Source organism: Microbacterium sp. AK009, from assembly GCF_013410955.1.
Lineage (GTDB): Bacteria > Actinomycetota > Actinomycetes > Actinomycetales > Microbacteriaceae > Microbacterium.
Map to the genome: position 1 here is coordinate 451316 of NZ_JACCCG010000003.1, position 55248 is coordinate 506563.

The 55248-nt window shown below is 70.4% G+C and carries 55 protein-coding genes and 1 tRNA gene (2 of these 56 only partly in view); 28 read left to right on the forward strand and 28 right to left on the reverse strand.

Going from position 1 to position 55248, the window contains the following annotated elements:
- Together HDC37_RS08725 and HDC37_RS08730 are read left to right on the forward strand one after the other, a co-directional pair.
- On the forward strand, positions 1–729 hold the 3' portion of the coding sequence (locus tag HDC37_RS08725; RefSeq protein WP_179560001.1) for an NtaA/DmoA family FMN-dependent monooxygenase. 687 nt of this gene lie to the left of the window's left edge; only the last 729 of its 1416 coding nucleotides appear in the window; its start codon lies beyond the left edge, outside the window; it ends in the stop codon at positions 727–729.
- A gap of 197 nt (positions 730–926) precedes the next feature.
- Positions 927–2285: an aminotransferase class V-fold PLP-dependent enzyme gene (locus HDC37_RS08730; RefSeq protein ID WP_179560101.1), complete on the forward strand. Its 1359-nt coding sequence runs from the start codon at positions 927–929 to the stop codon at positions 2283–2285.
- A gap of 97 nt (positions 2286–2382) precedes the next feature.
- On the opposite strand, the gene HDC37_RS08735 is transcribed toward HDC37_RS08730, so the two are convergent.
- Positions 2383–2679: a helix-turn-helix domain-containing protein gene (locus HDC37_RS08735; RefSeq protein ID WP_179560002.1), complete on the reverse strand. Its 297-nt coding sequence runs from the start codon at positions 2677–2679 to the stop codon at positions 2383–2385.
- Between the two features lie 89 nt (positions 2680–2768).
- On the opposite strand from HDC37_RS08735, the gene HDC37_RS08740 reads away from it, so the two are divergent.
- Genes HDC37_RS08740 through HDC37_RS08750 form a run of 3 tightly spaced genes read left to right on the forward strand, consistent with a single transcriptional unit; the run spans position 2769 to position 7053 of the window.
- Entirely contained in the window at positions 2769–4145 is a 1377-nt protein-coding gene (locus HDC37_RS08740; protein WP_179560003.1) for a proton-conducting transporter membrane subunit, read from the forward strand.
- A complete protein-coding gene (locus HDC37_RS08745) occupies positions 4142–6733 on the forward strand; it encodes a DUF2309 domain-containing protein (protein ID WP_179560004.1) in 2592 nt (863 codons plus the stop codon). Before HDC37_RS08740 ends, HDC37_RS08745 begins: the two co-directional genes overlap by 4 nt.
- A complete protein-coding gene (locus HDC37_RS08750; RefSeq protein ID WP_179560005.1) occupies positions 6730–7053 on the forward strand; it encodes a P-II family nitrogen regulator in 324 nt (107 codons plus the stop codon). Before HDC37_RS08745 ends, HDC37_RS08750 begins: the two co-directional genes overlap by 4 nt.
- A gap of 70 nt (positions 7054–7123) precedes the next feature.
- On the opposite strand, the gene HDC37_RS08755 is transcribed toward HDC37_RS08750, so the two are convergent.
- The 3 genes from HDC37_RS08755 to HDC37_RS08765 are packed head-to-tail and all read right to left on the reverse strand — an operon-like array spanning position 7124 to position 9193.
- Positions 7124–8353: an RNA polymerase sigma factor gene (locus HDC37_RS08755; RefSeq protein WP_179560006.1), complete on the reverse strand. Its 1230-nt coding sequence runs from the start codon at positions 8351–8353 to the stop codon at positions 7124–7126.
- Between the two features lie 21 nt (positions 8354–8374).
- Complete coding sequence (locus HDC37_RS08760; protein WP_179560007.1) at positions 8375–8731, reverse strand: YciI family protein; 357 nt, start codon at positions 8729–8731, stop codon at positions 8375–8377.
- Between the two features lie 12 nt (positions 8732–8743).
- On the reverse strand, positions 8744–9193 hold the full coding sequence (locus HDC37_RS08765; RefSeq protein ID WP_179560008.1) for an SRPBCC domain-containing protein: 450 nt from the start codon (positions 9191–9193) through the stop codon (positions 8744–8746).
- Positions 9194–9316: 123 nt separating this feature from the next.
- Here HDC37_RS08765 and HDC37_RS08770 point away from each other — a divergent pair, with 123 nt between their 5' ends.
- Entirely contained in the window at positions 9317–10042 is a 726-nt protein-coding gene (locus HDC37_RS08770) for a ThuA domain-containing protein (protein ID WP_308472151.1), read from the forward strand.
- Here the strand turns inward: HDC37_RS08770 and HDC37_RS08775 are convergent, their stop codons facing one another.
- A complete protein-coding gene (locus tag HDC37_RS08775; RefSeq protein WP_308472152.1) occupies positions 10043–10522 on the reverse strand; it encodes a BLUF domain-containing protein in 480 nt (159 codons plus the stop codon).
- 10 nt (positions 10523–10532) lie between these two features.
- Positions 10533–10766, reverse strand: coding sequence for a hypothetical protein (locus tag HDC37_RS08780; RefSeq protein WP_179560009.1), 234 nt, complete (start codon positions 10764–10766; stop codon positions 10533–10535).
- A 161-nt stretch (positions 10767–10927) separates the two neighbouring features.
- Between HDC37_RS08780 and HDC37_RS08785 the strand changes: the two genes are divergently transcribed.
- The 4 genes from HDC37_RS08785 (at position 10928) to HDC37_RS08800 (ending at position 15542) form a co-directional block, all read left to right on the forward strand.
- Positions 10928–12043 (forward strand): Gfo/Idh/MocA family protein, encoded by a 1116-nt coding sequence (locus HDC37_RS08785; RefSeq protein WP_179560010.1) that lies wholly within the window; start codon positions 10928–10930, stop codon positions 12041–12043.
- Between the two features lie 43 nt (positions 12044–12086).
- Entirely contained in the window at positions 12087–12980 is an 894-nt protein-coding gene (locus HDC37_RS08790) for an aldo/keto reductase (RefSeq protein ID WP_179560011.1), read from the forward strand.
- A gap of 121 nt (positions 12981–13101) precedes the next feature.
- Positions 13102–14700, forward strand: a complete 1599-nt coding sequence (locus HDC37_RS08795) for an HNH endonuclease signature motif containing protein (RefSeq protein WP_179560012.1) — start codon at positions 13102–13104, stop codon at positions 14698–14700.
- A gap of 32 nt (positions 14701–14732) precedes the next feature.
- The gene (locus HDC37_RS08800; protein WP_179560013.1) at positions 14733–15542 is read left to right on the forward strand and encodes a DUF1206 domain-containing protein; all 810 of its coding nucleotides are present in this window, start codon (positions 14733–14735) and stop codon (positions 15540–15542) included.
- Between the two features lie 18 nt (positions 15543–15560).
- Here HDC37_RS08800 and HDC37_RS08805 read toward each other — a convergent pair whose 3' ends face one another.
- Entirely contained in the window at positions 15561–17690 is a 2130-nt protein-coding gene (locus tag HDC37_RS08805) for an alpha-galactosidase (protein ID WP_179560014.1), read from the reverse strand.
- Positions 17691–17751: 61 nt separating this feature from the next.
- Between HDC37_RS08805 and HDC37_RS08810 the strand changes: the two genes are divergently transcribed.
- Positions 17752–18897, forward strand: coding sequence for an ROK family protein (locus HDC37_RS08810; protein WP_179560015.1), 1146 nt, complete (start codon positions 17752–17754; stop codon positions 18895–18897).
- Positions 18898–18900: 3 nt separating this feature from the next.
- Here HDC37_RS08810 and HDC37_RS08815 read toward each other — a convergent pair whose 3' ends face one another.
- From HDC37_RS08815 to cofD, 4 genes are read right to left on the reverse strand one after another with little or no spacing between them, the layout of a single operon-like run.
- Positions 18901–19989 carry a DNA polymerase IV gene (locus HDC37_RS08815; RefSeq protein WP_179560016.1) on the reverse strand — a complete coding sequence of 363 codons (1089 nt, stop codon included), beginning with the start codon at positions 19987–19989 and terminating at the stop codon, positions 18901–18903.
- A 17-nt stretch (positions 19990–20006) separates the two neighbouring features.
- Positions 20007–20927 (reverse strand): oxygenase MpaB family protein, encoded by a 921-nt coding sequence (locus HDC37_RS08820; RefSeq protein WP_179560017.1) that lies wholly within the window; start codon positions 20925–20927, stop codon positions 20007–20009.
- Between the two features lie 27 nt (positions 20928–20954).
- Positions 20955–22211, reverse strand: coding sequence for a D-arabinono-1,4-lactone oxidase (locus HDC37_RS17535; protein WP_179560018.1), 1257 nt, complete (start codon positions 22209–22211; stop codon positions 20955–20957).
- 9 nt (positions 22212–22220) lie between these two features.
- The gene (gene cofD / locus HDC37_RS08830; protein WP_179560019.1) at positions 22221–23198 is read right to left on the reverse strand and encodes a 2-phospho-L-lactate transferase; all 978 of its coding nucleotides are present in this window, start codon (positions 23196–23198) and stop codon (positions 22221–22223) included.
- A 94-nt stretch (positions 23199–23292) separates the two neighbouring features.
- Between cofD and HDC37_RS17185 the strand changes: the two genes are divergently transcribed.
- The gene (locus HDC37_RS17185) at positions 23293–23415 is read left to right on the forward strand and encodes a hypothetical protein (protein ID WP_257021380.1); all 123 of its coding nucleotides are present in this window, start codon (positions 23293–23295) and stop codon (positions 23413–23415) included.
- 38 nt (positions 23416–23453) lie between these two features.
- On the opposite strand, the gene HDC37_RS08835 is transcribed toward HDC37_RS17185, so the two are convergent.
- On the reverse strand, positions 23454–23948 hold the full coding sequence (locus tag HDC37_RS08835) for a metallophosphoesterase (RefSeq protein ID WP_179560020.1): 495 nt from the start codon (positions 23946–23948) through the stop codon (positions 23454–23456).
- Positions 23949–24033: 85 nt separating this feature from the next.
- Here HDC37_RS08835 and HDC37_RS08840 point away from each other — a divergent pair, with 85 nt between their 5' ends.
- Positions 24034–24540 carry a bifunctional nuclease family protein gene (locus HDC37_RS08840; RefSeq protein WP_179560021.1) on the forward strand — a complete coding sequence of 169 codons (507 nt, stop codon included), beginning with the start codon at positions 24034–24036 and terminating at the stop codon, positions 24538–24540.
- 14 nt (positions 24541–24554) lie between these two features.
- Here HDC37_RS08840 and HDC37_RS08845 read toward each other — a convergent pair whose 3' ends face one another.
- The 7 genes from HDC37_RS08845 to HDC37_RS08875 form a co-directional block, all read right to left on the reverse strand.
- Positions 24555–26012 (reverse strand): NAD(P)/FAD-dependent oxidoreductase, encoded by a 1458-nt coding sequence (locus HDC37_RS08845; protein ID WP_179560022.1) that lies wholly within the window; start codon positions 26010–26012, stop codon positions 24555–24557.
- Positions 26009–26575: an SRPBCC family protein gene (locus tag HDC37_RS08850; protein ID WP_179560023.1), complete on the reverse strand. Its 567-nt coding sequence runs from the start codon at positions 26573–26575 to the stop codon at positions 26009–26011. The genes HDC37_RS08845 and HDC37_RS08850 overlap by 4 nt, the downstream gene beginning before the upstream one ends.
- Before the next feature lie 80 nt (positions 26576–26655).
- A complete protein-coding gene (locus HDC37_RS08855) occupies positions 26656–27216 on the reverse strand; it encodes a DUF1992 domain-containing protein (RefSeq protein ID WP_179560024.1) in 561 nt (186 codons plus the stop codon).
- Positions 27217–27289: 73 nt separating this feature from the next.
- Positions 27290–28651, reverse strand: coding sequence for an ABC transporter substrate-binding protein (locus HDC37_RS08860; protein ID WP_179560025.1), 1362 nt, complete (start codon positions 28649–28651; stop codon positions 27290–27292).
- Positions 28652–28707: 56 nt separating this feature from the next.
- Positions 28708–29661: a carbohydrate ABC transporter permease gene (locus HDC37_RS08865; protein WP_179560026.1), complete on the reverse strand. Its 954-nt coding sequence runs from the start codon at positions 29659–29661 to the stop codon at positions 28708–28710.
- Positions 29661–30593, reverse strand: coding sequence for a carbohydrate ABC transporter permease (locus HDC37_RS08870; RefSeq protein WP_179560027.1), 933 nt, complete (start codon positions 30591–30593; stop codon positions 29661–29663). The genes HDC37_RS08865 and HDC37_RS08870 overlap by 1 nt, the downstream gene beginning before the upstream one ends.
- Before the next feature lie 114 nt (positions 30594–30707).
- Positions 30708–31940 carry an MFS transporter gene (locus HDC37_RS08875; RefSeq protein WP_257021381.1) on the reverse strand — a complete coding sequence of 411 codons (1233 nt, stop codon included), beginning with the start codon at positions 31938–31940 and terminating at the stop codon, positions 30708–30710.
- A gap of 291 nt (positions 31941–32231) precedes the next feature.
- On the opposite strand from HDC37_RS08875, the gene HDC37_RS08880 reads away from it, so the two are divergent.
- Positions 32232–32789, forward strand: a complete 558-nt coding sequence (locus HDC37_RS08880; protein ID WP_179560029.1) for a hypothetical protein — start codon at positions 32232–32234, stop codon at positions 32787–32789.
- Positions 32790–32879: 90 nt separating this feature from the next.
- Here HDC37_RS08880 and HDC37_RS08885 read toward each other — a convergent pair whose 3' ends face one another.
- Positions 32880–33728 (reverse strand): NAD(P)-dependent oxidoreductase, encoded by an 849-nt coding sequence (locus HDC37_RS08885; protein ID WP_179560030.1) that lies wholly within the window; start codon positions 33726–33728, stop codon positions 32880–32882.
- A 74-nt stretch (positions 33729–33802) separates the two neighbouring features.
- Between HDC37_RS08885 and HDC37_RS08890 the strand changes: the two genes are divergently transcribed.
- Genes HDC37_RS08890 through HDC37_RS08910 form a run of 5 tightly spaced genes read left to right on the forward strand, consistent with a single transcriptional unit; the run spans position 33803 to position 39713 of the window.
- Positions 33803–34813, forward strand: coding sequence for a LacI family DNA-binding transcriptional regulator (locus HDC37_RS08890; RefSeq protein WP_179560031.1), 1011 nt, complete (start codon positions 33803–33805; stop codon positions 34811–34813).
- 48 nt (positions 34814–34861) lie between these two features.
- Positions 34862–35650, forward strand: a complete 789-nt coding sequence (locus HDC37_RS08895) for an L-ribulose-5-phosphate 4-epimerase (protein WP_179560032.1) — start codon at positions 34862–34864, stop codon at positions 35648–35650.
- Positions 35647–37233 carry a xylulokinase gene (locus HDC37_RS08900; RefSeq protein ID WP_179560033.1) on the forward strand — a complete coding sequence of 529 codons (1587 nt, stop codon included), beginning with the start codon at positions 35647–35649 and terminating at the stop codon, positions 37231–37233. Before HDC37_RS08895 ends, HDC37_RS08900 begins: the two co-directional genes overlap by 4 nt.
- 24 nt (positions 37234–37257) lie before the next feature.
- Positions 37258–38763 (forward strand): L-arabinose isomerase, encoded by a 1506-nt coding sequence (araA, locus tag HDC37_RS08905; RefSeq protein ID WP_179560034.1) that lies wholly within the window; start codon positions 37258–37260, stop codon positions 38761–38763.
- A gap of 5 nt (positions 38764–38768) precedes the next feature.
- A complete protein-coding gene (locus HDC37_RS08910) occupies positions 38769–39713 on the forward strand; it encodes an aldose 1-epimerase family protein (protein WP_179560035.1) in 945 nt (314 codons plus the stop codon).
- Positions 39714–39734: 21 nt separating this feature from the next.
- Here HDC37_RS08910 and HDC37_RS08915 read toward each other — a convergent pair whose 3' ends face one another.
- Complete coding sequence (locus tag HDC37_RS08915; protein ID WP_179560036.1) at positions 39735–40268, reverse strand: hypothetical protein; 534 nt, start codon at positions 40266–40268, stop codon at positions 39735–39737.
- A 2-nt stretch (positions 40269–40270) separates the two neighbouring features.
- Positions 40271–40732: a DUF4383 domain-containing protein gene (locus tag HDC37_RS08920; protein ID WP_179560037.1), complete on the reverse strand. Its 462-nt coding sequence runs from the start codon at positions 40730–40732 to the stop codon at positions 40271–40273.
- Between the two features lie 174 nt (positions 40733–40906).
- Between HDC37_RS08920 and HDC37_RS08925 the strand changes: the two genes are divergently transcribed.
- On the forward strand, positions 40907–41467 hold the full coding sequence (locus HDC37_RS08925) for an asparagine synthase (protein WP_179560038.1): 561 nt from the start codon (positions 40907–40909) through the stop codon (positions 41465–41467).
- An 85-nt stretch (positions 41468–41552) separates the two neighbouring features.
- A tRNA-Arg gene (locus HDC37_RS08930) sits at positions 41553–41625 on the forward strand.
- A gap of 76 nt (positions 41626–41701) precedes the next feature.
- On the opposite strand, the gene HDC37_RS08935 is transcribed toward HDC37_RS08930, so the two are convergent.
- Complete coding sequence (locus tag HDC37_RS08935) at positions 41702–42199, reverse strand: DUF4188 domain-containing protein (RefSeq protein ID WP_179560039.1); 498 nt, start codon at positions 42197–42199, stop codon at positions 41702–41704.
- 67 nt (positions 42200–42266) lie between these two features.
- Between HDC37_RS08935 and HDC37_RS08940 the strand changes: the two genes are divergently transcribed.
- A complete protein-coding gene (locus HDC37_RS08940; RefSeq protein WP_179560040.1) occupies positions 42267–42878 on the forward strand; it encodes a MerR family transcriptional regulator in 612 nt (203 codons plus the stop codon).
- A 13-nt stretch (positions 42879–42891) separates the two neighbouring features.
- Here the strand turns inward: HDC37_RS08940 and HDC37_RS08945 are convergent, their stop codons facing one another.
- Positions 42892–43935: a LacI family DNA-binding transcriptional regulator gene (locus tag HDC37_RS08945; protein ID WP_179560041.1), complete on the reverse strand. Its 1044-nt coding sequence runs from the start codon at positions 43933–43935 to the stop codon at positions 42892–42894.
- Between the two features lie 106 nt (positions 43936–44041).
- Here HDC37_RS08945 and HDC37_RS08950 point away from each other — a divergent pair, with 106 nt between their 5' ends.
- Both HDC37_RS08950 and HDC37_RS08955 read left to right on the forward strand, forming a co-directional pair.
- The gene (locus tag HDC37_RS08950; protein WP_179560042.1) at positions 44042–45556 is read left to right on the forward strand and encodes an alpha-N-arabinofuranosidase; all 1515 of its coding nucleotides are present in this window, start codon (positions 44042–44044) and stop codon (positions 45554–45556) included.
- 132 nt (positions 45557–45688) lie between these two features.
- Positions 45689–46162 carry an Hsp20/alpha crystallin family protein gene (locus HDC37_RS08955; protein ID WP_179560043.1) on the forward strand — a complete coding sequence of 158 codons (474 nt, stop codon included), beginning with the start codon at positions 45689–45691 and terminating at the stop codon, positions 46160–46162.
- A gap of 45 nt (positions 46163–46207) precedes the next feature.
- Here HDC37_RS08955 and HDC37_RS08960 read toward each other — a convergent pair whose 3' ends face one another.
- Positions 46208–46651, reverse strand: coding sequence for a MarR family winged helix-turn-helix transcriptional regulator (locus HDC37_RS08960; protein WP_179560044.1), 444 nt, complete (start codon positions 46649–46651; stop codon positions 46208–46210).
- Positions 46652–46699: 48 nt separating this feature from the next.
- On the opposite strand from HDC37_RS08960, the gene HDC37_RS08965 reads away from it, so the two are divergent.
- The 4 genes from HDC37_RS08965 (at position 46700) to HDC37_RS08980 (ending at position 52210) form a co-directional block, all read left to right on the forward strand.
- Positions 46700–48490: a DUF2207 domain-containing protein gene (locus tag HDC37_RS08965; RefSeq protein ID WP_179560045.1), complete on the forward strand. Its 1791-nt coding sequence runs from the start codon at positions 46700–46702 to the stop codon at positions 48488–48490.
- Between the two features lie 83 nt (positions 48491–48573).
- A complete protein-coding gene (locus HDC37_RS08970; protein WP_179560046.1) occupies positions 48574–49539 on the forward strand; it encodes a TIGR03885 family FMN-dependent LLM class oxidoreductase in 966 nt (321 codons plus the stop codon).
- The gene (locus HDC37_RS08975; RefSeq protein ID WP_179560047.1) at positions 49536–51191 is read left to right on the forward strand and encodes an alpha-amylase family protein; all 1656 of its coding nucleotides are present in this window, start codon (positions 49536–49538) and stop codon (positions 51189–51191) included. The genes HDC37_RS08970 and HDC37_RS08975 overlap by 4 nt, the downstream gene beginning before the upstream one ends.
- Before the next feature lie 62 nt (positions 51192–51253).
- The gene (locus HDC37_RS08980) at positions 51254–52210 is read left to right on the forward strand and encodes an endonuclease/exonuclease/phosphatase family protein (protein ID WP_179560048.1); all 957 of its coding nucleotides are present in this window, start codon (positions 51254–51256) and stop codon (positions 52208–52210) included.
- A 391-nt stretch (positions 52211–52601) separates the two neighbouring features.
- Here HDC37_RS08980 and HDC37_RS08985 read toward each other — a convergent pair whose 3' ends face one another.
- The 3 genes in view from HDC37_RS08985 to HDC37_RS08995 are tightly spaced (at most 9 nt apart) and all read right to left on the reverse strand, a layout consistent with a single transcriptional unit that may run on beyond the window.
- Complete coding sequence (locus HDC37_RS08985) at positions 52602–53465, reverse strand: ABC transporter permease (protein WP_374939156.1); 864 nt, start codon at positions 53463–53465, stop codon at positions 52602–52604.
- On the reverse strand, positions 53452–54429 hold the full coding sequence (locus tag HDC37_RS08990) for an ABC transporter ATP-binding protein (RefSeq protein ID WP_179560049.1): 978 nt from the start codon (positions 54427–54429) through the stop codon (positions 53452–53454). Before HDC37_RS08990 ends, HDC37_RS08985 begins: the two co-directional genes overlap by 14 nt.
- Before the next feature lie 9 nt (positions 54430–54438).
- Positions 54439–55248: the 3' portion of a DUF2092 domain-containing protein gene (locus HDC37_RS08995; RefSeq protein WP_179560050.1), read on the reverse strand. 318 nt of this gene lie beyond the right edge of the window; only the last 810 of its 1128 coding nucleotides appear in the window; its start codon lies beyond the right edge, outside the window; its stop codon occupies positions 54439–54441.

A 55248-nucleotide genomic window follows, 5' to 3' on the forward strand; every position in this document is an offset into this window, starting at 1 on the left:
CTCTATCAGGCGACGCAGTCACCCGCGGGGATCGCGTTCGCGGGGCGGCACGCCGAACTCGTCTTCACCGGCGGCCGCACCGCCGAAGACTTCCGCCGCCACGCCGCCGACATGCGGGCGGCCGCCGAGGAGAGCGGCCGATCGGGCGACGATGTGAAGTTCATCGTGCAGGCGGGCGTCGTGGTCGGGCGCACCGAGGAGGAGGCGGCCGACAAGTGGCGTCGCTATCGGGAGCGGCAGAGCCTCGAGGGGATCCTCGCGCACGCGAGCCTGCCCCTGGATCTTCCCCGCCTGCAGCGGGAGCAGACGATCGCTGCGGCGCTCGCCGAGGCGGGGCTGGCGCCCGGGGCGATGGGTCCGATCGACGGGTCGTCGACCGTCGGCGCGGTGCTCGATCGCTTCGCCGCACAGCGGGAGGGACGCTTCTTCGTCGCCGGCACCCCCGCCGTGGTGGCCGACGAGATCGAGCGCTGGCTCGACGAGGACGGGGTGGACGGCATCAACCTGCGTCAGTACCACTCCTTCGACACCGCGCGGGATTTCGTCGAGCTGGTGGTGCCGGAGCTGCGGCGCCGCGGGCGCATCCGGGAGCGGCCCGCCGAGCCGCAGACGCTCCGGGAGCGACTGTTCGGGAAGGGGCCGCGGCTCGCCGCCCCCCATCCGGCGGCCGCGTACCGCGGGGCTGCCGGGGTGCGGTCGAGCCGCGAGCCGCTGCGGTTCTCGGTGTGAGGCGCGCACCGGTTCGCGGTGTCGCCCGCACACCGGAGGAGATCGACGCAGGGGAGGATGGCAGCGGAGGCAGCGTCCTCCCGTGCGTCGATCTCCTCCCATGTGCCGCTCACGAACCCTAGAATCGCCGGGTGACCCCCGAAACCCCCGCCCGGGGCGGCCTCCCCGACGGCGCCCCCGGCAGTGACGCCGCGCGGATGCACGCCATCACCCCGCAGACCACCGCCGTCGTCGACCAGGTGCTCGAGTACGCCCGCCGCCGGGCGCTGTACCCCGACGTCCCGCTCGATCGGGCGATGCGCCTCGCCGATCTCCGACGGCTCGCCGGCGACTCGATCCGCCCCGACGGCATGGGGTCCGAGCGCGCGCTCGCCCTCTTCGAGCACGTGCTCGCTCCGGCGTGCCTGTCCACCGACCACCCCGGATACCTCTCCTTCATCCCGTCCGCACCGTCGAAGGCCGCCCTCGCGTTCGACGTCGTCGTGTCGGCATCCGCGATCTACGGGGGCTCGTGGATGGAGGGGTCCGGCGCCGTCTTCGCCGAGAACGAGGTGCTGCGCTGGCTCGCCGGCGAGTTCGGCCTTCCCGCCTCGGCGGGCGGGGTGTTCGTGCAGGGCGGCACGATCGGCAATCTCTCAGCCCTCGTCACCGCGCGGGATCACGCGCGCCGTCGAGCCGTCGACGCCGAGCGCCCGGCACCCGCCCGCTGGGCCGTCGTCTGCAGCGCCGAGGCGCACTCGTCGATCGCCTCGGCGGCGGCGGTCATGGATGTCGATGTGCTCACCGCCGAGGTGGGGGACGACGGCAGGCTGCGGGGCGACGCGGTGCGCGCGGTGCTCGACGCGCACGGTGATCGGGTCTTCGCCGTGGTCGCCACCGCCGGCACGACCAACTTCGGCATCGTTGACGACATCGCCTCGGTCGCCGCCGCGGCGCGCGAGGCGGGGGTGTGGTTCCACGTCGACGGCGCCTACGGACTCGCGGCGATGCTGTCCCCGGAGTTGCGACCGCTGTTCGCCGGAGTGGAGCAGGCCGATTCGGTCATCGTCGATCCGCACAAGTGGCTGTTCGCGCCCTTCGACGCCTGCGCGCTCATCTACCGCGACCCGGTGCCGGCGATCCAGGCGCACACGCAGAAGGCCGAGTACCTCGACACCCTCACCGATTCGCTCGACTGGAACCCGTCCGACCTCGCCATCCAGCTGACCCGCCGGGCGCGCGGTCTGCCGCTGTGGTTCTCCCTCGCCGTGCACGGCACCGAGCAGTACCGGGTGACGATCGCCGATGCGGTCTCGCGCGCGAAGCGCCTCGCCGATGACATCCGCCGTCGTCCCGAGCTGTCGCTCGTGCGCGAGCCCGACCTGTCGGTGGTGGTGTTCCGTCGTGAGGGATGGTCGCTCGCAGAGTACGAGGCGTGGTCCGACCGGCTGCTCGATGAGCAGCGCGCCTTCGTCGTGCCCAGCTCGCACCGCGGCGAACCTGTGCTGCGCATCGCCCTCATCTCACCACTCACGACCGACGAGCTGCTGGGCGAGATCCTCGACTCGCTGGCCTGACCGCGACGCCCCGGGCCCCGAAACAGACCTCCCCCGCCGACACCGACCGCGGCGCGCTGCGTCTCGACGGCACAGGTGGGTCTCGGCGCGGTGACCGTCAACCGCCGGAGGCCCGGGGGCCGGGCTTGGTGAGCGTCGCCAGCAGCTCGCCGATCAGATGGTCGCTCTCGATCGGATGCCGCAGCGGCAGGTCTTCCACGCACTCGTAGCGATTGCGCCGGCCCGACTTCTCTCGCCGCAGGTAACCGGCATCGACGAGGTCGCTGAGGATCCCCTGGGCCGTGCGCTCGGTGATGCCGACGGCGTCGGCGATGTCGCGCACCCGCGCGCCGGGATCGCGGGCGACGTAGATCAGCACGTGAGCGTGATTGGTCATGAAGGTCCATCCGCTCATGATCCGATCCTACCCGCGGGGCCCGGAAGGGCGGCGGTCTAAAACGGGTGCTTTGACACCGGTAATCAAATACAGGTATTGTGCGACGCATGACTTGGCCGACCCTCCGCTCTCTCGCGCCGACTCTGGTGCTGGTCGTCACCCTCCTCGCCGGGCTCGGCGTCGCCGTGGCCCGCGGTGACGTCGTCGGGGCCGTGCTCACTGTGCTGGTCGTCGGCCTCACGGGGGTGGTGCAGTCCTTCAGCAGGCGGCACCTGCGCGGCGACCCGCGTGCCGGCCGGTTCCTGGCCTATTCCACGGCATTCGCCGGGGCGAGCGTCGTCGCCGTCACCGCATCGACGCTGGTCGTCCTGGCCGCGGGGTGGAGCGCGGCGAGTGTCTTCATGGCGCTCCTGCTCGCGACGGGTGGAGCGCCGCAGACCGCGGTGGCCGTCCGTCGGGCCGGTGTCGCCTTCGTCGTCGGCGACCTCGCCCTCTGGGGCGCCGTCGCCCTCACCGTGGCGTCGCTCGGCACCACGGGATTCGCCGACCTCGCCGACCTCGGCCCCGTCGCCGCTGCTGCCGTCGGCGCACTGATCGCGGTCGCCGCGGTGGCCCGCGCCGCCTCGGTGCCCTTCCACGGCTGGCTGTCCGCGACGGTCGCGAGCACGACACCGGTCTCCGCCCTCCTCCACGCCGGATTCGTCAACGCCGGAGCTCTGCTGCTGCTGCGCACCGACGCCGTCCCCTCGTTCGCCGGGCCCCTCGTCGTCGGCGTGTCCGGCGCCCTCACCGTCGTCATCGCCGGTGCGGCGATGCTCACCCGAAGCGACGTCAAGGGCAGACTCGTCCAGTCCACGGCGGCGCAGATGGGCTTCATGCTCGTCGCCTGCAGCCTCGGGGCCTTCGCCGTCGCCCTGGTGCATGTGGTCGGGCACGCGCTGTTCAAGGCGAGCCTCTTCCTCGGTGCCGGGTCGGCCATGGAGCGGGCGGTCTCCGGACGCGCCGCCCCGCGCACAGACCGGGACCCTCGGATGCCGCTGCTCGCCGCCCTCGCGGTGATCGCCGTCGCCGTCGCCGCGGTGATCGGCACGGCGGCGTGGACGAGCCCCTCGGCGGTGCTCCTGCTGTTCGTCGTCACCACCGCCGCGGTCGCCGCCGCGCAGCTCGCCGGGGGCGCGCTTTCCTCCGCAGCACGGCTGGCCGGTGTCGCACTCGTCGGGGGCGCCGTGGTGACCTACGTCTTCGCCGTGGGCGGCCTGGGCGGGCTCCTCGGCCTTCCGCCCGCCGCTGCGGCCATGCCGCCCGCGCTCGCCGTCGCGACCTTCGCCGCAGGCCTCGCCGTCGCGTTCCTCGCGCAGACGCGGGGAGCGCTCGCGGATCGCGCGTACGTCTTCGCCCTCGGCTGGGGGCGTCCGCCCCTGCCGGTCTCCTCGTCCGTTCCCGCCGGATCGTCCGGCCCTCGTGAATACCGGAGCGCGTCATGACCGTCCCCTCCCTGCACGACAGCGTCCTCGAGCAGCGCGCCACGATCCGCGGCATGGTCGCCGCCGCGGCGCGCGCGATCTCGCCGCACTACCCGCTCGAGACCTTCATCGCGCGAAACCCCGTCGCCGACTACGAGCGCCTGCGCTTCGAAGACGCCATCCGGGCCGTCGCGGCCGATCACGATGCGGGCCTCACTCACCCCGAGCCCGTGTTCCGGCAGCTCTTCGACGCGGGAAGGATCACCGAAGACGACCTTCGCCACGCGATCGCGTTCCACGTCGCCGAGGCGCGGAGCCGTCGCATCCTCTGCTGCGGCGAGAAGGAGGTGACGGTCGGTGAGCTGCTCCTGCTCGACCTGTGCCACGCGCCCGAGGGCCCCTCACCGCACCCGACGCTGCGGACGCCGGCGGCGCTGCGCTCGCCGAAGGTGCATGCGCGCATCGACGAACACGTCGGCCGTTGGCTCAGCGCCGCCTTCGCCGACGCCTCGTGGTCACGGCGAACGGAGGACGTCGGCCTGTGGGAGGCGTGGCGCCGGCTGGCCCCGCTCGACCTGCGTCTTCCGCGACGCGTGCGCTCCGGCATCCGCTGGTCGCCGACCCACCCCGAAGACGCCATCGCCGACGTGCTCGGGCAGTGGGAGTGGGACGACGCGACCGCGACGCAGTACCTGCGGGCGCACGTGCTCGCGCAGCCCGGGTGGACGGCGGCGGTGCGACACGCTGCGATGACGGGGAACGAGCGGATGTCGGTGACCGCCCTCATCGCCCTGAGGGTCACCCTCGAATCCCTCCTCCTCGACGATCACGACATCACCCCCGAAGAGCTCGGGTACACCCGCCGGACGGCGGATCCGCCGGCGCCCGACGACGACAGGATCGACGTCGTCGGCCGGGCGGCGGGTGTGGATGTCACGGATCCCGCGGTGCGGCAGGGGCTGTCCCGCGTGCTGAGCCTCGTCGACCCGGCGAGTCGGCGGGCGATCTGGCAGGAGGCCTATGAGCGCGGGGTCGCCCGTCGGCTCGCCCCCGCGATCGCCCCGGTGCTCCGGCCCGTCGGTCCCTCCGCAGAGCGACCGATCGCCCAGGCGGTGTTCTGCATCGACCCGCGGTCCGAGGGCATCCGCCGCCACCTCGAGGCAGCCGGGCGTGTCGAGACGCTCGGCTTCGCCGGCTTCTTCGCCGTGCCGATCTGGTTCCGCAGCGCCGCGGGCGGGCCGGCCGTCGCATCCTGCCCGGTGCTCCTGACCCCGAGGCGCGCCGTGTCGGAGTCCTCCTCAGACCACGAGCCCCTCGCTCGCTGGCAGGGGCGACTCGCCTGCGGTCATGCCCTGCGCGGCACCTTCGGGCGGGTCAAGGACTCGACGATCGCGCCCTTCGCTCTGGCCGAGACCGCCGGGTGGCTCATGGGCCCCGCGATGGCTGCCCGGACCGTCAGCCCGACCGGGTGGCGGGCGCTCGTGGAGCAGGTCGGTCGGCTGCTGCCGGCGAAACCGGCGACCCGGCTCGACGCGGATGTCGCGATGAACCTCGACGAGCGGGTGCTCTACGCCGAGGCGGCCCTGCGCATGATGGGCCTCGTCGACGGCTTCGCGCGCCTCGTCGTGCTCGCCGGTCATGGCGCGGCGGTGACGAACAACCCCTACGCGTCGGCGCTGCAGTGCGGCGCCTGCGGCGGACACGAGGGCGCACCCAACGCCCGGGCGGCCGCCCTTGTCTTCAACGACCCGCCCACCCGTGCCCGGTTGGCAGAGCGCGGCATCGCTATTCCCGACGACACCCTCTTCGTCGCGGCCCAGCACGACACCGTCACCGACGCCGTGCGGCTGCTCGAACCGTGGGCGATCCCCGCCACCCACGCCGACGACGTCGAAGTGCTGGAGGCCGTGTTCGACCGCGCTCGCGCAGGGCACGCCGCGGAACGGCTGGCGGTGCTGCCCGGCGCCGCCGGCGCGGACCCGCTGCGGGAGACCGCACGTCGCGGGGCTGACTGGGCGGAGGTGTACCCGGAGTGGGGCCTTGCGGGCAACGCCGCCTTCATCGTGGGGCCGCGCAGCATCACCGCCGGACACGACCTCGGCCGCCGAGCCTTCCTCCACAGCTATGACGCCGACGCCGACCCCGACGGCTCGGGACTGGAGACGATCCTCACCGCCCCGATGATCGTCGCGCAGTGGATCAACGCGCAGTACGCAGCATCCGCTCTCTCACCCGACCGATTCGGTGCCGGGCCGAAGCCCCTCCACAACGTCGTCGGGACCATCGGCGTGCTCTCGGGGTACGGCGGCGACCTGCGGATCGGCCTGCCGTGGCAGTCGGTCGGGGTGGGCGGCGAACTCGCGCACGAGCCGGTGCGCCTGCAGGTGTTCGTGCAGGCGCCGTTCGCCCGCCTCAACCTCCTTCTGGAGTCGGCGGAGGTCGTCCGCGACCTCGTCGACAAGGAGTGGATCACGCTGCGCGCCCGCGAGCATGACACCGACCGTTGGCTCCGCTTCGGACCCTACGGCTGGGTGGCCGAACCCGACCTCAACGCCGTTCCCGCCGACACCCCCGCGTCCACCCTCGAGAACCTGGAGGCTTCACGATGAGCACGACCGCCCTCACCCCGATGACCAAGATCGAGATCGTCGTGCCGGGAGACGACGCCGCCGACGTCGCCGAGCTCATCCGCTCCGTCGGCGCCCGCGGGTACACCTCGGTCTCGGGCGTCTCGGGCTTCGGCCACCACGGCGTCCGTGGTGGACGGATGCTCTTCAACGAACACGACGCGCTGACGCTCCTCATCACGGTGGTGCCGGATCATCGGGCGGATGCGATCGTCGCGGGCATCCGACCGATCCTCGACCGCACCTCGGGGGTGATGTTCGTCTCGCCGACCGCCGTGAGCCGCCCCGACTACTTCGCGTGACCGGCGCGTGCGGGGGCGGTCAGCCCGCCGAGGGGCGCGTGTCGAGCACCGACACGGGACGCCGGGGCCGTCAGCCGGCCCCGCCGAGGAGGTGGGCGCGCACGCGCGGGTCGGTCGTAAGGCCCACCGCGCGGCGGGTCGCGTCCGCCGCCTCGGCGACCCGTCCGCGTGCCGCTTCGACCCGCGCGAGGCAGACCCAGTACGGCTGATGGTCGGCGACCACGGATGACGGGAGCACGGCCAGTGCGCGAGCCGCAGCGTCGGCCTCGCCTACCTCGACGAGTGCCGCGGCGGAGCCGATCCTCGCGCCGGTCGACGGCGCGATCTGCAGGAGGCCGCGATACAGAGCGACCACCGCCCGCCAGTCGGTGGTGCCGGTCTCGGCGCGCGCCGAATGGACGGCACTGATGGCCGCCTCGAGCTGGAATCGCCCCAGGCGGCCCTGCGCCGCCGCGCGGCGGAGCTCGTCATCGCCGCGCGCACGGAGCACCGCCGACCACAGCCGCGTGTCCTGAGCCCCGAGCGGGACGAACCAACCGTTGACGAAGCGCGCCGCGCGCCTGCTCTCGGTGTGGAGCAGGAGCGCGAAGAGTCCCCGCGCTTCTGGGTCGTCGGGGACAAGGGTCGTCATCATCTCGGCCAGGCGCAGTGCCTCGGTGCGCAGGGCCGGGCGATCGCCGCCGAGCTCGTCGATGAGCGCATCGGATGCCCCGTACGCCGCGTAGATCGCTCGCAGCACCGCTCCCACCCGCGTCGGAAGGTCTTCGGGTGACGGCACGCGGTAGCGGATTCCCGCGTCGCGGATCTTCGTCTTCACCCGACTGAGACGCTGGCCCATGGTGGACGGCGGCACGAGAAAAACCGCGGCGATCCGCGCCGCGTCGACCCCGAGCACGGCCTGCAGCATCAGCGGGGCGTGCATCCTCTCGTCGATCGCCGGGTGCGCGCACACGAAGAGCAGGGTGAGGACGTCGTCCTGGGTGGGGGCCGATTCGGTGAGCTCGTCATCGGTCACCGCCATGACGATCATCTCCTCGGGGGCGACGAGGACGTCCCGGGTGCGGCGGCGCGCTGCGCTGATCGCGGCGTTACGCGCCGCGACCCGGAGCCAGGCCTCGGGAGACCGCGGCACCCCGCCCTCCCGCCAGGCGGTGATCGCCTGCGCGAATGCTGTCGCCACGGCATCCTCGGCAGCCTGCAGGTCGCCGTTGCGGCGGAAGAGCCAGCCGACGAGACGCCCGAAGAGCTCTCGGTGAGCGTCGGCGAGCGCCTCGTCGGGCTGCACGGGGAGGTGTGTCATCCGAACTCCTGGGCGCAGAGGTCAGGACATCGGCGGCAGTACAGGGCGGACCTCGACCGAGCCCCGCGCGGCGGCCGGGCAGCGCGCCGCCCATACCATCGCCTCATCGAGGTTGGGGACGTCGATGAGGAAGATCCCGCCCAGGTGCTCCTTGACTTCGGCGAAGGGCCCGTCCTGCACCTCGACGTCGCCGCCCCGCATCCGGAGGGTGGTCGCCGTTCCCGGCGGCTGCAGGCCCGCGGCCGCCGACAGGACCCCGCTCTGCTCCAGGGCCACGACGTACCCGGCCCACGAGGCCCAGTAGGCATCTGCGGCGACCGGATCGGTGCGGTCTGCGTAATCGGCCTCGGCCTCCATGGCCAGGATCGCGAACTGCATGGGGTTTCCCTTCTAGGCGACGGGTGCCGGCACGAGCGACGCCGAGGTCTCGAGCAGGGTCTTCAGTCCGGACAGGATCAGCACCCAGCCGCGCTCGATGTCGTCGGCGGCGGGGCCGGCGGGCAGGTCCTCGTGGATGAGGGTGAGCTGGGTGAGTCCGGGTATCGCCATCGCGGTGTCGGTGAGGACGTAGGTCACGCGGCTTTCGGGCAGCTCGGCGACGCTCGGTGTCCACGCTCCACGGAACGTCATGCTCAGCCGCTCTCCCTCGACGAGATCGGTGACGGTGCCGGTGATGACCTCGCGACCGTTCGACACGTACGAGTATGGCGACCCGGCGCCCCGGGGGAAATGCGCTTCGAAGCCGTAATAGTAGGCAGGCGAGATCGCCGGGTCGGTGAGTGCTCGCCAGACCTCTGCGGGCGAAGCCTTGATGGCGAGCTGGATCTTCTGGGTCGACATGATGTCCTCTCTGCGCGCCACGGTGGCGCTAACGGGAAGACGTGCGGACCTTCTCCGTTTCGACAAAGGCCCGGGAAGAACCTCTTCGCGGGTAGTGTGTGCCGGGTTACGGAAAGGTGAGCGGTGAACGATCGAGCAGGAGACCAGCCCGAGCGCCGTGCGCTCATCGTGCGCGGAGGATGGGAGGGGCATCAGCCAGTCGCGGCGACCGACCTCTTCGTGCCCTTCCTGCGTGATCAGGGTTTCGCGGTGCGCATCGAAGACTCCAACGCCGTCTACGCCGATGCCGAGGCGATGGCCGAGACCGACCTCATCGTGCAGAGCGTCACGATGTCGGAGATCTCCGCCGAGGCGCTCCGGGGACTCCGCGACGCCGTGGCGGCGGGTACCGGACTCGCCGGCTGGCACGGCGGGATCGCCGACTCGTACCGGGGCAGCTCGGACTACCTGCAGCTCATCGGGGGCCAGTTCGCGACGCACCCTGCAAAGGCCCCCGCCGAGCGCGCCGGCAACGAGAGCGACAACTTCCTGCCGCACACGATCGAGATCACGCCGCTCGGGCGCGATCACGAGATCACCCGCGGCATCGGCGACATCGACCTCGTCACCGAGCAGTACTGGGTGCTCCACGACGACCTCAACGACGTCCTGGCGACCACCACCCACCCGGTGCAGCCGCATCACCCGTGGCACCGGCCCATCACGTCGCCCGCGGTGTGGACGCGAGCGTGGGGGAGCGGCCGGGTGTTCGTGGCCACCCCCGGTCACAGCGTCGACGTGCTGCAGGACGAACGCGTGCGCACCATCGTCGAGCGCGGCATGACGTGGGCCGCGCGCGAGCGCGCCTGATCAGAAGGACGTCGCTTCGCGCGACCGCACCCGGAACCACAGGCTGAGCTCCCGCGCCGCGCGGACCGTCGGGGCGGCGCCCTGGGCGTCATCCAGATCGTCGAACGTGCTGCGGAACCCGACGGGAACGGCCTCCTCATGATCGGCAACGCGCTCGAACCCCATCGTCCATTCGCCGAAGTGGCGCTCGTCGACGCGATCTTCGACGAGGGTGCGCACCGAGTGGTGACGCGGGTCGGCGACGATCCGGTCGTAGAGGGTGCGGACCACGGCGGCCGGGCCCTCGATCACCTGGAAGAAGCGCCCCGCCCGGTAGACCAGGAGCCCGGTGATGCCGGCAGCGGCGTTCTTCGCACGGCTCGTCGCGAGGAGCTCCGTGAGCTGACCGTCGTCCATCGGCTCACGGGATGTGCTGGTGTAGAGCACCGACAGAAGGTCGTCGGACGGGTCGTGCCCACGCGTGGCTGTGCTTTCCCTCACCCGATCTCCCTCATCTGCGGTCGTAGCCGATCCCGAGTGTCACCGCCGCCAGCCCGTGCATGGCCTCGGTCAGGTCGGGGTACTTCCCGACCGGCCGGGAGCGCATGTCGTAGGCGGTGAACCGGCGGTCGCGCTCCCGGATGATGTACCCGAGGAGTGCGCCGTTGCGGCTTCCGACATGGAATCCGTCTTCCACGCGCGACCAGATGACGCCGGCGCCAGGACTGGTGCCTCGATGATTCACGAGCCTGCCTACTCATCCTGTTGCGCGCCGGTGGATCCACGCGTGACCCTCAGCGTGTCACACCTGGAGCGCATCCGGTAGCCGTGCGGTGGCTGTGCCACGTGGGACCGGTGACATGGCAAGGTGGGGAGGGTTCGATCCACAGGCGAAGGGGCGCATCGATGGCGACCGGCAGCGACGCGGGCACTCCCGCTGGCCCCCACGGGATAGGGATCGTGGGCCTCGGGGTGATCTCGGGTCAGTACCTCACCACCTTCCGAGGGCGCGATGATGTGGCCGTCGTGGCCGTCGCCGACCTCGACGTCGACCGGGCCGAGACCGTGGCCCGTGACATCCCGGGATGTCGGGCCGTCTCCGTTGCCGAATTGATGAGCGACCCACGGGTCGACACGGTGCTGAACCTCACGATCCCCGCGGCGCACGCGGAGATCGCCCTGCAGGCGCTCGCCGCGGGGAAGAACATCTACGGCGAGAAACCGCTCGCAGCCACCCTGGTGGACGCGAAGACCGTCGTCGACGCCGTTCCGGCCGGTGCGTGGCTCGGCGGGGCACCCGACACGGTTCTGGGCACCGGCATTCAGACCGCGCGCGCCGCCGTGGACGCCGGCCTCATCGGCCGGCCGGTCGCGGCGATCGCGACGTGGACCTCGGGCGGACACGAGTCGTGGCATCCGCACCCCGACTTCTACTACCGCGAAGGGGGCGGGCCGCTGCTGGACATGGGCCCGTACTACCTCACCTCCCTCGTCCAGCTGCTCGGTCCGGTCGTGCGGGTGAGTGGGGCCTCATCGCGCTCGCGCGACATCCGACGCATCGCCACGGGCCCGCGAGCGGGTGAGGAGATCCCGGTCGAGGTCGACACGCACGTCACGGGCACCCTCGTTCACGAGGGCGGCGCGATCTCGACGGTGACCTTCAGCTTCGACGGGGGGCAGACCGCAGCGCCGCCGATCGAGGTCCACGGCGAGGCCGGAAGCCTGCAGGCTCCCGACCCGAATCACTTCGACGGGCAGGTGCGGATGCGACGCCACGGCGCGCAGGAGTGGGCCGACGTTCCCACGGGTGCCGGCTACGTCGGTGCGGGTCGCGGCGTAGGACTCATCGACTTCCTGCGGCCGGACGGTGGACGCGCGAGCGGCGCGATGGCGCTGCATGTGCTGGAGATCATGACGTCGCTGCTCGAGGCTGCCGCCGAGCGGAGCTGGGTCGAGCTCGCGACGACCGTCGAACGACCCGCACCGGTGCCGCTGACGCGTTTCGGCGCGCTGCCGCGCTGAGCAGGCGATGTCACCCATCCCCTCGAGAGAAGGAGAAAGCCTCATGAAGTACCGTTCACTCGCCGGTCGCACCGTCTCGGCGATCGGACTGGGGGCGATGCCCCTGTCGATGAACAACGACCGGGTGTTCCCGACACGCGAAGATGCGGTCGCCACCGTCCACGCCGCCCTCGACGCCGGGGTGACCCTCATCGACACCGCCGACATCTACGCCCCGCAGTGGGACCAGATGGGTCACAACGAGGAGATCGTGGCCGAGGCGCTGCGCACCTGGGACGGCGACGCGTCGACGGTCTTCGTCACCACCAAGGGCGGGATCACGCGGTCGGAGGGTGAGACGTGGGGTCGCGACGGTTCGCTCGCGTACCTGCGCGGCGCCGTGGAGCGGTCGCTGCGGATCCTGGGCGTCGACGCCATCGAGCTCTACCAGTACCACCGGCCCGACCGCTGGGTGGTCTACGGCGAGATCATGCAGAACCTGAAGGTCTTGCAGGAGGAGGGCCTGATCCGCCACATCGGCATCTCGAACGCGAGTGTGGAGGAGATCGACATTGCCGTGGAGGTGCTGGGCGAGGGCAACCTGGCGAGCGTCCAGAACGAGTTCTCGCCGAAGCATCCGGGTTCGATCGACGAGCTGCGTCACTGCGCGCGACAGGGAATCGCCTTCCTGCCCTGGAGTCCGCTGGGCGGCACGGGCGGGGGAGCGCGCACCGTCGGCGACCGGTTCTCGGCCTTCGCCGAGGTCGCAGCGGCGCACGATGTGAGCCCGCAGCGCGTCGTCCTCGCGTGGGAGCTCGCGCTCGCCGACAACGTCATCCCGATCCCCGGTGCCCGTCGTGCGGCATCCATCGTGGACTCGGCGGCTGCGGCCGATCTCGAGCTCACCGCCGACGAGGTCGAACGGCTGTCGTACTCGGTCGGCATCGACCCGGAGTGACGCGGTCGGAACGCAGCGGGCGTTCCGGTCGTTGAGCGGGCGGAACGAGACGAAACGCGAGCGGGGGTGGGCCGCGACGTCCGCTGAAGGCGATGTCGGAGGTGTCTCGTAGATTTGTTCTATGACCGATGCAGACCTCGCCCCGGCCCAGCGGATGCTGGATGCCGCGGCGCGGGTCGCCGGTCGCGTGGGCGTGACGGGGGCTGTGCCCGAGGTCGTCGGCGGGCTCGGCGACGAGGATCTGCTGGCCGTGTTGTCAGACGCGGCGGAGGTCCGAGCGGCGGTGGACGTGATCGTCGCGGCTGCCGCGGTCGAGGCGAACAGGCGGTCGGCGCGGGAGCTGGGGTATGACGGGTTGGCGCAGCGGAAGGGGCACCGCAACGGGGCGTCGCTGGTGCAGACGATCACGGGGCAGACGCGGGCGGATGTGAACCGGGCGGTCAAGACCGGTGAGGACCTGACTCCGAGTGTCCCGCCGCCGGCGGCCCCGGGCACGGATCTCGCGCCAGCGGTTCCGGCGACCCCGGAGTGGCTGCGGTTGCTACGAGAGGCGTTGACCGGCGGGATGGTGACGCAGGCGCAGTTCCGGGCGATCCGCGACGGCCTCGGCGACCCGCCGATCGAGCGGTACCCGGACCTGGACCCGGGGTTTCTTCCGGCGGCGTGGGCGACCGCGGTGGAGATGCTGCTGGAGGAGGCGGAGGTGTTCCCCGTCGAGGAGCTGCGGAACGCCGCCCGGATCGCCAGGGACCGGCTGGACCCGGTCGGGGTCACCATCCGGTTCGAGGAACGGTTCGCAGAGCGGTCGTTTCGGACGTGGACGGATGAGCGCGGGCAGCATCACGCGAAGATCGCGTTCGATGACGACGGGGCCGCGTGGGTGCAGTCGATCCTGTTCGCGGCTCTCCGCCCCCGCCGCGGCCCCCGGTTCGTAGAGTCCTCCGCGGCCGCGGGAGCTGAGTCTGCGCGGGATGACCGCTCGAACGAGCAGGTGCAGTACGACACGGTGCTGACAGTCCTGCGCACCGGTGCCGCCGCGGACCCTGCCCAGTCGTTCGGGGACCGGCAACCGGGGGTGCGGATCCTCGTCACCGCCGACACACTGACCGCCACGACCGACCCCGACGGCGTCACCCGGATCCGGGCCACCGGAGTCGGGCGCCTCGAAGACGGTGGCGCCGCCCTTCCCGGCGGAGTCGTCGAGTCGTACCTGTGCGACGCGGGAAGAATCCCGGTCATCCACGACGGCACCGGAAGGCCCCTCGATGTCGGGAGAGAACAGCGCCTCTTCACACGGAAACAACGTCTTGCGATCGCCTCCCGCCACGGCGGGTGCATCGGAGAGCACTGCACCGCCCCGATGAGCTGGACCGAGATCCATCACCTCACCCACTGGTCCCACGGTGGACGCACGGACGTCGATGACGGTGTGCCCCTGTGTCGTAACTGCCACCTGGGCCTTCATAACCGCGGCCAATGGATCACGCGTGAACGCGCCCCCGACGGCACCGACACGTACTGGCTGCACACACCGACCGACCCCCTCACCGGGAAGAAGCCGCCACCCGTGCAGCTGCGATCACGCAGCCCCCCTCCGCTTCACCGCAGCCCGACCAGGTGCCTCGGGGCGTTTCGTCTCGTCGCTGCGCTCCTCGCTCAACGAAACGACGGGCGGCTCGGCGGGCCACAGCACGTTCGAGGCGGGCGCGTCAACACGTGACCGGCGCGAGACCGGAGGGATACCGTTTCGGCATGAGCACGGCGAAGCAGGCGGCGCGGTCGGCGCACTCATCATCCGCGTTCCGCGCAGTGGCCCGCGTCGGGTACGCGGTCCTCGGACTCCTCCACATCATCATCGGCAGCATCGCGATCACCATCGCCACCGGCGCCGGGGGCGCCTCCGCCGACCAGAGCGGCGCGATGTCGCAGATCCGAGAGACTCCGTTCGGCCTGGTCGTTCTCTGGATCATCGTCATCGGACTGGCCGCCCTCGCCCTGTTCGAGATCGCCCAGGCGTTCTTCGCCGCGGATTCCGACGGCGACAGCAAGAAGAAGTGGGGCAGGCGCGTGAAGCACCTCGGCACGGCCGCGGCCTACATCGCGATCGCCGTGACCGCCCTCATCTACGCGCTGGGCGGAAGCACCTCATCGTCGGGATCGACGCAGTCGCTCAGCGCTCAGCTGCTCGCCGCCCCCGGCGGAGTCTTCGTGCTCGTCCTCATCGGGCTGGTGGTCCTCGCGATCGGCGGCGCCTTCGTCTACAAGGGCGCCACGAAGAAGTTCGAAGAGAAGCTGGATCTGCCGAGCGCGAAGGTCCGGAAGGCGATCGTCGCTTTCGGCATCGCCGGGTACATCGCCAAGGGCATCGCCGTCGGCGTCGCCGGCATCCTCTTCGTCGTCGCCGCTTTGACCCACGACCCCGAGGCCGCGGGCGGGCTCGACGGAGCGCTCCAGAGCCTCGCACAGCTGCCGTTCGGGCAGATCATCCTCTGGATCGTCGGCGCGGGACTGATCCTCTACGGCCTGTTCTGCTTCGCGCGCGCCCGCTACGCCCGCATGTGACGCCGCCCTGACGCAGCGTCAATCCGCCGCGGTCACATCCACGACGATCGCCTGCTGCGGCTGCTGAACCATCGGCCGTAGTCCCACCACCGACAGCTGCCGCCCGGTCAGCACCGTGTCCGATATCGCCCACTCCAGCGGCGACTGCCCCGCGCCCTGCCCGCCGGTGAGCGGAGACACCGCCACCCGGTAGAGGCGGTCGTCGTCGAGCCCCGGCATCCGCACGCGCCCGGGTGGCCACGCGGCATCCGTCACCGTCTGCACGATCGTGAACATGGCCCGCGAACGATCGGCGGCGACGACACCGCGCACGTCCACCCCCGGGTCAGCGCCGTCGACGTGCACCGTCCGTCCGGTGGCGATCATGTCCCGGAGCGATTTCGCATACGCCACCCACCCCGCGATGCGCGCACGCGTCGGCGCGTCGGTGGCCGTGAGGTCCCACTCGATGCCGAAGTGCCCGATGAGTGCCACCGCGGCGCTCAGCTCGAGATCGACGGTCCGGCCCGAAGTGTGCAGGTGCGGGGTCGTCAGGTGCGCGCCCATCATCTCCGGGGGCACCACGAGCCCCGTGTACCGCTGGTTGGGGAGGCGCTCGAGCGGGTCGAGGCTGTCGCTCGTCCAGATCCGGTCGGTGCGATCGAGGATCCCGAGATCGACCCGTGCCCCGCCCGACGCGCAGCTCTCGATCTCGAGCGCGGGATGCGCGGCCTTCAGCTCGTCGAGCAGCCGGTAGAGCGCGAGCGTGGTCGCGCGCACCCGTGCCGCCCCACCGGGGCCGGCGGCAGCGTCCACGAGATCACGGTTGTGGTCCCACTTCAGGTACGCGATCGGATACTCCTCGAGCAGGGTGTGCAGGCGCTCGGAGATGTAGCGATACGCGTCGGGGTGCGCGAGGTTCAGCACCTGCTGCTGCCGCGCCGACGGGGGCAGGTCGGCCCGGCCGCGGAGTATCCAGTCCGGATGCCGGCGGGCCAGCTCGCTGTCGGGATTGACCATCTCAGGCTCGACCCAGAGGCCGAACTCCATCCCGAGGCCGCGCACGTGATCGACGAGCGGATGCAGCCCCCGGGGCCAGACGTCCGGATCGACGATCCAGTCGCCGAGCCCCGCGGTGTCGTCGCGCCGCCCCAGGAACCAGCCGTCATCGAGCACGAAGCGCTCCACTCCCACCTCGGCGGCGGCGTCGGCGAGGGCGGTCAGCCGGGCGAGGTCGTGGTCGAAGTACACCGCCTCCCACGTGTTGAGGGTGATCGGACGAGGACGGGCCGGATGCTGCGGCCGCGCCCGCCACTCGTCGTGGAAGCGGTGGGAGAGCTCGCTGAGACCCTCGCCCCACGACCCCATCACGGGGGGTGTCGTGACCTCCTCGCCCGGAGCGAGCACGACCTCCCCCGGGAGGAACAGCTCGCCGCCGGCGAGGAACGCGTCGCCGTTGCTCGTGCGCTCGGCGAGCACGCGGTGGTTGCCGCTCCACGCGACGTGGAGGCCGTGCACCTGACCGGTCTCGAATCCGAAGCCCGGCCGCCCGGCGGCAAGCAGCACGGTGGCGTCGGCACCCGGCCGGCCCCGCCGGCTCTCGCGCAGGTGAGTGCCGAGGGCGATCGGCCGGCGCTGCGGCGCGCGTTCGCGCAGATGGTGACCGGTGGTGTCGAGGATCTCGGTCGCATCCCAGGGCAGCGGGAAGGTCGCCTGCAGCCGATCGACGGTGAACGCCGTGTCGCCGGTGTTGCGCAGGGTCACCCGCTGGGTGAACACTCCCGCGCCGCCCAGGGTCAGTTCGACCCGCGCGGACAGGCCCGCTTCGGCGTCGACGAGCTCGAGCGTCGCCGAGTGATGGTCCGCGGTGACCTCGGCCAGAGTGAACAGGATGCTGCTGCCTGCGCCGCTCCGGTGACCCTCGATGGCGGGCGTGAACCCCCACCCCGCCGCTTCGGTGGGGACGACCGTGAGTCGCGGCGTGGCGTCGAGGCCGCCGGAGACGCGCTGCGGGCGGGCCGCGATCGCGAGCGAGGAGAGCGCCGCAGTGGCAAGCTCGCCGAGGTCGGCGCCCCAGTGCACGATCGCCGGGGCAGGGGCGGTCGACAGATCGAGGACGACGCTCGTGCCGCCGCGTCGGAGGTGAAGGACGTCAGCCGGGGGGTTCATGCCAATATTTCTATCAGGAAACTATTCCCTCACCGAGGTGAGGCCCGGTCGAGGAGGCACCGTGCTGACCGCAAGCGAGTCCGCTCTGGCGCGCGCCGTCCTGGTGCACGGACCGATCGCCCGGAGCGCGCTGGCACAGCGCCTCGCTCTGTCGCCGGCGAGCCTGACCCGCCTGGTGAAGCCGTTCCTCGACCACGGTGTGTTCCTCGAACGAGCGCATACCGCCGACGGCCTCGTCGGCCGCCCCGTCACGCCCCTCGACGTCGCCCCCGAGTGGGGTCGGTTCGCGGGGGTGAAGCTGACGGGCGACCGAGCCTACGCCGTCGTCACCGATGCGCGTGCCGAGGTACTCGTCGGCGGAGAGCGACCCCTCGCCGCCACCGACGCCGAGGCGGTGTGCGCGCTCATCGCCGACCTCGTCGGCGGCCTCCTCGCCGACCTTCCCGGGGCCGACGTCGTGCACCTTCGCGCGGTCGGCGTGAGCCTCGGCGGCGTCGTGCGCGAGGGTCGCGCGGAATTCGCGCCGTTCCTGGACTGGGCAGACGTCGATCTCGCTCCGCGGCTGGCCCCCCGCCTGGGCGTGCCGGTGACGGTCGAGAACGACGTCATCGCGCTCACCGAGGCCGAACACTGGTTCGGTCATGGCCGCGGCATCCCCGGGTTCTCGCTCCTCACCATCGGTGCGGGGATCGGGCATGGTCTGGTCGTCGGTGACCGCGTGGTGCGTTCCGCGGCCGGCGCCGACCTCGTGGGACACGTACCGGTCGCGGCATCGGGCCCGGTCTGTCCGCTCGGGCATCGCGGCTGCGCGCAGATGCTGACCACTGCGTCGATCCTCGCCGTATGCGCCCGCGCGCTCGGCCGCCCCGCAGCCTCCGACGAGCTCGCCGCCCTGGCGCTCGCCGGTGATGAGCGCATCGCCCCGATCGTCGACGCATGGGCCGACGCGCTCGGGCGCCTCATCGCGCTCGTCGCGGGTCTTACCCAGCAGCGTGCGGTCGTGCTCGCCGGGGAGGGGGTCGGCCTCTTCGCCGCCGCCGAGGAGCACGTTCGGGCGGCGATCGCCGCGGCCCGGGATCCGCGGGCCGATCCCGTCGCGCTGCACATCGACGACAGCGGCTTTGCGGCGTGGGCGCGCGGAGCGGCCGCGGTCGCCATCCAGGCGGCGGTCGATCGGATCGATCTCGGCGGAGGTTCTGCCGTCTGAGCGCTACCAGCCGCTGCGGGTGGGCGTGTGGCCTTCTCGGGCACCATCCGGCATGGCCATCTCCGCCCGCATCCCGAGCAGCCGCACCGGCCGGTCGGGTTCGATCTTGACAAGAAGAGCGGATGCTTCGGCGATCACCCTCTCGCGGTCGTGCGTCTCGGGGATCTTGCGGGTGAAGGTCTTGGTGACGAACGGGGCATAGCGCACCTTCAGCCCGAGGCCGACGACGGGGCGCCCCTCGGCGGCGACATCGTCGAGCACCTGCGCGAGCAGCTCGAGCGCGGCGGCCTCGACCTCCTCCCGCGCGACGAGGTTCTGCTGGTACGTCGTCTCGCGGCTGTGACCCCGTGCGACCCAGGGGGTGTCGTCGACGACGTCCGACCCGTCGCCGCGCCCGAGCTGGCGGTACCAGGGCCCCATCTTCGGTCCGAACTCCGCCGCGAGGGGCGCGGTCTCGGCGACCGCGAGGTCGCGCACCGTTCGGATGCCGAGCGCCTCGAGGCGCTGGGAGATCTTCTTCCCCACACCCCACAGGTCGATCGTGGGCCGGTCGCCCATCACCTCGAGCCAGTTGTCCGCCGTGAGGCGGAAGCGGCCGCGCGGCTTGCCGAACCCGGTGGCGTTCTTCGCGCGCACGAGGGTGTCGCCGATGCCCACGCTGCAGTGGAGCCGGGTGCGTTCGAGCACCGCCCGCTGCAGGTTCTCGGCGTACCGCTCGGGGTCGGCGGTGGTGATGCCCACGAAGGCCTCGTCCCATCCGAGCACCTGCACCACGGCGCCCGGCTGGGCGCGAAGCGTGGCCATCACGTCCGCCGAGGCGGCGGCGTACGCGTCGTGATCGACCGGCAGGATCACCGCGTCGGGCACCTTCCGTGCGGCGATGCGCAGCGGCATCCCCGATCCGACGCCGAACGCACGCGCTTCGTACGACGCGGTCGAGACGACCGCGCGCTCGGTGGGGTCGCCCCGGCCGCCGACGATCACGGGCTTCCCTGCCAGCTCGGGGTGGCGGAGCACTTCGACGGCCGCGATGAACTGGTCGAGATCGACGTGCAGCACCCAGCGCCGCGTCCCCGCATCGCCCCCGGCCATCGGTGCGCCCCGACCGATCAGACCTGGCTCACGGGCGGCGGAAACCCGAGCCGTGCGTGGCGTTCGCGGGCGAAATCCTGCGCACGGGGCCCGGCGCCGAGGGCGCGGGTGGATGCCGCCAGCGCGAACCGCGCGAGCGTGATCACCGGCAGCGGCAGCCGGCGGAGCCCCAGCAGCTTCCGGTACTCCCGGGGGAGGCTCGCCACGGCAGCGGCGAACAGCAGTCGATAGCTCACGCCCATCGAGCCGGGGAGCGGCACGCGCCGGAGGAACCGCACGACCTCGTCCACCCGCTCGTCCCGTCGCAGTTCGCCGGTGAACGCCGCGAGGCGCTCGCGCAGTGCGGCCTCGGTCTCGGGGGGATGAGCGACGCGCATCAGCCGGCCCGCCTGCGCCCACTCCCGCACGTAGGCGTCGCTGCCGCCGGGGATGGGGCCGCCCCAGATCTTGTGCGCGCCGAGGAAGGCCTCGGTGAAGGCCAGATGCACCCACTCGACGAGATCGGCGTCGGCGGCGGTGTAGGTGCGCTCACCCTCGGCGGCGTCGTAGGTGCCCCGCACCCGCTGGTGGAGGCGTCCGACCCGCGCCGTCTCGCGCCTCGCCTGCTCGGTCGAGCCGTAGGTCACGCACAGGATCCACCGCACGGTGCCCGACAGGCGTCCCATGGGATCGTCGCGATACCGCGAGTGGTCGTGGACGCCCGCGAGTGCACCCGGGTGGAGCGCCTGGATGAGCAGCGCACGGATCCCCGCGATGAGCGTGCTCGTGCCGGCGTGCACGGTCCATACGGCTCCGCCGTCGGCGAAGTACCCGGCGTCCTCGCCATCGGCGAGCGCCCGCACCCAGGGAGGGGTGCCGTTGGGGTCGCCCGAGAGGGCGGTGAGCAGGCGAGATCGCAGCGTCGACGAACGCGGGGGAGCGAGCGATCCGGTGCCCATGCTTCCAGCGTGCCACGCCTCCGGAGGCTAGAGACCCAGTCGCGCGAGGTAGTCGCCGACGAACCGGCGGTCGGGGTCCAGCTGCGCCCGCAGCGCCGCGAAGTCGTCGAACCGCGGATAGCGGCGACGGACCTCGTCGCCGGGCATGGTGAAGACCTTTCCCCAGTGCGGACGGGCAGAGGCCGGGAGGGCGGCCTCGAGCGAGGGGAGGAGGGCGCGCACGGCTGCTTCATCACGCTGCCAGGTGAAATGGATGCCGACGGTCGGACGCCCGTACGCGGGAGACAGCCACAGATCGTCAGCGGCCATCGTGCGCACCTCGCAGGTGAGCAGGAGCGGCGATATGCGGTCGGCGAGATGCCGCACGGCCTGGATCGCCGCCACGGCGTCAGCCCGGGCGACGAGGTACTCCGACTGCAGCTCTTCACCCGCCGAGGGGGTGAACGCCAGCCGGAAGTGGGGGAGGCGGTCGTACCAGGGCCCGGGGACACCCTCCTGCGCCGTGCACGGGGTCGGGTCGATGCCGGGGATCGGGTGACGGGGACCGTCGGCAGCTCGGGCGCCGAACGCCGACAGGTCGTCGGGAGTCGATGTGGTCCGGGCCTTCACCCACACCTGGTCGATGACGTCGGAATCGGTCCACCGGGTGAACAGGCTCACGCTGTCGCCCGCACCGGTGAGCTCGTCGAAACGGCTCAGCGCGTCATCCCACCGCACGCCCTCGAAGACCGTCTGCGCGACGGTGTAGTGCGGTTCGACGTCGAGGTGCAGGTGGGTGACGATGCCGAGCGCGCCGAGCCCGACGACGGCGCCGTCGAAGCCGTCCTCGCCCCGGGTCAGCGTGATCCGCTTTCCGGCGGCGGTGAGGAGTTCGACGGCGGCGACCTGGGTGCCGAGGGCTCCGACACGATCACCCGATCCGTGCGTGCCGGTCTGCACGGCGCCGGCGACGGAGATGTGCGGGAGGGAGGCGAGGTTCGCGAGGGCCAGACCTTCGCCCTCGAGGACGGGCACCAGGTCGCCGTAGCGGATGCCTGCGGGGATCCGCACGGTCTCGCGGTCGGGCGCGACCCGCACCGGATCTGCCGCGGCGAGACCGGCGAGGGAGATGATCACCCCGTCGGTGTCGGCGACGTCGTTGAAGGAGTGCCGGCTGCCCAGCACCCGGACGGTGGTGCCGTCGTTCCCCGCCCGGTCGAGGAGGGCGATCAGTTCGGCCTCATCGGCGGGTTCGACGATGTGCGCGGCGCGGTACGTGAGGTTTCCTGCCCAGTTGGTCGTCACCCCACAGGTCTACCCCAGATCGGCGACCGTCCGGGCCAGCGTCACCGCATCGGCGGCCAGGGCGGCCGACGTGTCGGCGTCCCGCATCCATAGGGGAACCGCTCGGGCGACGATCCCCGCCGACTCGACACCCGGCACCGCCGGTGCGTCCTCCTCGCCCACCAGCCAGCCGTCCAGCACGCCACCCGCGCCGCGCGCGCCGTAGTGCCGGGCGACGGCGCCCGCGTCGGCATCGACGCCGATCACGGCCAGGCACGCCTCGGCCATTCCCCTCACCGCGGCGCCGCCGATGATCGGCGAGACGCCGACGATCGGCGCCGAGGCGGCGGCCAGCGCGTCGCGGAACCCGGGGATCTGCAGCACAGGTCCGATCGACACCACGGGGTTCGAGGGCGCGATGAGGATGACATCGGCGGCGGCGATCGCGGCCAGCGCAGCCGCGGCGGGGCGCGCCTCGTCGATGCCCTGCTGCTCGAATCGCGCGACGGGAAGACGGGCGCGATGCCGGGTCCACCATTCCTGAAAATGCAGGCGCTCGCCGTCCGGCGTCACGATGTGGGTGTCGATCTCGTCGTCAGTCGCGGGGTGCAGGGTCACGCCGAGGTCCCATCGGGCGCCGAGGCGCCCGGCCACCTCCGTCGGGGTCTTCCCGGCGCGAAGCCAGGCCGTGCGGGCGATGTGCGTCCCCAGGTCGAGGTCGCCGAGGGTGAACCACTCGGGGGTGACGCCCCAGGTGCGAAGCTCGGCCGACACGCGCTCGCTCTCGCCGCGCCGACCCCACCCGCGCTCCTCGTCGTTCTGCCCGGCGAGGGTGTAGAGGATGCTGTCGTGGTCGGGCCAGATGCGAAGACCAGCCAGCCACCAGTCATCCCCGGTGTTCACGACCACCTCCACGGTGTGGTCCTCGGCGCTGCGGCGAATGTGCTCGCGGACGCCGCGCACGAATCGGGCGCCGCCGACGCCCCCTGCGATGACGGTGATCCTCACCCGTCAACGTTACCCGCGCGGTCCGCCGTCAACCCCCTCGGCGTCGATGCGGATGCGGGAGAGCATGGGCTGACATCCGAGAGAGGAGATCGACATGTCCGATCCCAACAAGCCGAGCCAGGCCGAAGGCGAAGATCCCGACCGCCCCGCCGACGGAGAGGTGCTGCCTCAGGAGGGTCACCCGTCGCAGGCCGAAGGTGAGGACCCGGAAGCGTAGAGCATGACGCGTGGTGGCCCTCGCCGCTCTCGACGGACTCAGAGCTCGACGAGGGTCACCGCACGGACGGCACGGTCATCGACCATCGCGGTCATGAGGGTGTGGTGCGGCTGCCGCCGACGGTCGGTGGGTGAGCCGGGATTGAGCAGGCGCAGCCCCGAGTCGGTGGTGCTGTCCCACGGGATGTGGCTGTGCCCGAACACGAGCACGTCGAGTTCGGGGTAGCGCAGCGACATCCGCTTCTCGCGGCCCTTCGCGTCACCGGTCTCATGCACGACACCGAAGCGCACCCCCTCGATCGTCCGTGCCGCGAACTCGGGGAGGAGCGCGCGCAGGTCATCACCGTCGTTGTTGCCGTGCACGCCCAGAACCTCACCGTGGCCCCGGAGGTCGTCGAGCACGCCGACGGACACCCAGTCACCGGCGTGGATGATCAGATCGGCGGCGTCGGCCTCGCCCCGCACGGCGTCGGGCAGGCTACGCGCCCGGCCGGGGATGTGGGTGTCGGAGATCAGCAGCAGGCGCGTCGGCATGCGTCGATTCTGACCGACCGTCGCCGGAGGGGGCGGCTGTGCCTACGATGGGCTCATCCTCGCCGTCGACATCGAGGAGGTCGGCATGGTCCAGGTTCGTGTGATCGGGGTGGCGCTCGACGCGGCGCGCCAGTACGTGATCCTGCTGCGGCCGATCACCGAAGGGGCGGACGGCCCCCGGATGCTCCCCATCTGGATCGGCGCCCAGGAGGCGACCTCGATCGCGATCGCGGTCGAGGGCGCCGAACCTCCGCGCCCGCTCGCGCACGACCTAATGAAGACGCTGCTCGAGACGGTGTCGGCGGAGGTCGAACGGGTGGAGATCACCCGCATCGACGACGGGACCTTCTACGCCGAGATCACCCTGCGGCTTCCGAGCGGGAAGCGCGTCCTCGACGCTCGTCCCTCCGACGCCATTGCGCTGGCTTCCCGCGTCGGCGCACCCATCTGGGTGGCCGACGAGGTGCTCGCCGACGCCGGCATCCCTGTGTCGGCGATGGAGTTCGACGACGACGCCGGTCTCGAGGAGGAGAAGCTCGAGGAGTTCAAGCGCTTCCTCGACGAGGTCGATCCGGAGGATTTCCAGGGCTGACGCGCGCGACCGCCTCAGGGGGCCAGGTTGGGCAGGATGCGGGTGCCGAACTCGTGGCGCAGGGCGCTGCGGGCCGCCAGCCATCCGGCCATCCCGTGCACCCCTGGCCCCGGACTCGTCGACGCGCCGCAGAGGTACACCCCCGGCATCGCGGTGCGCCAGGGCTCGGGCGACAGCGTCGGGCGGCCCAGGAGCTGGCGCACATCCGGCAGGCCCGCCGCGATGTCGCCGCCGGGGTAGTTCGGATTGTGCCGCTCCATGTCGACGGCCGTGAGCGTGGAGGTGGCGACGATGACGTCGCGGAAGCCGGGGGCGAATCGCTCGATCTGGGAGATGACGGCCTCGGTGGCGTCCACGGTCGATCCCGCCGGCACGTGCGTGTACGTCCAGAGCGTGTGCATGCCCTCCGGCGCGCGGCTGTCATCGAAGGTGCTGGGCTGGGCCACCAGCACGTAGGGCCGCTCGGGCACCCCGCCGCGCGCCACGGTGTTCTCGGCCGCCGCCACCTCCGCCCGGGTGCCGCCGACGTGCACCGTCCCGGCGCGACGGACGGCCCCGTTCGTCCACGGCACCGGGCCCGAAAGGGCGAAGTCCACCTTGAGGACGCCGTTGCCGTACCGGAACCGCTCCAGCGCACGGCGGTACGCCGCGGGCATCCGCCCGCCGGCGAGCCGGATGAGCGCGGCCGGAGTGACATCGAGCAGGATGGCGCGGGCAGGCGGGAGCTCGTCGAGGCTCGTGACCTCGGTGTCGGTGAGAATCTCGCCGCCGTGGGCGAGGAGATCGTCGGCGAGGGCGTCGGCGATCGCCTGGCTGCCGCCGATCGGGATCGGCCAGCCGCGCGCGTGCGCATGGGTCGTGAGGGCGAGTCCCGCCGCCGCCGACGCCAGGCTCGGCAGGGGGAGGATGGTGTGGGCCGACACGCCGGTGATCATGGACGGCGCGAGGTCTTCGGCGAAGGGGGCGTTCCACCAGCCACCGGCTTGCGACAGCGCGGCGAGACCGAACGCCACAGGCGCGGTCACGTGCGGGGGGACACGTACGAGCGGGTGGGTGGTGAAGTCGGCGATCTGATCCGACGCGGCGACGAGGGGTCCGAGGAGGGCGCGATACGCCGCGCCGTCGCGACCGAGGTCCTCGACCGTCCGGTCGAGGTCGCGGTAGGCGACGCCCGCGCGGCCGCCGTCCAGGGGATGGGCGAAGGAGATCTCGGGCACCTCGAACCGGATGCGGTCGCCGAGCCCGAACTCGCGGAAGAACGGTGACGCGAGAGCCAGGGGGTGAACCGCTGAGCAGACGTCGTGGCGGAACCCCGGGAGGGTGAGTTCGGATGTCGCGGTGCCGCCGCCGACGGCCCCTGATCGCTCGTAGACACGGACCCCGAGTCCCGCCCGGGCGAGCGTGACGGCGGCCGCCAGGCCGTTGGGTCCGGCGCCGACGACGATGGCGTCGAGGTCGCCCGCCCGCCTCATCCGCGCGCCGCTTCCGCCGCGTCGGCCGCCTCGGCGGCCTGCTCGGCTTCATGATCATCGGCGACGTCGGGGGAGGAGGGGCGCCCCGCCTCGTCGTTCTCCTCCTCGGCGGTGGTCTCGCGCGTGCGGGCATGGCGTCCCTCCGCCAGATACGCCAGGCGGTGCAGTGTCTCGGCATTGCGCCGATGCAGCAGCAGATCGAGCAGAAGATCGGGAAGGTAGCGGGGAGGACCTGCGATGGCCTCCTCCTGCAGGCGGACGACACAGCCCTCGCCGCGCGGCTTGACGTCGATGGAGATGCGGGCCTCGCCGATCGGCCAGCCGGTCGCGACCATCACCGCGCGCCGAGGCGGGCTCCATTCGGTCGACACCGTCTCGTCGTTGATCAGGACGGGCCAGGCGCCGAAGGAGTGGTGAAGACGCGAACCCACCGCGGGCCAATCGGCGTCGACGTCCCGCATGCGGGACGCGCCGACCACCCACGTCGGGAAGAGCCATCCCTCGGCCAGCACTTCGAAGACGCTCTCGGGCGCGCACGTCATCTCCCGCACGTTGCGTGACATCTCGGCCTCCTTCGGGCGGTCTCCTCCCGGATGCTTCGACCGTAGGGGCATCCGGGCGGGCCGCGCACCCGGTTGACAGGTCATCGCCTCGGTCTGCGCCACCACGGTCGCGCGGGTGGGACCTCGTCGGGGGCGGGCATCCGCGCCCGACGGCGCGCCGCCCACTCCGCGACTTCGGCGTCGACGTCGCGGAGTGCGGTGACGACGGGCGGTCCGCCGAGCAGCTGCATCCGCGCGAGTTTCACCCGTCGGTTGAAGTCCTCCACGGCCTCCCGCACATCCTCCTCCCGCGAGAGGGCGTCCAGCCTCCCCGTCAGCTCGGCGTCCTCGACCCGCAGAGTCAGCGCCGGTGGTCCGAGCCCGGTCAGCTGCTCGCGTTCGATCTTGCGACGGATCCACCAGTTCGGGTCGTGGGCACGTCCGAGATCGGGGAGGGGCTTGCCGGCGCCGGGGAGGTCGTCGAAATCCCCGCGCCGGATCGCCTGCTCGATGGCGACGTCGACGTAGGCGGCACGGGCTCGGGCGTGGGCCGTGGGTGTGGCTGGAGGCTCCTCGACAGCCTCGGGTGCCGCATCCGCGGACTCCTCCTGCTGCAGCCGCTCGACGCGATACCGTGCCGCGCGAAGTCGGGGATCCTCCATCCGCACCTCCTGTTTCCACGGTACGCACCCGCGGTGAGACCGGCTCGATCCGGTCTCACCATGGGTGCTGCTCTCAGCCCCCCGTGACGTTGTCGTAGGCGCGCATCGCCGCTGCCTGCGCGTCGGCGAGTGCTTCCTCCGCGTTCTTGTCGCCCAGGAGCGCCGCGGTCACGGCGTTGTTCAACTCGTTCTGGATCTCCTGACCGACGGGGGAGGAGCCGAACGATTGGCCGTAGTCGAGGACGTCGTAGTAGGTGGCGATGACCTGGTCGAAGTCGTCGTTGCCCGACGGCACGACGTACTGATCACGGATGGCTTGATCTGGACCCGGGGCTCCGGTGAACAGGCCGGTGTTGATGCCGCCGTCGGCCTCGCGGGTCGCCGCTCGCGCCTCGGCCGCGGCCATCCACGCGTTCTCGCTCGTCACCTCGACGAGCCACTCGCACGCCGCAGCGGCGTTCGCGGCTCCCGCGGGGATGACGAAGGCCTGACCACCGGTGACCGAGAACGGGTTCCCTTCGCTGTCGAGGAACGGCACGGCCTGGATGGCGATGTCGTCGATGTAGGGCGAGAGGACGTTCGGGTACCACTGCGCGTTCACCTGTGCGCCGACCTGGTCGGCGACGAACTGATTCTGGTCTCCGAAGGTGTCGAAGGAGTCGGTGAAGCTCTTCACCTCCGCGAAGCCGCCCTGCGCGTCACTGATCTGCTGGAGCATCTCGATGCCCGCGATGTTGGACGGGTCGTCGAGGGTCGGCACGCCGTCCGCGTCGGTCAGCTGACCGCCCATGCCGAGGATCCACAGCGGCGCCTGGCCGGTGGCCACCGGGTCGAAGCCGAGGCGCGTGGGCACGCCGCCGGACTCCTGGTAGACCTTCGCGATCGCCTCGAGCAGGACGTCCGGCTGCGAGGTGTCGATCTCCTCGTTCGCCACGCCCGCCTCATCCAGCACCGCGCGGTTCACGATGATCGCCGGCGGCTGGTAGAACTGCGGCACGCCCCAGACCTGGTCCTCGTAGCGAACGTCGTCGACGACGAACGGGTACCAGTAGTCATCGGGGGTGACGTCCTGTTCGGCGAAGCAGTCGTCCATCGGCAGCACGAGGCCCTGGGCTGCGTAGGTGGTGACGAAGCGCCGGTCCATCTGCACGACGTCCGGCACATCGCCGCTCGCGATACGCGTCGTGAATTTCTGGGCGTCGAAAGCGGTGGCGTCGAGGTCGACCTCGACGTCCGAGACCTCGCCGGCGGCGTAGTCCAAACGCGCCTGTCCGACGTCGTCGGCGTTCTCGAACCCCCACACACTGAGAGTGCCCGCGGCGTCGGCGCCGAAGTCGACGTCTTCGGCCGTCGCGCCGCCTCCGCCGCCGCAACCGGTGATCATGAGGAGGGATGCCGCGCCGAGAACGGCGATGCCTGTGCGCTGTCGAGACATGAGATTCCTTTCCCTTGGTGGTACACGTGGTGCATCCGGCGAGGATCGCTCCGACGTCATCCCTTCCGCCCCTGGGTGGCGACGCCCTCGATGAAGTAGCGCTGCCCGAAGGCGAAGAGGATCAGCATCGGAAGTGTGACGAGGAGGGAGGCCACCATCACGTACTGGTAGTCGCCCTGGCCTCCCGCGGTGGGGCTGTACTTCGTCATGGCGTAGGCGATGCCGAGCGGCGCCGTGAAGTCCTCCACCCCGCCGGCGTTGAGATAGATCAGCGCGGCCTGGAGGTTGTTCCAGCTCGCCTGGAACTCGAAGAGGAACACGATGATGAAGGACGGGATCGACAGTGGCATCGCGATGCGCCAGAACAGGCCCCAGTTGTTGACGCCGTCGAGCTTGGCCGCCTCGAACAGCTCACGCGGAAGCCCGAGGTAGAACTGACGCTGCAGGAAGATGTAGAACGCCGACCCGAACAGGTTCATCCCCCACAGCGGCACCCAGGTGCCGAGGAACCCGGTCTCTTTCCAGATCAGGTAGATCGGGATCATCGTCACCGCGCCGGGAAGCATCATCGTCGCGAGGACCAGCCCGAACAGCACCCCCCGGCCGGGGAAGCGGAAGTACGCGAACCCGAACGCCACGATCGAGCTCGAGATCGCCACGGCGGTCGCCGCAAGAAGCGCAATGGCGATGCTGTTCCACATCCAGCTGAGGAGCGGCAGCTGATTCCACACCTCGACGTAGTTCTCGGGCACGAAGGTGCGCGGGATGAGCGCGTTGTCGAAGACCTCGCCGCGAGGCTTCAGGCTTGCGGCGACGAGCCAGACGAACGGATACAGGAACAGCAGTGAGAAGAGGATCAGCGCGACGGCGAGGACGACTCTGCCCGCCAGCGTCTTCGGCTGCGACACCGCGCGGCGCCACCGAGAGCGGGGGGCGGGTGCACCTTCTGCTGCCGCCGCGAGTTCCGGCGTGGGACGAGCGACGCCGGGCGTCTGAAGTGTCGCCGACATCAGCGGTCCCCCTCGTAGTAGACGAATCGGTTGCCGAACTTCACCTGGATGAGCGTGATGACCATGATGATGACGAACAGCAGCCATGCCATCGCCGCGGCGAAGCCGAAGTTGAACTGTCGGAACGCCTGTTGGAACAGGTAGATGGCGTAGAAGAGCGAGGCCTCCGGTGAGGAATTGCTCTGGTCGCGCCAGAACAGCAGGTACGCCTGGTCGAAGATCTGGAATGCCGCGATCGACAGGACGATGACGTTGAAGAACATCGCGCCCGAGATCATCGGCAGGGTGATGGAGAAGAACTTCCGCACGGGTCCCGCGCCGTCGAGGGAGGCGACCTCGTACAGCTCGACGGGGACGTTCTTCAGAGCCGCGAGGAAGATCACCATCGTCCCCGCGACCGTCCACAGCGTCATCAGGACGATGCTCGGCTTGACCCAGGCCGGGTCGACCAGCCACTGAGGCCCCTGGATGCCGAAGATGCGCAGAAACTGGTTGATCGCGCCGGAGTTGCCGTTCAGCAGGAGGAAGAACACCGCTGCCGTCGCTACGGCGGGGGTCATCTTCGGCAGGTAGTAGAGCGTCCGGAAGATCCCTGCGCCGCGGCTCGCGCGTGCGAGCAGCATCGCCAGGAAGAGGGCGAAGATGATCTCCAGCGGCACCGCCATCACCACGTAGAAGAGCGTGTTGGCGAGCGAAACGCCGACCCTGGGGTCTTCGAACAGGTTGGCGTAGTTGTCGAAACCGACCGGCCGGGCGCTGTTCGTGGCGAGGTTGTAATTGCTGAAGGAGATGTAAAGGCTGTACGCCATCGCCCCAGCCGTGAAGATCAGGAATCCGATGATCCACGGGGAGATGAACAGGTAGCCCGCGATCGCCTCGCGCCGGTTGTACCGGTCGCGTGCTGCGGGCGCGCGCCGCGTGATGACGCTCATGGCCGCACCCGCGGCATCCGTCGATGATGCATCGGTCCTCCTCTGAGATCCTTCGGACCGTAGGCGCCCGGAGAGTCCGTCGGCAATGTGCTTGCCAACGAGGAGAAGTTGTGTCTAGTTGCCGAACCGTACTTGCCGTCGGGGGCTCATCAGTGCATCGACGACGCCCGCCAGCAGCACGACCGTCGCGGCGAGGAACGGCAGCGTCAGCGCGGCATCCGTCCCCACGTATTCCGCAACGATCCCGGCGACGGCGGTCGAGGCTGATTGGCCGACCACGATGCCGGAGCCGAGCATCGTCATCACCGTCGACGAGCGCCCGAGAGGGCTGCGACGGGCGGCGAGGCTGTATTGCGTGACGAGGGTCGGGCCGATCCCTACACCGATGACGAGGAGGGTGAGGGTCATGGCCATCACGCTCGTCACGAACGGCAGCGCCAGGGTGCCGGCGACGAGGATGGCGGCGAAGACGATCCAGCGCGCACCGAGGCTGAACCGAGCGGGGAAGGCCGCGACACCCAGGGCCAGCGCCGCCGAGCCGAGACCCATGGCGCCGTAGACGACACCCGCCTGCTCAGCGATGCCGCGGTCGGCCATGAACGAGGTCAGCGAGGTGAGCATCGTGCCGAAGAACAGGCCCATTCCGAGAGCGCCCACGACGGGTGCGGCGACCCGGGTGAGCTCGCGCACGGGAGCCGGCGCAGGAGTGCCGCCACGCACACCGGCCTCGACACGGGCGGACGGATGCAGCGCGAAGGCAGATACGAAGATCACCGCCAGGCCGGCAGCGCCGAGGACCGGTGCGACGGGATCGAGCGTAGCGGCGAGGACGCCGACGATCACGGGGCCGAACACGAAGACGATCTCGTCCGCGGCGGACTCGTAGGCCATGGTACCGCTGACCACGGCGTCACGGCGGGCCGGGTCGATGGCCCGGGCGATGATCCCCACGAGGCGGCTCCTCGACAGCGGGGCGACCTGGGGCGTGGACGCGCCGATCAGGAAGCCGGCGGCCAGCACTGCCACATCGGGGACCGGCGCGAACGCCAGCCACGCGATCGCGACGAGAAGCAGGCTGTTGACGAGCCCCGCGCACAGGAGCACCCGTCGCTGGCCGAACCGGTCGGCGGCGGCCCCGAGGAGCGGGCCGAACATCGCGGTGCCGAGGCCGGTCACCGCGGCGGTCACGCCCCCGAGGGCGAGCGATTCGCGGGCCGAGACGACGAGAGTCAGAAGCCCGACGACCACCATCGCGAACGGCAGACGCGCCACGAGCGCGATCGGGAAGTACGACAGGCCCGCGGCCCGGATCAGTGTCATCGGGCGGCGCGCGGCAGAAGAAGTCATGTGCATCAGGTCGATTCGGTCGGCCGCCGGATCGTCCGGCGGCGTTTCGTGCCGCCTTTGCGCGAAGCGCGAGGTGATGCACAGAGCACCTCGAGTCTACCAAGGGCGCCCGCGACGCAGCATCCGCGGCGGTCAGGGAACTCCCAGGATGCCGCGGCAACCGCGGAATCACGCGCGTTCGTCGCGTCGTCGGACCGCGCACGCAAGCCAGGGCGCCATCCGATCGAAGGGACTCTCCGGATCACCCCACGTGCGGCGGAAGTCGCACACGACAGATGGAAGGAAATGAGAATGCGTAAGAACATCACTCGCGCCGGAGTCCTCACCGCAGGCCTCGGCATCGCCGCTCTGACCGTGACCGGCTTGGCGCTTCCGGCCAACGCCGACACCGTGTCGAGTGCCGACGAGACGCAGACCACCGTGTCGGCTCTGACGACCCTCGAGGCCTTCCAGGACATCCTGAACGACGCGCTGCAGGCCAGCGGCAATGCGACCGAGACCGGCGACCTCAGCATCGACGGTGTCGACGGCGGACTGATCAACGGCCCGATCGTGAGCGGCTCGGTGATCGATGACGTGGCCAACGGCCCCATCCTGTCGGGCAACGACACCCCGGTCGTCTCGGGCAACGAGGTGCAGGCTCCGGTCGCTTCGGGCAACGAGACCTCGGTCGACGCTCCGGTCGCCTCGGGCAACGAGGTCGCCTCGGGCAATGACACCGACACGTCGGTCGGCGACGTGGGTGCGTCGGTGGGCGGTGTCGTGGGTGACGTGGGGGCCTCGGTCGGCGACGTCGTCGGCGATGTCTCCGGTGAGGTCGACGGCCTCGTCAGCGGCCTGCTCGACTGAACCCCCTGAACGGACGCTCCTCCTGGGCGTCATGACGAAGCGGCGCCGGCGATCCGGCGCCGCTTCGGCGTGTTGTGACGGCGGACCGCGTCAGGAGACCTCGTCCCGCCACGAGTGGCGAGGCTCGTAGCCGAGCATCCGACGCGCCCTGTCGATCGACAGCAGAGTGTCGTTCACACCGACCTCGCCGCGCACCTCGACGTCGGGGAACACCTCCGCGAGCAGCTCGGCGTTCGGGCGGCTCATCACAGTGTCGGCCGCGGCGATGATGAACGCCTCGAAACCGGGTTCGGCCACACGAAGGGCCCGTTCGATCGCCTGGGCGCCGTCGCGCGCGTCGATGTACCCCCAGAGGTTCCACTTCCGGAGCCGGGCGTCGGCGTCGAACGAGGGGAACTCGGCGTAGTCCTCGGGAACCATGACGTTCGAGAACCGCAGCGCGGTGATGGACAGCTCGGGGTGCCAGCGCACGAGCTCCCGCGCCATCCGCTCCTCGAGGGTCTTCACCAGCGAGTAGATGCTCTCGGGGCGCGGCTCGTACTCCTCGTCGACCGGGGCGTACGGCGGCGGCACGTCGAAGGGGAGGCCGAGCACGGTCTCGCTCGATGCCGCGACGATCCGGCGCACGCCCACGCGGATGGCGGCGTGGAAGACGTTGAAGGTGGCCGTCATGTTGTTGTGGAAGGTCGCCACGTCGCTGCGAAGTCCCGGTGCGGGGATCGCGCCGAGGTGCACCACGGCGTCGACGCCGTCGTGCTGGTCGTTCACCGAGCCGAGGGCGTCGACGACCTGGCCGTAGTCGGTGAGGTCGACCTGGACGAACCCGGGGCCGCGGACGCCCGCGACGTCGAGGCCGATGACCTCGATATCGCCGGCGCGCAGCTCACGGGCGACGACCGTGCCGAGCTTGCCGGAGGAACCAGTGAGTGCGATGCGCATCTGATCACCTTGCCACGGCCGGCGATGGCGACGGCACCCGACGACGCGCGACCCGCCCGGTAACCTCGGTTGCCATGACCGCTCCCGACGACCAGCGCGCTCGCCTCGGCATGCGCGAGGTCGCAGCCGAAGCCGGCGTCTCTCCGCAGACGGTGTCGCGGGTGCTCAGCGGTCACCCCCATATCCGCCCCGAGACGCGCGCGCGGGTGCTCGAGACCGTGAGCCGCCTCGGCTACCGGGTGAACAACGCCGCCCGCGCGCTCGGCACGCGATCCACCCGAACGCTCGGTGTGCTCGCCTCCGACGCCGCCCTCTACGGACCCGCGGTCGGCATCGCCGCGCTCGACGCCGCCGCCCGCGAGCGAAGCCGCTGGATCGCGACCGCGTATGCGGACGCCGACAGCGAGGCATCCGTGATCGCCGCCGCCGACCGCCTTCTGACGCAGGGGGTCGACGGAATCATCGTGCTGGCTCCGCATCTGACGACCTCGGCGGCGTTGCGGGACGCTCATCCCGACGTACGCGTGGCCGCCCTCCACGAGGGGCCGGGCGCGAAGCGACAGGCCGAGGGTGCGGCCGCGGCCGTCCGCCACCTCGTCGGCCTCGGCCATCGCCGGATCGCACGGCTCGCCGGTCCTGCGGCGTGGAGCGAAGCGGTCAGCCGCGAGGCGGGCGCGGTCGCTGCCCTCGACGAGGCTGGTCTGGACACGACGGTGCGCTGGGAGGGGGATTGGACCGCTGCCACGGGGGCGGCACTCGGTGAGGTGATCGCGGCCGCGGCGCAGAAGCCCGACGGGCCGACGGCGATCGTGGCCGCCAACGACCAGATGGCGCTGGGCCTGATCTCGGGGCTCCGCGCGGCGGGTGTGGAGGTTCCCGGCAACGTGAGCGTGACCGGGTTCGACGACAATCCCGATGCGGCGTTCTATCTTCCCGCCCTCACCACCGTGCGTCTGGACGTCGCGGGCGAGGCGCGGCGTGCTGTCGCGGAGGTCCTGGGAGGGGTCGACGCGCCGGCACATCCGGCTGCTCCCACCCTCGTACCGCGGGCGTCGACCACCCAGCCCCCGGCGCCGACGCCGTAAGCGGATCAGGGTCGCGGGCTCTGTACCCGCACGAGTGTTACCGGTAACATGGCATGCCTGCGCTCTCGCGCATCCGCCACCGAGGGAGGAATCGTGCCCCGCACCGATGCTGCGACACCGTCTTTCGACCCAGACGTCCACGACGCCATCGAAACCGTCCGTGCTGACGTCGCCCGCCTCCACGGCGAACTCGTCCGGTACGGGCTCGTCGTCTGGACGGGTGGGAACGTCTCCGGCCGGGTGCCGGGCGCCGATCTCTTCGTCATCAAGCCGTCCGGTGTCTCGTACGACGACCTCGACGCGCAGAACATGATCCTGTGCGATCTCGAGGGCAACGTCGTGCCGGGGTCGTCGGGGAGCGAGCGAAGCCCGTCGAGCGACACCGCCGCGCACGCGTACGTGTATCGGAACATGCCGGAGGTCGGCGGTGTGGTCCACACCCACTCGACCTACGCCGTCGCGTGGGCCGCGCGCGGGGAGGAGATCCCGTGCGTCATCACCGGCATGGCCGACGAGTTCGGAGGTCCGATACCGGTCGGCCCGTTCGCCATCATCGGCGACGACTCGATCGGCCGCGGGATCGTCGAGACGCTTCGCGGGCATCGCTCCCGAGCGGTCCTGATGCGCAACCACGGCCCCTTCACCATCGGCGTCTCCGCCAAGGACGCGGTGAAGGCCGCCGTCATGGTCGAGGACGCCGCGCGGACGATCCACATCGCACGACAGGGTGGTCCCGTCATCCCGATCCCGCAGGACTCGATCGACCGGCTCTACGACCGATATCAGAACGTCTACGGCCAGAGCACCGACGAGCGCCGTGACGAGGATGCCCGATGAGCGCGGATGCCGTCACCGCCGGTCGGACGGCGCTCGGCATCGAGCTCGGCTCGACCCGGATCAAGGCGTGCCTCGTCGACGCCGACGATCCGACGCGGGTGCTCGCGGTCGGCTCGCACGCCTGGGTGAACCGCTTCGAGGGGCGCATCTGGACATACGCGCTCGACGACGTCTGGGAGGGCGTGCGCGGCGCCTACGCCGACCTGGCGGCGGATGTCGAGAGGCGGCACGGCGTCGCCCTCGAGACGGTGGGCGCCATCGGCATCTCAGCCATGATGCACGGCTACCTCGCCTTCGATGGCGAAGGCGAGCTGCTGACTCCGTTCCGCACGTGGCGCAACACCACGACCGGACCCGCCGCCGAAGCGCTCTCCGCGGCGTTCGGGCAGAACATCCCGCTCCGGTGGTCGGTCGCCCACCTCTACCAGGCGGTTCTGGACGGTGAACCCCACGTCCCCGAGATCCGCTCCCTCACGACCCTCGCGGGATACGTCCACGGGCAGCTGACGGGTGAGCGGGTGCTGGGCGTGGGAGACGCGTCCGGGATGTTCCCCATCGACCCCGCGACCCGCGACTACGACCTCGGACTCATCGCGATTTTCGACGAGATGGTCGCCGAGACGGCCCCGGGCCTTCGCATCGCCGAGCTCCTCCCGCGGGTCCTGAGAGCGGGTGAGCGCGCCGGCGCACTCACCGACGCCGGGGCGGCCCGGCTCGATCCCACCGGGCGGCTGCGTCCTGGCATCCCGTTCTGTCCTCCCGAAGGCGATGCCGGAACCGGGATGGTGGCGACGAACGCCGTCGCGCCGCGCACCGGGAATGTGAGCGCCGGCACGAGCATCTTCGCCATGGTCGTGCTCGAGGGCGCGCTCGCGGCCGCGCACCACGAGATCGACATCGTCACCACGCCCGCCGGCGACCCGGTGGCGATGGTGCACTGCAACAACGGCGCGAGCGAGCTCGCGGCGTGGGCGGGGATGTTCGGCGACTTCGCCGAGCGCGCCGGGACGCCGCTCTCCTCCGATGAGGTCTTCGAGAGCCTCCTCCGCGAGGCGGAGACCGGCGATCCCGACGCCGGCGGCCTGATCGCCTTCAACCACCTCTCCGGTGAGCCGATCGTCGGTCTCGACGAGGGGCGGCCGCTGTTCGTGCGGACGCCCGACAGCAGGTTCACGCTCGCGAACGCGATCCGCGCGCAGCTCTACGGCATGTTCGGCACGCTCGCTCTCGGAATGCGCGTGCTCTCGGACGAGGGTGTCGCGATCGACCGCATGTTCGCCCACGGCGGGGTGTTCCGCACCGCCGGAGTCGCCCAGCGGTTCCTCGCCGCCGCGATCGACACCCCCGTCGCCGTCGGCGAGACCGCGAGCGAAGGGGGCCCGTGGGGGATGGCGGTGCTCGCCGCCCAGCTCCTGCGCGCCGACGGAGCGACTCTCTCCGACTACCTCGGCAGGCACGTCTTCGCCGACGCGGAGACGGTGACCGTCGATCCCCGACCCGAGGATGTCGCCGGGTTCGCCCGATACCTCGGCCGATACGAGGCGGCGCTCGCCGTCGAGCGCGCCGCTGTCGCCGCCCTCTGACCACCCACCCGAAGGAACACCGTCATGCCGTCACTGTCCACCTCTCTCGACGCCTACGAAGTGTGGTTCGTCACCGGAAGTCAGACGCTTTACGGCGAGGAGACGCTCCGCCAGGTCGCCGAACAGTCGCAGGCGGTCGCCGGGGGGCTGGACGGCCTCCCCGTCCGTGTCGTCTGGAAGCCCGTGCTGAAAGACGCCGACGCGATCCGCCGGCTTGCGCTCGAGGTGAACGCGCGGGACGAGGTCGTCGGCATCATCGCCTGGATGCACACGTTCAGCCCGGCGAAGATGTGGATCGCGGGGCTCGACGCCCTGCAGAAGCCGCTGCTGCACCTGCACACCCAGGCGAACGTCGAGCTGCCCTGGGCGAACATCGACTTCGACTTCATGAACCTGAACCAGGCCGCCCACGGCGACCGCGAGTTCGGCTACATCCAGACCCGACTCGGCGTTGCACGCAAGACCGTCGTCGGGCACGTGTCGAACCCGGCCGTCCGTCAGCAGGTCGAGGACTGGCAGCGGGCCGCGGCGGGCTGGGCGGCCGTCCGCTCGCTGAAACTCGCGCGCTTCGGCGACAACATGCGCTACGTCGCCGTCACCGAAGGCGACAAGACCGAAGCCGAGGTGCGCTTCGGCGTGCAGGTCAACACGTGGGGCGTCAACGAGCTCGCCGAAGCTGTTGCCGACGCCTCGGCGGCCGACATCGACGCGCTCGTCGACGAGTACATGGCTGCCTACGATGTCGCCGCCGACCTGCTCCCGGGCGGCGACCGCCATCAGAGCCTCCGTGATGGCGCCGCGATCGAGGTCGGTCTCCGCTCCTTCCTCGAGGCGGGTGGCTTCGGCGCGTTCACCACCTCCTTCGAAGACCTGGGCGCGCTCACGCAGCTCCCCGGCCTCGCCGTGCAGCGGCTCATGGCCGAGGGCTACGGCTTCGGGGCAGAGGGAGATTGGAAGACCGCCATCCTCGTCCGGCTGGCGAATGTCATGGGCGCCGGACGGCCCGGTGGCGCGAGCCTGATGGAGGACTACACCTACGACCTCGTCCCGGGGTCCGAACGCATCCTCGGTGCGCACATGCTCGAGGTCGCACCGTCGCTGACCACACAGAGGCCGCGCCTTGAGGTGCATCCCCTGGGGATCGGCGGCAAGGCCGATCCCGTCCGGCTCGTGTTCACCGCCGACCCGGGACCAGCCCTTGTCGTCGCGATGAGCGACATGCGGGATCGGTTCCGCCTGGTTGCCAACGTCGTGGAGAACGTCGGTGCCCCAGACCTTCCGCGGCTGCCCGTCGGCCGCGCGGTGTGGAAGCCGGCTCCCGACTTCGCCACCTCGGCGGCCTGCTGGCTTGCGGCGGGCGCCGCGCACCATACTGTGATGACGACGGCTGTGGGCGTGGAGGTCTTCCGCGACTTCGCTGAGATCGCCCGCACCGAGCTCGTCGTGATCGACGAGCACACCACCGTCCGCGACTTCCAGCGGGAGCTCCGGTGGAACCAGGCCTACTACCGACTCGCGCAGGGAATCTGACTTCTATGGCATCGCACCCCGTTTCCGGCACGCAGCACTCCCTTCGCGCGGGCGATTACGAGGCGTGCATCGCCAGCGTCGGCGCGACCCTGCGGTGCCTGACCTTCCAGGGCCGCGACCTCGTCGTCCCCTTCGGCGCCGACGAGGTGCGTCCCTCCTACCGCGGGGCGACGCTCGCACCCTGGCCGAACCGCGTCGTCGACGGCATCTTCACCTTCCGTGGCGTCGAGCGCCGGGTCGCGCTGACCGAGCCCGCGCGAGGGCACGCCCTGCACGGCCTGGCGTCGTGGCTCGACTTCGAGGCGATCGACAAGGGGCCGAGCCACGTCACCCTGGCGGCGACCGTTGTCGCGCAGACCGGCTACCCGTGGGAGCTGGGGATGGAGACGACCTTCCAGCTCTCCGCCGACGGTCTCACCCAGACCGTTCGCGTGCACAACCACAGTGACGAGCCGGCGCCGTGGGGCACGGGCCCCCACCCCTACCTCGTCGCCGGCCCGGGCCTCGTCGACGAGTGGACCCTCGAGCTCCCCGCCGACGAGGTCCTCACTGTCACCCACGACCGGCTGATCCCGATCTCGCTCGAACCGGTCGAGACCGCCGACGGCGAGCGGTTCGACTTCCGTCGTGCGCGGCGGATCGGCCAGATCGAGATCGATCACGCCTACACCGGCTTCGCCCGCGACGACGACGGCTTCGCCACGGTCCGGGTGACCTCGGCCGACGGCACCGGGGTTGCGATGACGTGGGACACCGCCTGTCCGTGGGCGCAGATCCACACCGCCGACAAGCCCGACAGGGCGGTCTCGCGCCTGGGGCTCGCCGTCGAACCGATGACGTGCGCCCCCGACGCGTTCAACGCCGACCGCTACGACTTCGACGCCGGTCTCATCGAGCTGGCGCCGGGGGCGTCATCCGAAGCATCCTGGCGGATCTTCGCGCTCGCCTGAGCGCGCGTCGGCCGCGAGCCATCAATGACCGTGGCCCCTAGGGGCGGGCACGGTGACGGTTCCGCCGGAGTCTGCGCTGATCCTTGCGACCTCTGACGCAGCGAGCGCCGGTGTGGTGATCCCCGCGACGAGCACCGCCGCGACGATGATGCCGAGGATTCCGGCGTTGCGTCGCGGCCGAGAGGGCCGGCGTGCGGCGATCGAGGTCCACACGGCGACAGCCGTCAGAAGAAGTGCCGTCGCTGCGACGGACAGCACGCTGTTGCCCACGGGATCGAGGATGAATGCCGCAGTGAGGGCGCCCAGTGCCGTCAGGGCAGCGGCGCCCACACCCCGCTGCATGATCAGCCGACCTCGCACGAGCGAGATCCCGCCCCAGGCGAGGGCGCCCAAGCCGGCAACGGCCAACGCCAACCCCAGCGCGCGGCTGCCGACGTCTCCCGTGTCTGCGGTCAGGGCGCCGGCGCCGAGTGCGATCAGCAGCAGCCCGGCTCCCCAGGCTGCGATCGCAGGCCCCGCCGGAATGAGCGCTCCGACGGAGCCCGTCGTCGTCACGCTCAGACGGTGCGGCCGGCGGTCGTGGCCCGGACGCTCCGGTCGGCGGCGAGGCCCACGCCCAGCAGGATGATCGCGCTGGCCAGGTGCAGGAAGTGGTCGGGGGTGTTCAGCGCAAGGATGTTGGCCGGCGTGTCGACCAGGAAGAACCCGACGATTCCGAGGAGCAGATACGCCGCGCCCACGACGATGTTGACGGCCTTGGCGGCGCGCACCGAGGCCAGGCCGCCGATGAGCAGGGCTGCGCCGATCAGCAGGTGCGCGACGTTGTGCAGAGGGTTGACCTCGAAGATGCCGAGTAGCAGGTTGCCGTCGGTGGCGAGGAAGTCCACGCCTCCGGTGACGAAGAACCCGAGCAGGCCGACGAGGAGGTAGACGATACCGAAGATCGTCGCGACGAGGCGGTTGGGTGACGACGCGAGACGGTGAGAAGTGGCGGTGCGGTGGTCGGGTGAGGAAGTCATCGGGTCTCCTGGCTGTGGATGAACGGTTCGGTGGTGATGTCGAGCGCCCGACGCTAGCGGCGGTTGCGGCGCTCGCGGAGGGGCCTTGCAAGGGTGATCCGCCCTTTGCTATGCATCTCGGCCCGCCCACGAGCGCGGCCATCCGACCGGTAGCCTGGAGCGAGGGGGGTGACGATGGGTAAGACCGCCGAAGCCATCGGCGAGGGGGTCTCGATCGCCGCCGCTGCCGCCCGCCTCACCGTACGCAATCGCATCCTCGTCGAGACGATCGCCAACGGCGAGACGTTCCACTACGAACCGTTCGAGCGGTTCGCCCGGACGACGCTGCTCGCCCTGGCCGACGAACAGGCCGCCGCAGCCGATCTCGCCCGGCGCCAGCGCAAGAAGGCCTGGGGGAAGTTCTCTGACCCCGACGGCACACACGATTACCGCGACCGTGACACCCGCAACCTCCGCCGACGCCGTCGGCAGTACGAGGGGGTGGCGAAGCGTCTGCGCGAGATGGCGAATGATGCGGAGGCGGTGCGCGATCTCGTCGAGAATGCGCGGGATGCCGCGTGGGGCGACGTCGAATCGAACCTGCAGCGCCGGTTGCGGGTCGAGGCGATGCGTCCCGACCTCGACCCCGATTACGCGACGATGCGGGGAGCGCGGATGCAGGCGCTGCGTCTGGTCGACCTCCCACGCCTGTCGGCGCATCGGCGGGCGCGCGAGCGGAAGGACGACCCGTCGTGATCCGGCCGTCGCTCGATTCGCGGCGCCGCCCCCGGTGGGGTATTCTCATGTGGTGCTCGCGCGCCGGATCCGGCTGTGAGCGCGGGCGCCCGTAGCTCAATGGATAGAGCATCTGACTACGGATCAGAAGGTTAGGGGTTCGAGTCCCTTCGGGCGCGCACTGTGTTGAGACAGTAAGGAAAAGGTCCCCATCGGGGGCCTTTTTCTGTTCCGTGCTCGCGGGCCGGGGGCGGGTCAGTGCTGGGCGGAGGCAGCCGTCCGCCCCTCAGCGAAACGAGCGCGCGCCCGATCGTGGCGGCCCGCGACCGGTACAGGAGAGGTGGCGGCGGCCAGTCCCATCGGTCTCGTCGAGACGTACATGCTCTCTGCGCGTTCGACGAGGAACGTCTCGTGCCAGATGCCGACGGCCTCCGGCGCTTTCCGGGCGCGCTGGTTGAAGGCCGTCCACGCAGGCCGGTGCAGGTGGTCCATCGATGATGCATAGGCGTAGAGCTTCTCGATCGACGACCAGTACTGCACGACGTACGGCCCTCCTGCCCCGATGAGCAGCTGCGAGCCGAGCATGCCCGACTCCTCCTCGGCCATCTGCTCTCGGAGCATCCGCGGCATGGCGAAGAACACCGGCAGCCACTGGTCGAACCGCCACCAGCGGTTGATCTGCATCCCGATGTGGAAGACCACGAGCTCTCCCTCGTGGTGATGCGTCATCCGTCCTGCGACGACTCTGCTCATGGTGCGATCCTCTCGATAGTGACGCTATCCAGTATGGATAGTCGTACTATCTAATGCAAGGGGGGATATGCGCATCTCTGAGCTCGCGGCCACGACGGATGTCGCTGTGCCGACCATCAAGTACTACCTGCGTGAGGGGCTGCTCCCCGAGGGGGTCCGGACGGCGGCCACGCAGGCGGAGTACGGTCCTCGGCACATCGAACGACTGCGCGTGATCCGCGCTCTGGTCGCCGCCGGAGTGAGCGTCGCCGAGATCCGCAAAGTGGTCACGGCCCTCGACGCGCCCCCGGCGGGTGCCTACGACCTGCTCGGCGTCGCCCACGCAGCGGTCACGCCCGCCGCACCCGACGACATCGACACCGGCTCCGCCGAGGCGCTGTACGAGCGGCTCGGCGGGAGACCCGGCACCTGTGAGCCCCGACTCCTCGGTGGTCTCGCCGTGGCGCTGGCGACCGTCGAGCAAGCCGGCTTCACCGTGCCATCCGATGTCATGGACGAGTACGTCGCGTCAGCGCGTCGGATCGCCGAGGCGGAGATCGCGGGAATCCCTGGCGATTCGCTCGAGAGCGCGGTTCGTTACGTCGTCCTCGGTACCGTCCTCACCGAACCCCTGCAGCTTGCTCTCCGCCGCGCCGCGCAGCAGATCGTGTCGTCGGACCGGTTCTCCGGCGGCGTCTGAGTCTCGCGGCTGCTCAGGCGATGTCGGAGTCGGGGAACCCGGTCGACTCGCGGCGCACCACCCGGAAATCGGGCTTATAGGTCTCGGGGGGCCGCCGCTCGATCTTCTCCGTGATGCGCTCGATGAGCCGGTCCACCGCGATCACGGCGATCTCTTCCCGACCCGTGTCGATGGTCGACATCGACGGGATGGAGTACTGGCTCTCGTCGATGTTGTCGAAGCCGATGACCGCGATGTCGTCGGGTACGCGCAGCCCCTGTTCGCCGAGCGCCCGCAGGACGCCGAGCCCGAGGGTGTCGGTGAGGGCGAAGACGGCGTCGAAGTCCACCCCGTCCGCAAGGAGGCGGTGCGTGGCTGCGGCGCCGCCCGCCCGATTCCAGTCCGACATCACGGCCGGCCGCACGAGGGCGGGATCGAAGGGAATACCCGCCTGCTCGAGGGCGCGCTGATACCCGCGCAGCCGCAGATTCGCTGAATTGGCCTCATCGTCCCGATAGCGCGGGTCGGCACCGATGAGCGCGATCCGACGTCTGCCGATCTCGATGAGATGATCGGTGGCCGCCTGGGCGGATGACATGTTGTGCATGGTCACGTGGTCGGTCGGTCCACCGAAGATCCGTTCCCCGAGAAGCACGAGGGGGCCGTCCACCGCGAGGAGCTCGGCGTCCTCCTGGCCGAGGCTGACGGGGCTGAAGAGCAGTCCATCGAGGAAACGCGGACGACGGCGCGAGACGGCGCCTATCTCGGCATCCCGCCGCCCGCCGGTCTGCTCGACCATGACTCCGAGCCCGCGCTTCTCGGCGGCGCGGATCACCGCGTCGGCCAGCTCGGCGAAGTAGCTCTCCCGCAGCGACGGGACGGCGAGCCCGATGACCCCGGTGCGTCCGGACCGCAGCCCACGGGCCGAGAGGTTGGGGCGGTAGTCGAGCTGCGTGATCGCATCATTGACCCGGTCGCGTGTTCCGGGCCGCACGTGCGGGTGGTCGTTGATGACGTTGGACACCGTCTTGATCGACACGCCGGCGACGCGGGCGACGTCGTGCAATGTGGGACTCACCGGATCAGCCTCCCGTCATCCCCGTCTTCCCCGTCATCTTGACATGCCGAGCGCGGTCGATCATCGTATGAGCGAAGGCATTACAACGTTGTACACCAGGAGAAGAATGCCCCGCGCACATCTCACCATCGACCCGCACTTCACCGTCGGGCCCATCGACCGGCGTCTGTTCGGGTCCTTCGTCGAGCACCTCGGACGGTGCGTCTACGACGGCATCTACGAGCCGGGTCACCCCTCGGCTGACGACGAGGGTTTCCGCGCCGATGTCATCGACCTGGTGCGAGAACTCGGGGTGTCCACGATCCGCTATCCCGGCGGCAACTTCGTCTCGGGCTACCGGTGGGAGGACGGTGTGGGACCGCGGGAGGAGCGGCCGCGCCGTCTGGACCTGGCGTGGCACTCGACCGAGACGAACGAGATCGGCCTCGACGAGTTCGCGTCATGTATGAAGAAGGTCGACGGTGAGCTGATGTACGCGGTGAATCTCGGCACACGCGGGGTGCTCGAGGCTCTCGACGTTCTCGAGTACGCCAACATCCGCTCCGGTACCCGGCTCTCGGATCAGCGCGCCGCCAACGGGCATCCTGAACCCCACGACATCCGCATGTGGTGCCTGGGGAACGAGATGGACGGGCCGTGGCAGCTCGGCTACAGCACCGCGGAGAACTACGCGCGGCTCGCCGCGACGACCGCGCGCGCGATGCGTCAGATCGACCCCGATCTCGAGCTCGTCGTCTGCGGCAGCTCGGGTGCAGGGATGCCGACGTTCGGCGAGTGGGAGCGAGTGGTCCTCGAGCACACGTACGACAACGTCGACTACATCTCCTGCCACGCGTACTACGAACCCGAGGGAGACGACCTCGCGAGCTTCCTCGCGTCGGGCGTCGACATGGACCGCTTCATCGACGCGGTCGTGGCCACCGCCGACCACGTCAAAGCGATCCGGCGCAGCGAGAAGACGATCAACATCTCCTTCGATGAGTGGAACGTCTGGTATCAGTCCCGCTACAACGAGGTCGACAAGATCACGGATGTCGCGGACTGGCCGGTCGCACCGAGGCTGCTCGAAGATCGATACACCGTGCTCGACGCGGTCGTCTTCGGGAGCCTCATGATCTCGCTCATCCGGCACGCCGACCGAGTGACCTCGGCCAGCCTCGCGCAGCTGGTGAATGTCATCGCACCGATCATGACCGAGCCCGGCGGTCCGGCTTGGCGGCAGACGACGTTCTATCCCTTCTCGCTCACCGCGCAGCTCGCCCGCGGCGTGGCCCTGGAGCTCAAGCTCGACAGCCCCACCTACACGACGGTGAAGTTCGGCGAGGTCCCGGTCGTCGACGCCGTCGCGACGATCGACCCTGACAGCGGCGCCGTCACGGTCTTCGCCGTCAACCGCAGCCTCACGGACGACGTCACCCTCGACATCGACTCCGCCGCGCTCGCAGGTTCCGTGTCGTCCGCGACGGCGACGTCGATCTTCGACGACGACATCCATGCAGCGAACACGCTCGAGCAGCCCGACCGGGTGAGGCCGAAGACCAACGATTCGGTGACGCTCGGCGATGGGGCGATCGCCGTCACCCTGCCGCCCTGCTCGTGGACGGTCCTCACCACCGAGTGAGACGGTCGCGCATCGTTCGCTCACGGCGAACACTCCGCTCCTTAGCACTCGGCACCCGAGAGTGCTAATCTGGACGTACTTGAGTCAAGGAGGCTCAAGTTACGGATTTTCGTTCAGTGAAGGAGACCGAACATGGCAACGTATGACCCGTTCCGTGACCTCGACCGTCTCGCGACGAGCTTCTTCGACGCCCGTCGCGGCCCGCGCCGTATGCCGATGGACCTCTACCGCGACGGCGACCACTACGTGCTGACCGCTGACCTGCCCGGTATCGACCCCGGTTCGGTCGACATCGACGTGGACGGCCAGCTGCTGACCATCCGAGCTGAGCGGACGCTCAGTGCCGGTGACGGCGTGAAGTGGATCACCCGCGAACGCGAGGCCGCCAGCTTCGTGCGGCAGCTGAACCTCGGCCAGGGCATCGACACCGACCGCATCTCGGCGAGCTACAGCAACGGCGTGCTCAGCGTCACCATCCCGGTGAGCGAGAAGGCCAAGCCGCGCAAGATCGAGGTCGCCACCGAGAGCGGTGCGCAGGTCCTGCAGGCGCACGAAAGCGGTTCCGCTTCGAGCGCGGCGGATCACCCGCAGCCGGTCGAGCAGTAACGCGCTCCCGCAGAGAGAACACCTCGCGATGCCCCCGTCGGGTCCTCACCCGGCGGGGGTGTCGTGCGTGCGGAGCTTGGTGGTCAGCTCCCGAAGCTGAGCGAGCTCGGCCTCACTCAGCGCGGACATCCGCTCCGCGATGTGAGCGGCATGCACGCGTGCCACGTCGCGGAAGGCGCGGGCGCCGGCGTCCGTCGCGCGGACGAGCGATCCTCGTCCGTCGTCGGGGTCGGGGCACTTCGTGACGAACCCGCGCGCGACCATCCGATCGACCAGGCGCGACACCGAGGGCTGACTGACCAGCATCAAGCGGGTGATGTCACGCAGTCGCGCCGTCATGTCGGGCGCCCGCGTCACCGTCAGAAGCACATCGTACTCGCCCTGTTGCAGCGGCGCGTCGGTGAAGTCGCGGCCGAGGTCGGCGAACAGCTCGTGCTGCGCACGAAAGAGGCTCTCCCACGCCTCGACGGCAAGGCGACGATCGTTCACGGCAACAGGGTATCCGGTGGCGGCGCCGCCGCCATCTAGGCTGAGCGCATGCCGCGAACGCGTCGGATCACCGCCTCGGTGCTGACGGTCCTCCTGGGGGTCGCCGGTCTCGTCGGTCTGGCGGTATCCGCACACCCCGCCTCCGCCTCGGGCAACGTCGACGACTTCGTCTTCGAGCGGATGGACGCCGAGTACACCCTTGGTCGCGAAGAGGACGGCACGAGCACCCTGCGCGTCGTGGAGAGCTTCGTCGCGGTATTCCCCGAGAACCAGAACCGGGGTCTCCGCCGCGAGATCCCCGCTGACTACAACGGCCAGCCCACTTTCCCCGAAGTCGTCTCGGTCACCGACGAGGCCGGAGACCCTCGGCCGAGCGAGGTGGAGACCGACGGCGGATGGATGACGATCACCTCCCGCGCCGACGACTACCTCTCGGGGCGTCAGACCTTCGTCTTCACCTACACGCTGCGAAACGTCACCGACTCCTTCGCCGACACCAGCGACGAGTTCTACTGGGACGTCAACGGCAACGGGTGGCGTCAGCCGTTCGGCGAGGTGACGGCGACCCTGATCATCCCGCCCGACGTGGCCGACGCGCTCACCGGCCGGCAGGCCTGCTACGTCGGCGGCTTCGGAGACGCCACCACCTGCCCGATCGAGGTGACCGCCGAGGGCGACGGCGCCGTCGTGTCAGCGGGCGCCCGCAACCTCGCACCGACCGAGACGCTCACGATCGCGGTGGGTTTCGACACGGGCACCTTCGCCCGATTCGATGACTCGTATCTCGCGTCGGGGTGGGGGTGGGCGCAGGGAGCGGCCGGTGTCGCGGGCCTCGGCGTCCTCGTCGGCGCCGTCGTGGTCAACCGCCGGTTCCTGCGGAACGACCCCGGGCGACCGACGATCATCGCCGAGTACACCCCGCCTCCCGGCATCGACGCCCTGGAGAGCGCGCTGCTGCTGGGCAAGACGGCGAAGGCGATCCCGGCCGAGGTCCTCGAGCAGGCGGTGGTCGGCAGCATCCGGATCCTCGAGGGCGAGAAGCGGTGGTTCGGCAGCGCCAGACTGCAGGCGGAGCTGGTCGACGCCAGCCGCGCCGACCGCGATGGACGGATGCTCCTGGAGGGCCTCTTCGACGAGGACCTGCGCCCGGGCGAGATCTACGAGTTCGGCGGCAACGACACCCATTTCTCCCGCACGGCACAGAAGATCCTCGCCGCGGGGCGCAAGGAGCTCAAGACCCGGGGGCTGTACCGCACCGTTCCGGCGCGGGTGAGGGCGTGGCCGATCGCCGTCGCCATCCTGATCGGCGTGATGATCGTCCTCTTCGGCGCCTTCGCCCTGGCCGGATCGGTCGATCCCCTTCTTCCGATCCTCGTCATCGTCCTCGGTGCGGGTCTCACGATCGTGACGGTCGCCGTCCTCTCGACGCGTCCACTGAGCGCGGCGGGCGCCGAAGTGCGCGACCACCTCCAGGGCCTGAAGATCTTCATCGAGTGGGCCGAGGCCGATCGGATCCGAATGCTGCAGACGCCGACCGGGGCTGAACGACGCCCGATTCACACCGACGACCCCCGCGAGATGCTCCACCTCTACGAGCGCCTGCTTCCGTACGCGGTGGTCTTCGGCCAGGAGAAGCAGTGGGCCGAACACCTCGCCATCTACTACGGCGACGACACCCCGGGCTGGTACATCGGTACAACCGGGTTCAACGCTGCGGCGTTCTCGGCAGGCATCAGCAGCCTCTCCGCCACGGCGGCGGCCTCGTCGAGCTCCGGCGGCTCGAGCGGGGGCGGCTCCGCCGGCGGCGGTGGCGGCGGAGGGGGAGGCGGCGGCGTCTGATCCGCGCCGGCGCGGGGCCTACCCGATCGTGTGGCAAAGCGGAACCCCTCTCGCTTCTCATCCGGGGCGGGCACGGTGGAGTCATGGTCGTCATCGGATTCCACGCCTCGCACGAACAGATTCCGCCGAGCGCGCTGCTGCGCGCTGTCCAGGGCGCCGAAGCCGCGGGCTTCGACGCCGCCATGTGCTCCGACCACCTGTCGCCGTGGGGCGTCCGGCAAGGCGAGTCGGGATATGCCTGGTCGTGGCTGGCTGCAGCTCTCGCGACCACGCGGCTGTCGTTCGGCGTGGTGACCGCACCCGGACAGCGGTACCACCCGGTGGTGCACGCGCAGGCGATCGCGACGCTCGGCGAGATGTTCCCGGGCCGATTCTGGGCGGCGCTCGGGAGCGGCGAGGCGATGAACGAGCACGTCACCGGCGACGAATGGCCCCACAAGGACATCCGCAACGCCCGTCTGCTCGAAAGCGCCACCGTGATGCGGCGCCTGCTCGCCGGTGAGGAGGTGAGCCACGACGGGCTCATCCGCGTCGACCGTGCGCGGGTGTGGTCGAGGCCTGAGGTTCCACCGCCCTTCTTCGCGGCGGCGGTGAGCACGCAGACTGCCCGGTGGGCGGGGTCGTGGGCCGACGGCTTCGCGACGGTCGCGCAGGCCCCCGACGTTCTGCGCGACGTGATCGACGCCTACCGCGAGGGCGGCGGGGCAGGACCGCTCGTCCTGCAGGTGCACGTCAGCTTCGCCGAGACCGACGCGGAGGCGATCGCCCTGGCGAAGGACCAGTGGCCGAACGGGCTGGTGTCGCCGCCCGAGGCGTGGGATCTCGAGCAGCCGGAGGACTTCGACCGGGCCGTCGGTGAACCCGACGAGGCGGAACTGCGAAAGGCGGTGCTGGTCGATCATGATCCCGCGGCGCTCGCCGAGCGCATCGCCGAGCTGGTCGACATCGGGTTCGACCGGGTCTACCTCCATCACGTCGGGCGCGACCAGGCCGACTTCCTCGCGGCGTCCGAGCGCAGCATCCTTCCCCGCCTCCGGGAGCTCGTATGAGGATCACCGACACCAGCGATCTGTGGTGGAAGAGCGCGGTCATCTACTGCCTCGACGTGGAGACCTACTTCGACTCCGACGGCGACGGCATCGGCGATCTGCAGGGACTCGCCGCACGCATCGACTATCTCGCGCAACTCGGCGTGACCTGCCTGTGGCTGATGCCCATCTACCCGACTCCCGACCTCGACGACGGCTACGACGTCGCCGACTTCTACGGGATCGATCCGCGGCTCGGGTCGTTCGGCGACTTCGTCGAGGTCGTCCGCACGGCACGCGACCGCGGGATGCGGGTCATCATCGATCTGGTCATCAACCACACCTCGGATCGCCATCCCTGGTTCCTCGCCGCGAAGCGGAGCAAGAGCTCGCCGTTCCGAGACTTCTACATCTGGCGGAGCGACCCACCGCCGAAGGATCAGAAGAACCCCGTCTTCCCCGGCGAGGCCGACGGCATCTGGAACTACGAGGAGAAGACCGAGGAGTGGTATCTCCACAGCTTCTACCCGCACCAGCCCGACCTGAACATCGCAAACCCGAAGGTGCGCGACGAGATCGCGAAGACCGTCGGGTTCTGGCTGCAACTGGGCGTGTCGGGGTTCCGGGTCGACGCCGTGCCGTCGCTGCTCGAGATCCCCGAGATGGCGGACCCCCATCAGTACCTCCGGAATGTTCGCCAGTTCCTGCAGCGGCGTTCGAGCGAGGCCGTGCTCCTGGGCGAAGTGAACCTGCCCTACGACGAGCAGGTCGTGTACTTCGGCGGAGAGGACGGCGACGAGCTCACGATGCAGTTCGACTTCGTCGCGATGCAGCGGCTCTACCTCTCGCTGGTGCGCCACGATCCTGCCCCCCTCATCGAGGCCCTGCAATCGCGGCCCGACCTGCCGGTCGAGGCGCAGTTCGCGAACTTCGTGCGGAACCATGACGAGCTGACCCTCGATCAGCTGAGCGAGGATGAGCGCCAGGAGGTTTTCGAGGCGCTCGCACCCGACGAGAGTCAGCGGATCTACGGACGGGGGATCGTGCGGCGGCTGCCGACGATGCTCGGCGGTGATCCCCGTCGCATCCGCATGGCCTACAGCCTGCTGTTCACCCTCCCCGGCACCCCGGTGCTCTTCTACGGGGAGGAGATCGGCATGGGCGAGAATGCGGAGGACAAGAGTCGCGAGGCCGTGCGGACTCCGATGCAGTGGTCGGGGGAGCGGAACGGGGGATTCTCGGATGCTGCGCCCTCGCGTCTTCCCGCGGCGGTGCCGGGCGACGGCTATGCGCCGACGCACGTGAATGTCGCCGATCAGATCGAGGATCGCGATTCGCTACTGCACTTCGTGCGCGACCTCATCGCGCGCTACCGCATCTCGCCGGAACTCGGCTGGGGCTCGCTCGAGGTGATCGACCACGGCGTGGCGGCGGTGATGGTGCACAAGCTCGCCGCCGATGTCGGGGCGATGGTGGCCGTGCACAACTTCGCCGATGTGCCGGCGTCGATCTCGTTCGCCCTACCGGACGAGCCGGAGGGAACCCAGCTGGTCGACCTCCTGGCGGCCGACCGGATGCCGCTGGATGAGAAGGGTCGCATCGAGATGGAGATCGCGCCGTACGGGTTCCGCTGGCTGCGCGTCTCGCGGCCGGGCGACGGACGGGTCTCCTGAGGAGATCCCGGGAACCCGGCGGCGCGATCGAGATCGGCGGGTTGCGCGGTTAGCGTGGCGTGGTGAGAACCGCACGCCGGCGCCGGTCGCGACTGATCTGGACGGTGGCCGCCCTCCCCATCGCCGGGCTCGCGGTGGTGCTGCCGCACGTCGACATGCTCGCCGGAGGGCTCATCCCGGTCGCCCAGGCACTCGTCCCCGTGGGCGCTGTCGCTCTTGTCGTCCTCGCCGCGGTCTCGCTGTTCTTCCGGGCCTGGGCGGCGGCGGCCATCCTCGTGATCGGCGGTGTGCTGGCGGGGCTCCCCGCCCTGACTCCGCTGCGCGCCGGGTCGGAGTGCGCGCCGGAGGCGACGGCCACGGTCGTCGCCTTCAACGCGAAGTTCGCGGGTGCCGACCCCGCCCTGCTCGCGGAGCGCATCGCCGAGGCCGACGCTGACATCGTCGCCCTGGTCGAGACGGACGAGGCGCACATCGCCGCTGTTCTGGGCGAGCGCGGGCTGGCAGCCGCTCTGCCGCATCGCACGCGAGAGACCACGGAAGGCGGCGTGAGAGGCAGCGTCATCCTTTCCGCTTTCCCGTTGCAGGACGAACAGGACATCGACGGGAGCGTCTTCGACCAGGTCTCCGCGGTCGCGACGCTCCCCGGAGGTGACGAGGTCCGGGTGGCGGCAGTGCACCCGCCGCCACCGGTGGGGCAGCCGGTCGACTGGCGGACGGCGCTCGGCGAGCTCGATCGATGGATTCGTCAGACACCCGATGAGCGGCTCATCGTCGCAGGTGATCTGAACGCATCGTATGCGCATCCGGGATTCCGGCAGCTGGCTACACCGCTGCGGAGCGCGGCCGAGGCGGCCGGACCGATTCCGTGGCCGACCTGGCCGCAGGAGCGGCCGGTGCCGGCGTTCACGGCGATCGATCACGTCCTCGCGCGCGGCGCGGTGCCGACCGGGTGGGACAGCTTCTCCATCCCGGGGAGCGACCATCGCGGGGTGATCGGAAGCTGGGCGTTCTGCACGTGAGAAGCCACGCAAGAAAGGGCCGGTCGGAGAGGCTCCCGACCGGCCCTTGTCCCTTGCACCAAGAGTGTCCTGCAATCACATGTCGGTAGCTGCCACAGCAAAACAACTACCGTGCGAGCACTCTATAACGACGAGGTAACGAAAGGGAAGGGCTCGGCGTTACCTTTTCGTGATTGTCAGGCGATGCTTAACCGCTGACGCGCGGGGGACAGAGTAAGGGCCGGTCGGTGAGGCTCCCGACCGGCCCTTGTCCCTTGCACCAAGAGTGTCCTGCAATCACATGTCGGTAGCTGCCACAGCAAAACAACTACCGTGCGAGCACTCTATAACGGCGAGGTAACGAAAGGGAAGGGCTTGCCGTTACCTTTTCGTGATCGCTTCGCCCACGGCTTCAGGACAGCACGTCCTTCGTCGCGAACCGCGCCACCGCGGAGGCCCCGAACACCGCCACATATCCCGCCTGCAGAAGGGCGTTGGCCGCGAACGAGTCCCAGATGATCGGTGCCCGCAACAGGTCGCCGAAGTCGAGCCATCGATCGGTGAAGAGCCAGGGATGCAGGGCGTCGAGCTGAGGGATCGCGCCGACGATCTGCGCGGCGACAGCGAGGATCGCCGTCGCGGCCATCGCGCCGATCGGCACCGTGGTCAACGTGGAGAGGAAGAGTCCGATCGCCGACAGGCCGATGAGGGAAATGGAGGCGTACGCGGCGATCGCAAGAAGTCGCAGCAGCCCCTCGGCCAGGGATACCTGGGCCCCCGAGAGCAGTGTGACCGGACCGATCGGGAACAGGACCGCGCCGACGATCGATCCGACGATCACCACGGTGAGGGTGGCAGCGACGCAGAAGACGACGGCGCTGAGGTACTTCACCAGCAGCAGTCGGATGCGGCCTGCCGGCGCGATCAAGAGATAGCGCAGCGTCCCATGGCTCGCCTCGCCGGCGATCGCGTCCCCCGCCGTGACGCTGACGGTCAGCGGGAGGAAGAGCGGGATGGCCACGGTGAGCGCGGCGAGCCCGACGAAGAGCCCGTTGCCGGTGATCTGATCCAGGAATGCCGGGCCGCGGCCGGGGTCCGAGCCGCCGAAGAACCGGATGGCGACGCCGAGCAGGAGGGGGATGAGAGCCAGCGCTCCGAGCATCGCCCATGTCCGCCACCGTCGGAACTGGATCGACAATTCGTTGCCGAGCAATCGCATCGTGCCCCACCCGCCGGGCGTCGACGAACGTTCGCCCACCGCCTCAGGCGACGACATCGAAGCCCTCGCCGGTGAGCTCCACGAAGCGCTGCTCGAGACTCTCGGTCACAACGGCGAATCCGCGCACCCGCACACCGGCTCCGACGAGAGCCGCCACGATCGCTTCGGGTGAGGCGCCTTCGGGCGGAAAGCCTGTCACAGTGTCACGGTCAGCCGTGGCATCCCGAGCATCCATCTCCACGCCCAGCGAGGCGAGCACGTTCCGCGCGGACTCGACGTCGGGGGTGCGCACCTGCACCCGGGGCCGCGCACCCGAGCGGCGGAAGTCGTCGAGCGTTCCCTGCGCCACGAGGCGACCACCGCTCATCACTCCGACGTGGGTGCACAGCTGCTCCACTTCGGCGAGCAGGTGGCTGGACACGAACACGGTCGTCCCGTCGGCGGCGAACGAGCGGATGAGCGCCCGCACTTCGCGGGTTCCCTGCGGGTCGAGACCGTTGGTCGGTTCGTCCAGCACGAGCAGGTCACGGGGCATGAGGAGAGCGCTCGCGAGTCCCAGGCGCTGCTTCATGCCGAGCGAGTACGCGTGGGCCTTCTTCTTGGCCGCGTGGCTGAGGCCGACGCGGTCGAGCGCGGTGGCGACCCGCTGCCGGCGGGTGCGACCGGACGAGTGCCGGTCGGCGGCATCGAAGCGGAGGAGGTTCTGCTCGCCGGTCAGGAAGGGTGAGAACGCGGGGCCCTCGACGAGAGCGCCTACCCGGGGGAGGACGGTGTCGAGTGAGCGCGGCATCGCCTCACCGAGCACTGTGGCCTGACCACCGCTCGGGCGGATGAGCCCGAGCAGCATCCGGATGGTCGTCGTCTTCCCCGATCCGTTCGGCCCGAGGAACCCGAAGACCGAGCCGCGCGGAACCGTCACGTCGATGCCGTCGACCGCGGTCTGGGCGCCGAATCGCTTGGTGAGACCGCGGGTCTGGATCGCCGGCTCTGTGGCGTGATCGCCGTCAGGGTGAGTCGTCACCGGCGGGCGTCAGCGTCCGGCGACGTCGACCAGGCGCTGCGTCGGTACGGCGCCGGCGAGGATCCGTCCGTCGTCGGTGACCATCACGCTCACCAGCGAGGTCTGCAGCACGCGGCCGCCGTCCACGGCGGTGGTGACGCCGTCGAGCATCGCCTGCTGTTCGGCATCCAGTTCCGGTTTCGGGAGTTCGATGACGGCGGACCAGCCTTCACCGATGACGGTCGGAGCCGCGGCCTCCCGCGTCGAGGGACCGACCCGCTCGTCTTTCGACGGGAGGGGCACGTCCTTCTCGGTCACCGCGACGTCGGCGCCGGGCTCGAAGGAGAAGACGCTCGCGTCGGGAGCCGAGAAGTCGACCTGCGTGAACGCGATCTGGAAGGCGGGCTCGGTGGCGCCGCGCGCGGTCACCGAGGCCGCGAGGGCGACTCCGGTCTCGCCGTCGACGGCGAACCGCACGTCGCCGACCAGGGTGTCGTCGGTGCGGGGAGACAGGATGAGCTCGTACGCCTCGCGTCCGGCGATCCGCGCGTCGGTCCCCACGGTCACCTCCGTGCTCTCGTCGAGACGCGCGAGGGCCTGATCGAGCATCTCGTCAGGGGTCGGCAGCGCGTCGTCGGGTTCGGCCGGTGCGACATCCTCCCCGTAGGCGTCGCGGAGGTCGTCTTCGTCCGGCAGAACCAGCTTGGTCGCCGACTGGCTCTCGCTGTCGACGTACCACACCTCGCCGGTGGCGCCGTCGACATAGACGTTGCGCTCACCGAGCTGATCGAGCACCTGCAGGCGTGCGCTGTCGCCGTCGAGATACACCTTCGCGGTGTG

Excerpts from the sequence above, each read along its gene's own strand:
- HDC37_RS08840 (WP_179560021.1), top strand. The coding sequence starts at position 24,034 with ATGGTCCAGGTTCGTGTGATCGGGGTGGCGCTCGACGCGGCGCGCCAG.
- HDC37_RS08815 (WP_179560016.1), bottom strand. The coding sequence starts at position 19,989 with ATGGCCGGGGGCGATGCGGGGACGCGGCGCTGGGTGCTGCACGTCGAT.
- HDC37_RS08820 (WP_179560017.1), bottom strand. The coding sequence starts at position 20,927 with ATGGGCACCGGATCGCTCGCTCCCCCGCGTTCGTCGACGCTGCGATCT.
- HDC37_RS08870 (WP_179560027.1), bottom strand. The coding sequence starts at position 30,593 with ATGAGCGTCATCACGCGGCGCGCGCCCGCAGCACGCGACCGGTACAAC.
- HDC37_RS08860 (WP_179560025.1), bottom strand. The coding sequence starts at position 28,651 with ATGTCTCGACAGCGCACAGGCATCGCCGTTCTCGGCGCGGCATCCCTC.
- HDC37_RS08965 (WP_179560045.1), top strand. The coding sequence starts at position 46,700 with ATGCCGCGAACGCGTCGGATCACCGCCTCGGTGCTGACGGTCCTCCTG.
- HDC37_RS17185 (WP_257021380.1), top strand. The coding sequence starts at position 23,293 with ATGTCCGATCCCAACAAGCCGAGCCAGGCCGAAGGCGAAGATCCCGAC.
- HDC37_RS08865 (WP_179560026.1), bottom strand. The coding sequence starts at position 29,661 with ATGTCGGCGACACTTCAGACGCCCGGCGTCGCTCGTCCCACGCCGGAA.
- HDC37_RS08855 (WP_179560024.1), bottom strand. The coding sequence starts at position 27,216 with ATGGAGGATCCCCGACTTCGCGCGGCACGGTATCGCGTCGAGCGGCTG.
- HDC37_RS08935 (WP_179560039.1), bottom strand. The coding sequence starts at position 42,199 with ATGAGCAGAGTCGTCGCAGGACGGATGACGCATCACCACGAGGGAGAG.
- HDC37_RS08740 (WP_179560003.1), top strand. The coding sequence starts at position 2,769 with ATGACTTGGCCGACCCTCCGCTCTCTCGCGCCGACTCTGGTGCTGGTC.
- HDC37_RS08805 (WP_179560014.1), bottom strand. The coding sequence starts at position 17,690 with ATGAACCCCCCGGCTGACGTCCTTCACCTCCGACGCGGCGGCACGAGC.
- HDC37_RS08885 (WP_179560030.1), bottom strand. The coding sequence starts at position 33,728 with ATGCGCATCGCACTCACTGGTTCCTCCGGCAAGCTCGGCACGGTCGTC.
- HDC37_RS08925 (WP_179560038.1), top strand. The coding sequence starts at position 40,907 with ATGGGTAAGACCGCCGAAGCCATCGGCGAGGGGGTCTCGATCGCCGCC.
- HDC37_RS08835 (WP_179560020.1), bottom strand. The coding sequence starts at position 23,948 with ATGCCGACGCGCCTGCTGCTGATCTCCGACACCCACATCCCCGGCCGG.
- HDC37_RS08795 (WP_179560012.1), top strand. The coding sequence starts at position 13,102 with ATGACCGATGCAGACCTCGCCCCGGCCCAGCGGATGCTGGATGCCGCG.
- HDC37_RS08845 (WP_179560022.1), bottom strand. The coding sequence starts at position 26,012 with ATGAGGCGGGCGGGCGACCTCGACGCCATCGTCGTCGGCGCCGGACCC.
- HDC37_RS08765 (WP_179560008.1), bottom strand. The coding sequence starts at position 9,193 with ATGTCGACCCAGAAGATCCAGCTCGCCATCAAGGCTTCGCCCGCAGAG.
- HDC37_RS08745 (WP_179560004.1), top strand. The coding sequence starts at position 4,142 with ATGACCGTCCCCTCCCTGCACGACAGCGTCCTCGAGCAGCGCGCCACG.
- HDC37_RS08950 (WP_179560042.1), top strand. The coding sequence starts at position 44,042 with ATGCCCCGCGCACATCTCACCATCGACCCGCACTTCACCGTCGGGCCC.
- HDC37_RS08955 (WP_179560043.1), top strand. The coding sequence starts at position 45,689 with ATGGCAACGTATGACCCGTTCCGTGACCTCGACCGTCTCGCGACGAGC.
- HDC37_RS08940 (WP_179560040.1), top strand. The coding sequence starts at position 42,267 with ATGCGCATCTCTGAGCTCGCGGCCACGACGGATGTCGCTGTGCCGACC.
- HDC37_RS08800 (WP_179560013.1), top strand. The coding sequence starts at position 14,733 with ATGAGCACGGCGAAGCAGGCGGCGCGGTCGGCGCACTCATCATCCGCG.
- HDC37_RS08755 (WP_179560006.1), bottom strand. The coding sequence starts at position 8,353 with ATGACACACCTCCCCGTGCAGCCCGACGAGGCGCTCGCCGACGCTCAC.
- HDC37_RS08970 (WP_179560046.1), top strand. The coding sequence starts at position 48,574 with ATGGTCGTCATCGGATTCCACGCCTCGCACGAACAGATTCCGCCGAGC.
- HDC37_RS08730 (WP_179560101.1), top strand. The coding sequence starts at position 927 with ATGCACGCCATCACCCCGCAGACCACCGCCGTCGTCGACCAGGTGCTC.
- araA (WP_179560034.1), top strand. The coding sequence starts at position 37,258 with ATGCCGTCACTGTCCACCTCTCTCGACGCCTACGAAGTGTGGTTCGTC.
- HDC37_RS08880 (WP_179560029.1), top strand. The coding sequence starts at position 32,232 with ATGCGTAAGAACATCACTCGCGCCGGAGTCCTCACCGCAGGCCTCGGC.
- HDC37_RS08785 (WP_179560010.1), top strand. The coding sequence starts at position 10,928 with ATGGCGACCGGCAGCGACGCGGGCACTCCCGCTGGCCCCCACGGGATA.
- HDC37_RS08985 (WP_374939156.1), bottom strand. The coding sequence starts at position 53,465 with ATGTCGTCGCCTGAGGCGGTGGGCGAACGTTCGTCGACGCCCGGCGGG.
- HDC37_RS08900 (WP_179560033.1), top strand. The coding sequence starts at position 35,647 with ATGAGCGCGGATGCCGTCACCGCCGGTCGGACGGCGCTCGGCATCGAG.
- HDC37_RS08895 (WP_179560032.1), top strand. The coding sequence starts at position 34,862 with ATGGCATGCCTGCGCTCTCGCGCATCCGCCACCGAGGGAGGAATCGTG.
- HDC37_RS08735 (WP_179560002.1), bottom strand. The coding sequence starts at position 2,679 with ATGAGCGGATGGACCTTCATGACCAATCACGCTCACGTGCTGATCTAC.
- HDC37_RS08890 (WP_179560031.1), top strand. The coding sequence starts at position 33,803 with ATGACCGCTCCCGACGACCAGCGCGCTCGCCTCGGCATGCGCGAGGTC.
- HDC37_RS08875 (WP_257021381.1), bottom strand. The coding sequence starts at position 31,940 with ATGACTTCTTCTGCCGCGCGCCGCCCGATGACACTGATCCGGGCCGCG.
- HDC37_RS08790 (WP_179560011.1), top strand. The coding sequence starts at position 12,087 with ATGAAGTACCGTTCACTCGCCGGTCGCACCGTCTCGGCGATCGGACTG.
- HDC37_RS08750 (WP_179560005.1), top strand. The coding sequence starts at position 6,730 with ATGAGCACGACCGCCCTCACCCCGATGACCAAGATCGAGATCGTCGTG.
- HDC37_RS08975 (WP_179560047.1), top strand. The coding sequence starts at position 49,536 with ATGAGGATCACCGACACCAGCGATCTGTGGTGGAAGAGCGCGGTCATC.
- HDC37_RS08850 (WP_179560023.1), bottom strand. The coding sequence starts at position 26,575 with ATGTCACGCAACGTGCGGGAGATGACGTGCGCGCCCGAGAGCGTCTTC.
- HDC37_RS08910 (WP_179560035.1), top strand. The coding sequence starts at position 38,769 with ATGGCATCGCACCCCGTTTCCGGCACGCAGCACTCCCTTCGCGCGGGC.
- HDC37_RS08920 (WP_179560037.1), bottom strand. The coding sequence starts at position 40,732 with ATGACTTCCTCACCCGACCACCGCACCGCCACTTCTCACCGTCTCGCG.
- HDC37_RS08760 (WP_179560007.1), bottom strand. The coding sequence starts at position 8,731 with ATGCAGTTCGCGATCCTGGCCATGGAGGCCGAGGCCGATTACGCAGAC.